Origin of the sequence: Streptomonospora wellingtoniae (genome assembly GCF_031845375.1) — a bacterium.
GTDB lineage: Bacteria > Actinomycetota > Actinomycetes > Streptosporangiales > Streptosporangiaceae > Streptomonospora > Streptomonospora wellingtoniae.
This window is the reverse complement of sequence record NZ_JAVREK010000015.1, coordinates 57,672-114,183: the sequence shown is the minus strand read 5'-3', so window position 1 is coordinate 114,183 and position 56,512 is coordinate 57,672. Positions and strand designations below refer to the sequence as shown.

Annotated in this window: 53 protein-coding genes (2 of these 53 only partly in view); 19 read left to right on the top strand and 34 right to left on the bottom strand. The window is 73.7% G+C overall.

The features are described from left to right. A protein-coding gene (gene aztA, locus RM446_RS15290; RefSeq protein ID WP_398695247.1) for a zinc ABC transporter ATP-binding protein AztA crosses the window boundary here: on the top strand, positions 1-7 show its final stretch. Its footprint begins 659 nt before the window's first position; only the last 7 of its 666 coding nucleotides appear in the window; its start codon lies beyond the left edge, outside the window; the stop codon is at positions 5-7. Between the two features lie 109 nt (positions 8-116). Here aztA and RM446_RS15285 read toward each other — a convergent pair whose 3' ends face one another. Further along, positions 117-623, bottom strand: a complete 507-nt coding sequence (locus RM446_RS15285; protein ID WP_311545964.1) for a nitroreductase/quinone reductase family protein — start codon at positions 621-623, stop codon at positions 117-119. Between the two features lie 82 nt (positions 624-705). Between RM446_RS15285 and RM446_RS15280 the strand changes: the two genes are divergently transcribed. Further along, positions 706-1,410: a TetR/AcrR family transcriptional regulator C-terminal domain-containing protein gene (locus tag RM446_RS15280; protein WP_311545963.1), complete on the top strand. Its 705-nt coding sequence runs from the start codon at positions 706-708 to the stop codon at positions 1,408-1,410. 105 nt (positions 1,411-1,515) lie between these two features. Here RM446_RS15280 and RM446_RS15275 read toward each other — a convergent pair whose 3' ends face one another. Continuing rightward, positions 1,516-2,289: a DUF3159 domain-containing protein gene (locus RM446_RS15275; protein WP_311545962.1), complete on the bottom strand. Its 774-nt coding sequence runs from the start codon at positions 2,287-2,289 to the stop codon at positions 1,516-1,518. A 267-nt stretch (positions 2,290-2,556) separates the two neighbouring features. Here RM446_RS15275 and RM446_RS15270 point away from each other — a divergent pair, with 267 nt between their 5' ends. Further along, complete coding sequence (locus RM446_RS15270; RefSeq protein WP_311545961.1) at positions 2,557-3,021, top strand: hypothetical protein; 465 nt, start codon at positions 2,557-2,559, stop codon at positions 3,019-3,021. Further along, entirely contained in the window at positions 3,018-3,326 is a 309-nt protein-coding gene (locus RM446_RS15265) for a winged helix-turn-helix domain-containing protein (RefSeq protein WP_311545960.1), read from the top strand. The genes RM446_RS15270 and RM446_RS15265 overlap by 4 nt, the downstream gene beginning before the upstream one ends. Before the next feature lie 187 nt (positions 3,327-3,513). Here RM446_RS15265 and RM446_RS15260 read toward each other — a convergent pair whose 3' ends face one another. Next, a complete protein-coding gene (locus RM446_RS15260; protein ID WP_311545959.1) occupies positions 3,514-4,887 on the bottom strand; it encodes a sodium/glutamate symporter in 1,374 nt (457 codons plus the stop codon). A 103-nt stretch (positions 4,888-4,990) separates the two neighbouring features. Beyond that, entirely contained in the window at positions 4,991-6,127 is a 1,137-nt protein-coding gene (locus tag RM446_RS15255) for an NAD(P)/FAD-dependent oxidoreductase (RefSeq protein WP_311545958.1), read from the bottom strand. A gap of 72 nt (positions 6,128-6,199) precedes the next feature. Here RM446_RS15255 and RM446_RS15250 point away from each other — a divergent pair, with 72 nt between their 5' ends. Then, positions 6,200-7,150: a MurR/RpiR family transcriptional regulator gene (locus RM446_RS15250; protein WP_311545957.1), complete on the top strand. Its 951-nt coding sequence runs from the start codon at positions 6,200-6,202 to the stop codon at positions 7,148-7,150. Positions 7,151-7,305: 155 nt separating this feature from the next. On the opposite strand, the gene RM446_RS15245 is transcribed toward RM446_RS15250, so the two are convergent. Further along, entirely contained in the window at positions 7,306-9,753 is a 2,448-nt protein-coding gene (locus RM446_RS15245) for a PEP/pyruvate-binding domain-containing protein (protein WP_311545956.1), read from the bottom strand. A gap of 425 nt (positions 9,754-10,178) precedes the next feature. Here RM446_RS15245 and RM446_RS15240 point away from each other — a divergent pair, with 425 nt between their 5' ends. The 6 genes from RM446_RS15240 to RM446_RS15215 all read left to right on the top strand — a co-directional run bounded on the left by RM446_RS15240 (position 10,179) and on the right by RM446_RS15215 (position 17,666). Beyond that, positions 10,179-11,213: a LacI family DNA-binding transcriptional regulator gene (locus RM446_RS15240; RefSeq protein ID WP_311545955.1), complete on the top strand. Its 1,035-nt coding sequence runs from the start codon at positions 10,179-10,181 to the stop codon at positions 11,211-11,213. A gap of 96 nt (positions 11,214-11,309) precedes the next feature. Continuing rightward, positions 11,310-12,551: a sugar ABC transporter substrate-binding protein gene (locus RM446_RS15235; protein WP_311545954.1), complete on the top strand. Its 1,242-nt coding sequence runs from the start codon at positions 11,310-11,312 to the stop codon at positions 12,549-12,551. Continuing rightward, positions 12,548-13,516 (top strand): carbohydrate ABC transporter permease, encoded by a 969-nt coding sequence (locus RM446_RS15230; protein ID WP_311545953.1) that lies wholly within the window; start codon positions 12,548-12,550, stop codon positions 13,514-13,516. Before RM446_RS15235 ends, RM446_RS15230 begins: the two co-directional genes overlap by 4 nt. Further along, positions 13,513-14,370, top strand: a complete 858-nt coding sequence (locus RM446_RS15225) for a carbohydrate ABC transporter permease (protein WP_311545952.1) — start codon at positions 13,513-13,515, stop codon at positions 14,368-14,370. The genes RM446_RS15230 and RM446_RS15225 overlap by 4 nt, the downstream gene beginning before the upstream one ends. A 115-nt stretch (positions 14,371-14,485) precedes the next feature. Continuing rightward, complete coding sequence (gene yicI, locus RM446_RS15220; protein WP_311545951.1) at positions 14,486-16,819, top strand: alpha-xylosidase; 2,334 nt, start codon at positions 14,486-14,488, stop codon at positions 16,817-16,819. A gap of 226 nt (positions 16,820-17,045) precedes the next feature. Beyond that, positions 17,046-17,666 carry a hypothetical protein gene (locus RM446_RS15215; RefSeq protein WP_311545950.1) on the top strand — a complete coding sequence of 207 codons (621 nt, stop codon included), beginning with the start codon at positions 17,046-17,048 and terminating at the stop codon, positions 17,664-17,666. A gap of 56 nt (positions 17,667-17,722) precedes the next feature. Here the strand turns inward: RM446_RS15215 and RM446_RS15210 are convergent, their stop codons facing one another. Then, the gene (locus tag RM446_RS15210; protein WP_311545949.1) at positions 17,723-19,021 is read right to left on the bottom strand and encodes an MFS transporter; all 1,299 of its coding nucleotides are present in this window, start codon (positions 19,019-19,021) and stop codon (positions 17,723-17,725) included. 72 nt (positions 19,022-19,093) lie between these two features. On the opposite strand from RM446_RS15210, the gene RM446_RS15205 reads away from it, so the two are divergent. Beyond that, complete coding sequence (locus tag RM446_RS15205) at positions 19,094-20,095, top strand: GlxA family transcriptional regulator (protein WP_311545948.1); 1,002 nt, start codon at positions 19,094-19,096, stop codon at positions 20,093-20,095. Positions 20,096-20,335: 240 nt separating this feature from the next. Here RM446_RS15205 and RM446_RS15200 read toward each other — a convergent pair whose 3' ends face one another. Continuing rightward, on the bottom strand, positions 20,336-21,718 hold the full coding sequence (locus tag RM446_RS15200; RefSeq protein ID WP_311545947.1) for a hypothetical protein: 1,383 nt from the start codon (positions 21,716-21,718) through the stop codon (positions 20,336-20,338). Between the two features lie 420 nt (positions 21,719-22,138). On the opposite strand from RM446_RS15200, the gene RM446_RS15195 reads away from it, so the two are divergent. Further along, positions 22,139-23,425 (top strand): molybdopterin-dependent oxidoreductase, encoded by a 1,287-nt coding sequence (locus RM446_RS15195; RefSeq protein WP_311545946.1) that lies wholly within the window; start codon positions 22,139-22,141, stop codon positions 23,423-23,425. Continuing rightward, the gene (locus tag RM446_RS15190; RefSeq protein WP_311545945.1) at positions 23,422-23,913 is read left to right on the top strand and encodes a hypothetical protein; all 492 of its coding nucleotides are present in this window, start codon (positions 23,422-23,424) and stop codon (positions 23,911-23,913) included. Before RM446_RS15195 ends, RM446_RS15190 begins: the two co-directional genes overlap by 4 nt. A 29-nt stretch (positions 23,914-23,942) precedes the next feature. Here RM446_RS15190 and RM446_RS15185 read toward each other — a convergent pair whose 3' ends face one another. The 8 genes from RM446_RS15185 to RM446_RS15150 all read right to left on the bottom strand — a co-directional run bounded on the left by RM446_RS15185 (position 23,943) and on the right by RM446_RS15150 (position 31,381). Further along, complete coding sequence (locus RM446_RS15185; RefSeq protein WP_311545944.1) at positions 23,943-24,620, bottom strand: class I SAM-dependent methyltransferase; 678 nt, start codon at positions 24,618-24,620, stop codon at positions 23,943-23,945. Continuing rightward, positions 24,620-25,372 (bottom strand): TIGR04282 family arsenosugar biosynthesis glycosyltransferase, encoded by a 753-nt coding sequence (locus tag RM446_RS15180; protein ID WP_311545943.1) that lies wholly within the window; start codon positions 25,370-25,372, stop codon positions 24,620-24,622. Before RM446_RS15180 ends, RM446_RS15185 begins: the two co-directional genes overlap by 1 nt. Next, entirely contained in the window at positions 25,369-26,109 is a 741-nt protein-coding gene (locus RM446_RS15175) for a glycosyltransferase family 2 protein (protein ID WP_311545942.1), read from the bottom strand. Before RM446_RS15175 ends, RM446_RS15180 begins: the two co-directional genes overlap by 4 nt. A 50-nt stretch (positions 26,110-26,159) precedes the next feature. Then, complete coding sequence (locus tag RM446_RS15170; RefSeq protein WP_311545941.1) at positions 26,160-27,329, bottom strand: NAD-dependent epimerase/dehydratase family protein; 1,170 nt, start codon at positions 27,327-27,329, stop codon at positions 26,160-26,162. A 160-nt stretch (positions 27,330-27,489) separates the two neighbouring features. After that, positions 27,490-28,290 carry an IclR family transcriptional regulator gene (locus RM446_RS15165; RefSeq protein ID WP_311545939.1) on the bottom strand — a complete coding sequence of 267 codons (801 nt, stop codon included), beginning with the start codon at positions 28,288-28,290 and terminating at the stop codon, positions 27,490-27,492. Then, positions 28,287-29,123, bottom strand: coding sequence for a carbohydrate ABC transporter permease (locus tag RM446_RS15160; RefSeq protein ID WP_311545938.1), 837 nt, complete (start codon positions 29,121-29,123; stop codon positions 28,287-28,289). The genes RM446_RS15165 and RM446_RS15160 overlap by 4 nt, the downstream gene beginning before the upstream one ends. Further along, a complete protein-coding gene (locus tag RM446_RS15155) occupies positions 29,123-30,073 on the bottom strand; it encodes a carbohydrate ABC transporter permease (RefSeq protein ID WP_311545937.1) in 951 nt (316 codons plus the stop codon). The genes RM446_RS15160 and RM446_RS15155 overlap by 1 nt, the downstream gene beginning before the upstream one ends. Before the next feature lie 9 nt (positions 30,074-30,082). Then, a complete protein-coding gene (locus RM446_RS15150; RefSeq protein ID WP_311545936.1) occupies positions 30,083-31,381 on the bottom strand; it encodes an extracellular solute-binding protein in 1,299 nt (432 codons plus the stop codon). Positions 31,382-31,704: 323 nt separating this feature from the next. Here RM446_RS15150 and RM446_RS15145 point away from each other — a divergent pair, with 323 nt between their 5' ends. Then, complete coding sequence (locus tag RM446_RS15145) at positions 31,705-34,551, top strand: DEAD/DEAH box helicase family protein (protein WP_311545935.1); 2,847 nt, start codon at positions 31,705-31,707, stop codon at positions 34,549-34,551. Between the two features lie 31 nt (positions 34,552-34,582). Here RM446_RS15145 and RM446_RS15140 read toward each other — a convergent pair whose 3' ends face one another. Continuing rightward, on the bottom strand, positions 34,583-35,116 hold the full coding sequence (locus RM446_RS15140; RefSeq protein ID WP_311545934.1) for a hypothetical protein: 534 nt from the start codon (positions 35,114-35,116) through the stop codon (positions 34,583-34,585). Between the two features lie 132 nt (positions 35,117-35,248). Here RM446_RS15140 and RM446_RS15135 point away from each other — a divergent pair, with 132 nt between their 5' ends. Beyond that, positions 35,249-36,142: a diacylglycerol/lipid kinase family protein gene (locus RM446_RS15135; RefSeq protein WP_311545986.1), complete on the top strand. Its 894-nt coding sequence runs from the start codon at positions 35,249-35,251 to the stop codon at positions 36,140-36,142. Positions 36,143-36,221: 79 nt separating this feature from the next. Here RM446_RS15135 and RM446_RS15130 read toward each other — a convergent pair whose 3' ends face one another. Beyond that, positions 36,222-36,524: a helix-turn-helix domain-containing protein gene (locus tag RM446_RS15130; RefSeq protein ID WP_311545933.1), complete on the bottom strand. Its 303-nt coding sequence runs from the start codon at positions 36,522-36,524 to the stop codon at positions 36,222-36,224. Positions 36,525-36,589: 65 nt separating this feature from the next. On the opposite strand from RM446_RS15130, the gene map reads away from it, so the two are divergent. After that, the gene (gene map, locus RM446_RS15125; RefSeq protein WP_311545932.1) at positions 36,590-37,372 is read left to right on the top strand and encodes a type I methionyl aminopeptidase; all 783 of its coding nucleotides are present in this window, start codon (positions 36,590-36,592) and stop codon (positions 37,370-37,372) included. 114 nt (positions 37,373-37,486) lie between these two features. After that, entirely contained in the window at positions 37,487-38,317 is an 831-nt protein-coding gene (locus tag RM446_RS15120; RefSeq protein WP_311545931.1) for an SAM-dependent methyltransferase, read from the top strand. An 88-nt stretch (positions 38,318-38,405) separates the two neighbouring features. On the opposite strand, the gene RM446_RS15115 is transcribed toward RM446_RS15120, so the two are convergent. Continuing rightward, the gene (locus RM446_RS15115) at positions 38,406-38,738 is read right to left on the bottom strand and encodes a histone-like nucleoid-structuring protein Lsr2 (RefSeq protein WP_311545930.1); all 333 of its coding nucleotides are present in this window, start codon (positions 38,736-38,738) and stop codon (positions 38,406-38,408) included. A gap of 446 nt (positions 38,739-39,184) precedes the next feature. Between RM446_RS15115 and RM446_RS15110 the strand changes: the two genes are divergently transcribed. Continuing rightward, on the top strand, positions 39,185-39,868 hold the full coding sequence (locus RM446_RS15110) for an HAD family hydrolase (RefSeq protein WP_311545929.1): 684 nt from the start codon (positions 39,185-39,187) through the stop codon (positions 39,866-39,868). Positions 39,869-39,988: 120 nt separating this feature from the next. Here the strand turns inward: RM446_RS15110 and RM446_RS15105 are convergent, their stop codons facing one another. The 16 genes from RM446_RS15105 to RM446_RS15030 form a co-directional block, all read right to left on the bottom strand. Continuing rightward, the gene (locus RM446_RS15105; protein WP_311545928.1) at positions 39,989-40,597 is read right to left on the bottom strand and encodes a cysteine hydrolase; all 609 of its coding nucleotides are present in this window, start codon (positions 40,595-40,597) and stop codon (positions 39,989-39,991) included. Between the two features lie 79 nt (positions 40,598-40,676). After that, a complete protein-coding gene (locus RM446_RS15100) occupies positions 40,677-40,982 on the bottom strand; it encodes a GNAT family N-acetyltransferase (protein WP_311545927.1) in 306 nt (101 codons plus the stop codon). Between the two features lie 575 nt (positions 40,983-41,557). Beyond that, positions 41,558-42,985, bottom strand: a complete 1,428-nt coding sequence (gene der, locus RM446_RS15095; RefSeq protein WP_311545926.1) for a ribosome biogenesis GTPase Der — start codon at positions 42,983-42,985, stop codon at positions 41,558-41,560. 283 nt (positions 42,986-43,268) lie between these two features. After that, positions 43,269-44,036 carry a (d)CMP kinase gene (cmk, locus tag RM446_RS15090; RefSeq protein ID WP_311545925.1) on the bottom strand — a complete coding sequence of 256 codons (768 nt, stop codon included), beginning with the start codon at positions 44,034-44,036 and terminating at the stop codon, positions 43,269-43,271. A 111-nt stretch (positions 44,037-44,147) separates the two neighbouring features. Continuing rightward, positions 44,148-45,254 (bottom strand): prephenate dehydrogenase, encoded by a 1,107-nt coding sequence (locus RM446_RS15085; RefSeq protein ID WP_311545924.1) that lies wholly within the window; start codon positions 45,252-45,254, stop codon positions 44,148-44,150. Between the two features lie 239 nt (positions 45,255-45,493). Next, positions 45,494-45,856 (bottom strand): chorismate mutase, encoded by a 363-nt coding sequence (aroH, locus tag RM446_RS15080; protein ID WP_311545923.1) that lies wholly within the window; start codon positions 45,854-45,856, stop codon positions 45,494-45,496. Positions 45,857-45,947: 91 nt separating this feature from the next. Beyond that, entirely contained in the window at positions 45,948-47,351 is a 1,404-nt protein-coding gene (locus RM446_RS15075; RefSeq protein WP_311545921.1) for a pseudouridine synthase, read from the bottom strand. Then, on the bottom strand, positions 47,335-47,877 hold the full coding sequence (scpB, locus tag RM446_RS15070; protein ID WP_311545985.1) for an SMC-Scp complex subunit ScpB: 543 nt from the start codon (positions 47,875-47,877) through the stop codon (positions 47,335-47,337). Before scpB ends, RM446_RS15075 begins: the two co-directional genes overlap by 17 nt. Before the next feature lie 170 nt (positions 47,878-48,047). Further along, complete coding sequence (locus RM446_RS15065; RefSeq protein ID WP_311545920.1) at positions 48,048-48,872, bottom strand: segregation and condensation protein A; 825 nt, start codon at positions 48,870-48,872, stop codon at positions 48,048-48,050. 63 nt (positions 48,873-48,935) lie between these two features. Beyond that, a complete protein-coding gene (locus RM446_RS15060; protein WP_311545919.1) occupies positions 48,936-49,352 on the bottom strand; it encodes a hypothetical protein in 417 nt (138 codons plus the stop codon). Next, a complete protein-coding gene (locus RM446_RS15055; RefSeq protein WP_311545918.1) occupies positions 49,328-50,284 on the bottom strand; it encodes a ParA family protein in 957 nt (318 codons plus the stop codon). Before RM446_RS15055 ends, RM446_RS15060 begins: the two co-directional genes overlap by 25 nt. Positions 50,285-50,488: 204 nt before the next feature. Continuing rightward, positions 50,489-51,520 carry a site-specific tyrosine recombinase XerD gene (locus tag RM446_RS15050; RefSeq protein WP_398695237.1) on the bottom strand — a complete coding sequence of 344 codons (1,032 nt, stop codon included), beginning with the start codon at positions 51,518-51,520 and terminating at the stop codon, positions 50,489-50,491. Between the two features lie 218 nt (positions 51,521-51,738). Then, positions 51,739-52,401 (bottom strand): NUDIX hydrolase, encoded by a 663-nt coding sequence (locus RM446_RS15045; protein ID WP_311545917.1) that lies wholly within the window; start codon positions 52,399-52,401, stop codon positions 51,739-51,741. 5 nt (positions 52,402-52,406) lie between these two features. Further along, entirely contained in the window at positions 52,407-54,104 is a 1,698-nt protein-coding gene (locus RM446_RS15040; RefSeq protein ID WP_311545916.1) for a CTP synthase, read from the bottom strand. Between the two features lie 378 nt (positions 54,105-54,482). Then, the gene (locus RM446_RS15035) at positions 54,483-55,391 is read right to left on the bottom strand and encodes a hydroxymethylglutaryl-CoA lyase (RefSeq protein ID WP_311545915.1); all 909 of its coding nucleotides are present in this window, start codon (positions 55,389-55,391) and stop codon (positions 54,483-54,485) included. A gap of 208 nt (positions 55,392-55,599) precedes the next feature. Continuing rightward, a protein-coding gene (locus tag RM446_RS15030; RefSeq protein WP_311545914.1) for a GNAT family N-acetyltransferase crosses the window boundary here: on the bottom strand, positions 55,600-56,512 show its 3' portion. Its footprint extends 83 nt past the window's final position; only the last 913 of its 996 coding nucleotides appear in the window; the start codon falls outside the window, past its right edge; its stop codon occupies positions 55,600-55,602.

Sequence of the window (56,512 nt, the reverse complement as noted above, 5' to 3'; positions counted from 1 at the left end):
CGCGTAGGAGGGCGCCACGACCCGAATGTAACGTTTTCTGTCGATTGAAGAGCGACTCCATCCAGGAAGCGCACTGTGAAGCGCTCCTGGGAACGGATTCCGGGCGGCGGCGCCGACTACCCTGCCTCGGCCGCCGGCGGCGCCTGCCGTGTGGTGCCGGTGCTGGCGGCGGTGACGCGGAAGACCGGGTAGAGGGGGGCAACGCGCGCGAACTCCTCCGGCGGCGCGTCCATCGAGACGGGCAGGTGCACGCGGGCGTTGGGCGCCCGCCGCAGGTAGGCCCGCAGCACAGGAGCGCGCTCGCCGGGCGCGACCTCCTCAAGGCGCACCTCCTCGCGGCGGCCGTGGCGCAGCGCCGCGGCACCGCCCGCCGCCCGGACGTTGCGCACCCAGTTCGACCCCTCGCCGAGCATCGACACCAGGTGGCGCTCGCCGCCGACGACGGCCATCACGAGCGGCGTCGCGATGGTCCGGCCGGTGCTCCGGCCGGGTACCTCCAGCACGACCAGGCGGTCGGGGGCGATTCCGCGCGCGTAGAGCGCGGCGGTCCACCCGTCGATGGTGCGCGCCGCCCGGTTGGGCCGCCCGCCGCGGTAGAACCACCTCTTCAGACTCGCCGCCATACCCGCCTCCTCGTCGTAGAACACTGTACATGTACTTAGTACAACGAGAACGTTAGACTGTACGCTGTACGATCGTCAATCGATGGCTCAGCGCAAGCGCACGGACGCAGCGGACAGGGCGACGCTCACCCCTCGGGCGGTCGCCGAGGGAGCGCTCGCGCTCGCCGATACGGCGGGCCTGGAGGCCGTCACGATCCGCCGGCTGGCCCAGGAGCTCGGCGTCACGCCCATGGCGCTGTACTGGCACTTCCGAAGCAAGGACGAACTGCTGGACGGCATGGCCGACCGGCTGCACGAGATGGTCGACGCGCAGGCGCGGCGGCCCGCCGGGGAGTGGCAGGCGCGGCTGCGGGCGCTGCTGGAGTCCATGGTCGCCGTACTGCGCACCCGCCCCCGCGCCGCTCCCCTCGTGGCGGCCCGCAGAACCACCTCCGAGAGCGGCCTGCGCACCACCGAGGCGATGCTCGACGCCCTCAGGGAAGCGGGGTTTGCGCCCACCGAGGCGACGCAGGTCGCCCGGCACGCGTTGAGCACGGTCACCGACCTCGTCGTCCGGGCGCGCGAGGGGGCCGCACCGGCCGAGCCCGGCGAGGCGGACGAGCGCCGGCGGGTCCGCGGCTTCCTCGAGTCGCTGCCGCCTGCACGCTACCCGCGCCTGGTGGAGGCCGCCGCACCGTTGAGCGCGTGCGACGACCCGGACTCCCACTACGCCTTCGGCCTCGACCTGCTCATGTCGGGTGTCGAGGAGATGGCGGCACGGCGCGGCGGACGGGTCAAAGGCGCGTAGGAAAGCCCCTCCGCAGCCGGGAGGCGGCGCCGGCGGGCGCCGCTCGGCGCGGGCGGGCTCCGGGTGCGGGGGGCTCCGCGGGACCGGCACCGGCGGCCGGGCCGGTCAGCTGCGCCGGGAGGCCGCGGCTGCGGCCGGGCGGAGCAGCCGCTTGGTGGAATGGCGGAACGCCCACACGACCACCACCGCGACCAGGCCCGTCAGCGGAAAGCCCATGAGGGTGTCGGCGAGCGCCAGCGCGCTCGTGGCGTCGGCGCGGTAGAGCCACTCTTGTACCCCGAACCGGGCGGCGCACATGAGCGTCACCGCGAGCGTGGCGGTGTCGTGCGCGAGCAGCGCCGGCCCGTCCTTGCGCCAGGCGTGCGTACCCCCGTGCACCGCGTTCCAGATCACCCCGGTCAGCGGGCGGCGCAGGAGGAGCGAGGCGAGCGCGGCCGCGCCGATCGCCAGCGCGGCCCAGATCCCGATCAGGAAGAAGTCGTTGGCCGACCCGGTCAGCGCGGAGACGCCCCCGGCCGTCACCACGCCGATCAGCCCGCCCGACGCGGAGCCGAGCGTCGCGCCGCGCCGGAGCTGAACCACGGCGATGCCCAGGGCGACGGCGACCGCGATCCCGATGGAGACGGGCAGCGAGGCGACGGCGACGGCCGTCGCGAAGACCACGGTCGGCACCGCCGAGGCCATGATCCCCCATGGACCGCCCATGGCGTCCAGCGCCGCCTGCTTCGCGTCGGCGGGCTCCTCGGTCCCGGCACGCTCACCGGGGCGGTCGCGGGTGCCGCCCCGGTCGGCGGCGGCCGGCCCCGCCGGCGGGGCCGCGTCGGTGCGCTCCGGCGACGCGAACGGGTCCTCGGCTGCGGTCGGTCCAGAAAGTGCCATGTCGTTCCCCTCGTCTGTGTTCGGTCCGGGTTCGGACGGACGGCCTGCCGCGCTGTCTTCCACCGATTCCATCGGCTGCGGCGCCCGCCCGGCAGTGCGCCCGCGTCACGACTCGCCCATGACGTTCGCGAGGCCCAACCCATGACGCGGCGTCACATGCGGCACCGCGGGACGGTGCTTGGCGCGCTCTATCCGTTCGGGCAAGTGCTTGCCAAAAAGGCAAGCACTTGCCATAGTCGCAAGAGACAGTCGAGGCGAGGAGGGGTTATGGATCTTGGGCAGGCGCGCGAGGCGTTGGAGCGGGCCGAGGCGCTGGGCGCCGAGATGGGGCGGGAGCGCCGCAAGGGCCGGTGGATCAGCGCCTGCCTGGCCGCGCTCGGCGCGGTGGCGGCCGCCGCCACGGCGGCGCTGGGGTTCGTGCCGAACGGCCTGGCGGTGATGCCCGTCGCCCTGACCGCCGTGGTCGCCTGCGCGATGGCCTTGAGCTGGTCAGCCGTGCGCGCGGTGGTACCGCGCCACTACCAGCTCCTGTGCTTCTCGCTGGGCCCGGTCGCGGGGGCCGCGTGCGCCGTGACGGTGCCGCTCGGTTTCACGGTCTTCCGCGGCGAACCGCTCTGGTGGATCGCGGGCGCCCTGCTGACCGGGCTGCCCTTCCTGGTGGCGGCGTTCGCGAACCTGCGGGCGACCGGTCCGCGCGCCGCGGGCCGCATCGGGGCGGAAGGCGCGCGGTGACACACCCGCGGAAGTCGCTCGACGACGTGGTGCACTCGCCGGTGCGGTTCTCGGTCATGGCGGCGCTGGCCGCGGTGGACCAGGCGGGTTTCCAATCGGTGCGCACGACGGTCGAGATCAGCGAGTCGGCGCTGTCGAAGCAGGTCTCCGTGTTGGAATCCGCGGGCTACGTGGCGGTGCACAAGGTCTTCGTCGGCAAGCGGCCGCGCACCTACCTGGCGCTGACGCAGGAGGGCCGCGACGCCTTCCAGCACCACCTGGAGGCGCTGCGGGCCATTGTCGACGGCCCGCCGGCCTCGGGCTGAGCACCGCGGCGGGACGGCTCGGCCCCAGCGGCGCCCGGCACAGCCCCGTTGATCTTGTAGCTATCGTCACTGGAAATCGTTTTCCTTCACGATAGCTACAAGATCGTCGGGGTTCGGGGCCGGGGGAAGCGGTTGGCCCCCGCCCGCGCCGACGGGGCGGGCCGGACGCTGGCGGACCACGGAGAGGTCAGGAGGAGGCGGCGGCCGCCTTCTCGGTGCTGCCCGCGGCCTGCCAGATCCGCAGCAGCCGCGCGAGGAGCCAGAGCAGCGCTGCCGCAGCGCAGGCGCCGATTCCCAGCGCCCACGCGCCGTAGTTCACGGCGATCATCGGCAGCAGGGCGGTGATCAGGCCGCCGCCGAGGAACGGGCTCAAGAACGGCGCGCGCAGCGCGTAGGCGCGGGCGGCGTCGGTCTTGAGGTCGGGATCGGCGGTGCGCAGCAGCATCAGGCCGACCGACGAGACGGCGGTGAGCGTGCCGAAGTTGACGATGGCGTGCTCGAACCAGGACTCGCGGAACATCCGGGGGCCCGCCCAGTAGAAGTAGCCGACCGCGACGGCGGCCGCCACGAGCATCAGCAGCGCCAGCGGAACGATGTTGGCCAGCACCACCGGGATCGACACCGACGCCACGGCCGCGACCACGAGCAGGTCCAGTGCGGCGCCCTGGATGGCGCGCAGGCTGCCCGGATCCACCGCCTCGGCCAGCCGCGTGCGGCCGATCACCGCCTGCACGAGCGCACCGCCGATCATCGCCAGCGGGAACAGCGGCATACCGGGCACCGCCAGCTCCAGCGCCGACTGGAGGACCCACCCGATGAACACCGCCACCGCGATCAGCGCGCCGTGGAAGGCCAGCCCGTTGACGAGGTCCTTGTTCAGGGTGACCGTGCCCAGATCGGGGCGCTGGCCGCCGCCGAGCAGGTCGGGGGCGTCGGATGCGCCGGCGGCGTGGGGGACGTCGCCGCGCCGCGCCCCGATGTTGATCAGCACCATGCCCATGACGATGCCGAAGATGAGGCCGACGGTCGCTGCGGCCAGCGCGAGCGCGCCGCCGTCGGCCCAGCCGAGGTCGGTGTAGACCGGCGCCATGCCCCCGGCGGTTCCGTGGCCGCCCGGCCAGCCGATCTCGACGATCGTGCCGAACATGGCGTCCACGTTCCATAGCGGCATCAGCAGTGCCGCGCACACCAGCATGGGCACGCCGATCATCAGCAGGTCGCCGATGTAGCCGAACAGCAGCTGCGGCGCGATCAGCCGGTAGCTCTGCTTCACGTTCGGCATCCGCACACCGATGAGCATCGGCGCGAACACGACGGTGATCAGGATTCCCGGCAGCGCCGACCAGGTGGCGGTCATGCCTTCGGGGAACAGGCCCGCGCCGTAGGGGCCGAGCGCGGCGCCGAGCAGTCCGCCGATCAGCGCGGCCGGGATGAAGAGCTTGCGCAGCGGTGTGAACAGCAGCCGCAGCAGGACTCCCGCCAGGATGAGCAGGCCCAGCACGGTGAGGGCGAACAGCAGAGTCGTCGCGGTGTCGCCGGCGACTTCGTCGGTGGGGAACATGGCGCTCCTTGGGTGACCGGTGGGGGGCGGGCGGCGTCCGCGCCCCGGCGGCGGAGGCGCGCCGGGGCTGCGCCGGCGGCGGGGCGCGCCCGTGCCTGTGGGGCTAGAAACGTGCCGCCGTGAAGGGGGACAGGCTCTCCGGGCGCGCCCCCGTGCGCACCCAGAACGCCAGCGCTTCGGCCACCGCGGGCGCGATGGCGAAGCCGTGCCCGGTCCAGCCGGTGCCCACCAGGGCGTTGGCCGTTCCCGGGACGCGGTCGATGACGGGGATCTCGTCGGCGCTGCACGACTCGGGCCGCGCCGCGTCGGCGAGCTCGACCCGGGCGTCGGCCAGGTCGGCGTAGACCTCAGCGGCGGTGCGCAGGTTGCCCTGCACGTTGGCGTCCACGGCCTCGCCGCGGCCGAGTTCGGCGTTCCACCGGCCGCGCCAGCCGCCGCTGACCATGACGCCGCCGTCGGGCAGCGGCTTGAGCGAGAGCGAGCGGTGGTCGTGGCCGATGAGGTGGCGCATGGGCGGCTTGGCCGGGGGCTGGACGCGCAGGGCCTGCGGCAGGATTCGCCAGACCGGCAGGGTCACGCCGAAGTGGTCGCGCAGCAGGTCGGGGGCTCCGGCGTTGTTGAGAACCAGCAGCGCCCGGCCGATCTCGTGGCGGCGCCCGTCCGCGGTGGTGACCGCGGCGGCGCGCCCGCCGGAGACCTCGACGCCGGTGACGGGGCTGTGCTCCCGGATCACGGCGCCGCGCGCCCGCGCCGCCGCCGCGAAGGCCGCGGTCGTGGCGCCGTGGTCGGCGGTGCCGTCGAAGGGGCAGTACAGGGCCCCGCGTATCGCCTCGCCCAGGTCGGGCTCCAGTTCGAGGACGCGGTCCCGGGCGAGGACCTCGGTGGGTACGCCGTTGCGGTTCTGCACCTCGGCGTGCGCCCGTGCGGCGACCAGACCGCCCTTGGTACCCGTCGTCTCCTGCTCGATGAGGTTGAGCCCGCCCGTGCGCTCGTAGCCTGTGTCCGCGCCCAGTCGCTCGGAAAGCGTCGGCCAGAGGCGGTAGGCGGACCGCATGAGCGGCAGTTCGCGCAGGTCGCGCCGGTTGCCCCGCACACCGCGCCGACCGAAGCCGCCGGAGGCTCCGGAGGCGATCCCGTCGGCTTCGAGGAGGAGCACGTCCTCCCCGGCGTCGGCGAGCATCCAGGCTGCGGCGCACCCGTGGATGCCGCCGCCGATGATCACGAACTGGGGTTTCGTCACAGCTGAGTCCTTGCCGAGAGATCTGCTTCACAGGAAGAGTAGTGTTCACTTCATGTTGGGATCAATAGTGACATGAAAACTTCATCAACCGAGGACGGCGGGTTCCGCGCACGCGTCACGGCGCGGCTGGACTCGCTGTCCCCGCGCGAACGCGCCGTCACCGACTTCGTGCTCAACCGGCCCGCCGAGGCGGTGACCGCCTCCGCCCAGCGGCTGGCAGCGCTGACGGGGACCAGCGACGCGACGGTGGTGCGCACCGCGCGCTCACTCGGATTCAGCGGGCTGCGCGAGCTCAAGCGCTCGGTCCTGGAGATGCTCACGGCGCGCCGCGACCCCGCCATGGTGCTGGACCAGCGGCTGGAGGGACTGGGCGGCGCACCAGTGCTGGACCGGGTGATAGCCGACAGCGCCGACCTGCTGCGACGGCTGCCCGAGGTGCTCGACACCCGGGCCTTCGCCGCCGCCGTCGACCTGATCGGCGGGGCGGCGCGGACCGTCTGCTACGGCATCGGCCCGGCGTCGTCGACCGCGCACTACCTGGCGATCGAGCTGGGCCGGCTGGGACGGCGCGGCACCGCCGTCGAGACCTCCGGGTTCCGGCTGGCCGACGACCTGCTGGGCATCGGCGCCGACGACGTGGTCGTCGTGGTGGCCCCGCTGCGCCTCTTCCGCGAGATCGAGGCGCTCTTGGGCCACTGCGCGGAGGTGGGCGCGCCCGTCGTGGTGATCACCGAGGCACTCGGCGACGAACTGCGCGAGCGCGTGGACGCCGTGCTGTCCACTCCACCGTCCACCGCCGGCGCGGCCGACGAGAACTTCGCGGGGCGGTTGGTGGTCCACGCCCTGGTCATGGATCTCGCGGCACGCGACCGCTCGGGCTCGGTCGCGGCGCGCCAGCGACTGAACCGGCTGCGCGAGGAGATCGCGGGAACCGACATCGACGCCGACGTCGCTCCCTCGGGCACCGAGCACGGCCCGCCGGAGCGCGAGGGCGGGAACGGCGGGGAGGACGGGCCGCCCTGACGGGCGCCGTCGTCGGCCAGGGCGGCCCGGGGGTCCCGGGCCGCAGCCGGCGGGGCACGGCACCCCGCGCCCGGTCGGCGGCGAGCGGCGGGGCGGCGGAAGGGGGCCGTCCTGGACGAAGTGGTCGTAGGACCGCCCGGCTGACCGGCCGTCCCTCACTCCTCCGTCTCGAAGACCACGGTCCCGGCGCCGCCGTCGATCGTGATCAGGTCCCCGGTGGAGATCGTCTGCGTGGCGCCGCGCAGGCAGATCACGGCCGGCATGCCGTACTCGCGGGCCACCGTGGGCCCGTGCGCCACCGCCGAGCCGGTCTCGGTGACCAGGCCGCCGGCCGTCATGAACAGCGGCGTCCAGCCCGGGTCGGTGGTCGGGGCGACCAGGATCTCCCCCGGCTCGATCCGGGCGCCCGCCGGGTCGAAGACGACTCGCGCGCGCCCCGTGGCCCGGCCCGCCGCGGCCGGGGAGCCGACGAGGGTCGCGTCGGAGGCGGGCAGCGGCGGGGCCAGCGCCTCGACGTCGGTGCCGTCCGACAGCATCGCGGCCGGGACGTACCGGCGGCGCAGCTCGCGCGTGTAGAAGGCCTTCTGCTCGGCGACGCGGTCGCGCTGGTCGACGCCGCGTTCGGCGGCGGCGCGGGCCCGGTCGAGATCGAGGAACACGATGTCCTCGGCGGCGTCGAGCAGACCGCGGTCGGCCAGCTCCGCTCCGGCGAGCAGGAGCTGCCGCCGCATCTCGGCGTAGGGGATCAGCCAGGCGAACTTTGTCAGCTCCCGCATGCCCACCAGCTCGCGGGTGCGGCGCATCAGGAACGCGGCGACGCGTCCGCGCACCGGCCGGGCGCGGACGGCGCGCCGCGACAGGTCGGCGACGGCGGCCTCGGCGCGGGCCGCGGCGCGCTCGAAGCGCCGCGGAGGGGCCTGCTCGGGATCGTCCAGGCGCAGGTAGTTCGCGATGGTCGCGAACAGCGGCGCGGGATCCTCCGCCCAACGCGGCACGCCGAGGTCGATCTCGGCGCCGGCGCGGTGGCCGTAGCGGCTCAGGAACTCTTGCAGTCCGATGTCGGGCAGCGTCCCCGCGTGGTAGCGCGCGGCCAGTTCCGCCGGGTCGGTTCCGGTGAGCAGGTCGCGGTGTTCGGCGGCGCCCTCGGCCAGCCGCCACAGCTCCAGGTCCATCTCGGTGGTGACGTTGTGCGGCGCGCCGGGCAGCACCTCGGCGGCCTCCTCGGGCGTGGCGACGCCCTTCAGCAGCGCCGGGAATGCCATGGGCAGGAACACACCGACCATCGTCGGCATGGTGACCCGGGCGATCTCGGGACCGAAGACCGCCGAGAACCCGTCCTCGCGGAGGTAGCGCAGCCGCTCGGCGGCGTCGGCCTCGGCGCCGGGGCCCCGGTGGCGGCGGAGTTCCGCGATGGCCGCGCGGGCCCGGACGCGGGCCGCTTCCGGGCGGGCGAGGACGTCGGCGCAGGCGAGCAGCGACGGCGGTCCGTACTTCAGCGCCATCCGGAGCAGCGGAAGCACGGGGAACCCTCCGGGGGCCGGGGCGCCGGTGAAGCGCGGGTCCTGCACCATGAGCCGCACGGCTGCCTGCACCCGCGGACCGTAGACCTGCATGCTCTCGGCCAGGCCGGGGCGGATGCGCGGACTGCGCATCAGGCCGGTGACGTCGACGAAGAGGCGGCCGCCGATCGCGGCCACGTCGAAGTAGTCCCGGACGCCGTCGTCCAGGCGGGCGGCGGCGTACATGCGCTCGACGGCCTCTTCGAGCAGGGACATGCCGGCGGGGGTGAACGGCCGGACCATGCCCTGGATGTTGCCGATCTCCAGGTAGAAGCGCGGCTCGGGGCGCCGGGGCTCGGCCGGGAGCGGGAAGAGCGCGGTGATCGGCCGCGACTGGAGCAACCAGAGGACGCCGTCGCGGTCGTAGGCCCACTCGGCGTCCTGCGGTGCGCCGAGGCCGTGCTGCAGCCGGTCGCCGGCCGCGTGCAGCTCCGCGAGCTGGGAGGGCGAGAGGCAGCCGTCGTCGGGGCCCTCGGGGCGGGCGCCGGCGTCGAGGACGTAGTGGTCGGGGATGACGCTGCCGTCGACCACCGCCGTTCCCAGGCCGTGGGCCGCGTCGACGACGGTGCGCGAGCGGCTGCCGGTCGTCGGGTCGGCCGTGAACAGCACGCCGGCGGTCTGCGCGTCGACCATGCGCTGGACGACCACGGCCATGCGCGCCTCGGTCCCGGGCGGCAGGTTCGCCTCCCGATAGGCGCGGGCCCGGCCGGTGTCCAGCGACTCCCAGCAGCGGCGCACCGCCTCGACCAGAGCGCCTCCGCCCTCCACGTTCAGGAAGGTCTCCTGCTGGCCGGCGAAGCTGGCCTCGGGCAGGTCCTCGGCGGTGGCGCTGGACCGCACGGCCACAGGCCCGCCCCCGATCTCGCGGTAGGCCGCCAGCAGCTCGTCCTCGGGGACCTCCCCCGCCGCGTAAGAATCGGTGGTCAGGCAGAACCCCAAAGGCACGCGCTCGCCCAGGGCGAGCATCGCGCCGAGCCCGGCGGCCTTGCCCCCGACGGAGTCCTCCATGCCCGCCGCAATGGCGTCCAGCCTCACCACGTCCATAGCGCACTCCTCCTCGCGGCGCCGAAGAGCCCGCAGTGGGGCGGCTCAGACCGTCGGCGTCCTGCCGCCATGGTGCCGCCGCGCGCTGCGGCATACCAGGGCTGCAGCGGCATGCGGCCGTCAGAGTGCCGTTAAGGAACCCGCGGGATCCCCGCCGCCGCCCCGGGACCCGCTCGGCTACCGCGTCCGGCGCCGCCGTCTCGGCGCGGCGTAGCGGCGCCCGCGCCGTTGATCTTGTAGCTATCGTCACTGGAAACCGTTTTCCTTCACGATAGCTACAAGATCGACGGGGGTTGGGCCCCGGTGTGGGGCTTGCCACAGCCGCGCGTGACGCCTAGCATTCCGCCCGGCGGTGAATCGATTCGACGGCTCTGTTCGATCGTTCATCGAATCGATTCGAACGACAGCGAGGAGGCGGGGAGCCGGTGGCCACCATCAAGGACGTCGCCCAGGCGGCGGGGGTCGCGCCCAGCACGGTGTCCTATGTGCTGAGCGGCTCCCGCAAGATCTCGGCCGAAACCCGCGCTGCCGTGCAGGCCGCCGTCGACGAGCTCGGCTACCACCCCAACGCCGGGGCGCGGTCGCTGCGCAGCACCCGAACCGACGTCCTCGCGCTCGCGCTGCCGCTGTCGGGGACCGGGTACCTGCCGGTCGGCGGGCGCTTCATGTACGGGCTGAGCGAGGCCGCGGGCAAGCACGGCTACCTGGTGCTGCTGGTGACGCCGCCGGGCTCGGGCGACGCCGGCGCGGGTCTGGAACGCGCCGCGCGCAGCCGGTTCGCCGACGCCGCCGTGCTGATGGGCGTCGAGATGGAGGATCCGCGCGTGGCGGCCATGCGCGCGCTGGACTTCCCCGTCGCGCTGATCGGCCACCCTGCCGACGAGTCCGCCGCCCCCTGGACCGACCTCGACTGGGAGGAGTCCGCGCTGGCCTCCGTGCGCGCCCTGCGCGACGCCGGCCACCGCCGCGTGCTGTACCTGGCCACGGTCGAGGAGGACGTCGGCACCGGGCGCACCTACTCCGTGCGCGGAATCCGCGGCGCCGCGCGCGCCGCGGCGGAGCTGGCCGCGCACGTCGACGTCTGCCACTCCAGCGGCGACCCCGCGGAGCTGTACCGCCGGCTCGACGCCCGCTTCGACTCCGCGGACCCGCCGACGGCGCTGGCCGTCCAGCACCCCGCGGCGATCCCCGGCATCCTGCGGCACCTGGCGGCGCGCGGCGTCCAGGTGCCCCGCGACGTGTCGCTCGTGGCCGTCGGCAGCTTCCCCGAAGACCTCGGCGGCCTCGACGTCACCCGCATCGAACTTCCCGTCGCCGAGATGTCGGCCGCCGTGACCCGGCTGGCCGCCGAGGCGGTCGAGGCGGCCGGCGACCCCGGCCGCGCCGGCGGCGACTCCGCCCCGCACCGGCTCATCCCGCCGCGGATGATCCGGGGGTCGACGGTGGCTCCGGCTCCCTGACCCCCGGCCGCGCCTCCGGGCGCCCCGCCGTCCCGTTCCCCGACCAGGAATCCGCCACCCCTCGCGGGCCCCAGTGCCCGCCCTACGGAGACCCCCATGAGAGACCGCCTACTGCGGCCGCCGCGCGGCGTACCCGCGGCGGCCGCCGCGCTGGCCCTGCTGTGCGCCGGATGCGCCGCGGAGCCCGACCCGGACGTGTACACGATCATGAACTCCAGCACCGACGAGCCTTACCACAGCTGGGACGACGAGGTGATGAAGGAGTGCGGCGAGCGCGCGGGCGTGCAGGTGCGCCAGCTGAGCGTGCCCGCCGACCAGCTCGTGCCCAAGGCACTGCGCATGGCGTCGTCGCACTCGCTGCCCGACGTGCTCGTACTCGACGGCTCGGACATGCCCCAGTTCGCCTCCGCGGGCGGCCTGGTGCCGCTGGCCGAACTGGGCATGCCGCCCGGCGAGTTGTCGGACGGCGCCCGTTCCTTCGGCAGCTACGACGGCACCTACTACGGCGCCGCCCGGTCCGTGAACTCGCTGGGGCTGTTCTACAACAAGGACATCCTGGAGGAGGAGGGCGTCGAACCTCCGCAGACCTGGGAGGAACTGCGCGCGTCGGCGGAGCGGCTCACCGAGGGAGACCGCTACGGGCTGGCGATCAGCGCGCTGTCCACCGAGGACGGCGTCTACCAGTTCCTGCCGTGGCTGTGGTCCAACGGCGGCGACGAGCGCCGGCTGGACTCGCCGGAGTCGGTGGAGGCGCTGGAGTTCGTCGTCTCGCTGATCGAGGACGGCTCGGCGTCGCGCTCGGCGGTGAACTGGACCCAGGCCGACGTCAACGACCAGTTCATCGCGGGCAACGCCGCCATGATGGTCAACGGCCCCTGGCAGCAGCCCGTGCTGGCCGAGCACCCCGACCTCGACTGGGGCGTCGTGGAGGTCCCGGTGCCCGAGGAGGGCGCCGAGCCGGTCGCACCCATCGGCGGTACGACCTTCACCGTGCCGGTCGACGTCGAGCACCCCGGGCGCGAGAAGACCGCCGGCCGGCTGGTGGAGTGCCTGACCGAGCCGCAGGCCCAGCTGGAGTGGTCGACCAAGGCCAGCAACGTCCCCGTGAACCCGCAGGCGGCCGAGCGGTACCGCGAGGAGGTGCCGGAGCTGGCGGCGTTCGCCGACCAGGTCGAGACGGCGCGCAGCCGGACCGAGCACGTCGGCACCGACTGGAACGTCTACTCCCAGGCCATCGGCACCGCCCTGCAGGCCGCGCTGACCGGTGAGGCGACCCCCGAGCAGGCCATGTCGCGGGCGCAGTCGCAGGTGCGGCAGGAACTGAGGAGCCGGCGATGACGACTACCCTCTCCGACTCCGCGAAGTCCCCCGGCCCGGGCGCCCGGGAGCGCTCCCCAGGCGCGCACGGACGCGCATCCGCACGGCGCCGCCGCATCGCCTCCCAGTGGCTGTTCGTCGCGCCGGCCGTGCTCTACATGCTGGTGTTCTTCAGCTACCCGCTGGTGCGCAACGTGGTGATGAGCTTCCAGAGCTACACCCCGCGCACCTATTTCACTGGGGAAGCGCCGTTCACCGGCCTGGACAACTGGCGCGCGGTCCTCAGCGACGAGCTGTTCGCCTCCTCCCTCTGGCACACACTGCTGTTCACGGCCGGGTCGCTGCTCGGCCAGTTCACGATCGGCATGGCCCTGGCGCTGTTCTTCTCGCGGCGCTTCCCGCTGTCGGGCGTGATGCGCTCGCTGCTCCTGCTTCCGTGGCTGATCCCGATGGTGGTCGCCGGCACCCTCTGGCGCCGCGTGCTCGACCAGGAGACCGGGGTGCTCAACGAGGCGCTGCAGGGCCTTCAGCTCACCGACTCGGCGATCCCCTGGCTGAGCAGCCCCGACTTCGCACTGCTGTCGGTCGTGCTGGTCAACATTTGGATCGGGGTCCCCTTCAACATGGTCATCCTCTACGGCGGGCTGCAGGAGATCCCCAAGGAGATCCGCGAGGCGGCGGTACTGGACGGCGCGGGCTTCTTCCGCCGGTTCTTCGGCGTGACGCTGCCGATGCTGCGGCCGGTGGTCACCGTGGTGCTGGTGCTGGGCTTCATGTCCACCGTCAAGATCCTCGACCTGATCCTGGCGCTGACCAACGGCGGCCCGGCCAACGCCACCGAGACGCTGGGCACCCACACCTACCAGCTGTCGTTCCTGGAGCTCGACTTCGGCCAGGGCGCCGTAGTCGGCAACGTACTCATCCTGATCAGCATGGTCTTCGCTGTGATCTACCTGCGGGCCAACCGCGAGGGGGTGGCGCAATGAGCAGCACCGCGAGCAGCGCCCGGCGCCCGGGCGCGCGCCTGACGCGCGCCAAGCGCCGGGACTACGCCGGCACGGCCCTGGGCGTGCTGGTCCTGGCCGTCCTGCTGTTCCCGCTGTACTGGATGGTCAACATCGCCCTGCAGCCCGCCGCGGCGCTCTCGGAGGTGCGATGGCTGCCCCAGACGCTGGACCTGAGCAACTTCCGGCGCGCTTGGGACTCCCAGGCCGGCAACCTGCTCACCAGCATCCTGGTGGCGCTGGGGGCCGTGGCGGTGTGCCTGGCGCTGGCCGCGCCGGCCGCCTACGCGCTGGCCCGGTTCCGGCTGCGCGGGGCGCGCCCCGTGGTATTCGGCACGCTGATCACCCAGATGGTGCCGGGCATCGTCGTGGCCAACGCGCTCTACAACGCCTATGTGGAGCTCGACCTGGTCAACTCCTACCTGGGCCTGATCCTGGCCGACGCGTCGCTGGGGCTGCCCTTCACCATCATCCTGCTGCGCGCGTTCATGGTCGCCATCCCCGAGGAGGTGCTGGAGGCCGGGATGGTCGACGGCGCCGGCCGGTGGCGGGTGATGCTCGGCATCGCGCTGCCGATGAGCCGCAACGCGCTGATCACCGGCGGGCTGTTCACCTTCCTCTTCGCCTGGAGCGACTTCCTCTTCGCGCTGACCCTCAACACCACCGACGCGGTCAAGCCGGTGACGCTGGGCATCTACGAGTACCTCGGCGCGCACGTGGGCGACTGGGGCGCGGTGATGGCGGTGGCGACGCTGTCGTCCGTCCCCGCGGCGATCCTGCTGGTCATCGCCCAGCGCTACGTGGCGGCGGGGATCTCGGGGGGTTCGATCAAGTGAGGCCCCCGCGGCCCCGGTCGCAGAGGGCGCCGCCGCGCCGCTCCGGCGGCGCCCGCTGGCCCCGCCGACCCTTGCAGACGTTCCGCTCAGCACGCAGCACGAGACGAAGGCGGCCATGAAGTTCACCGACGGGTTCTGGCAGACACGGGAGGGCGTGCGCGCCCACTACGCGCGCGAGACCCGCGACGCCCGTGTCGAGAACGACGGCATCACCCTCTACGCACCCGTCCGCGCCATCCACCACCGCGGCGACACCCTGAACACGCCCCTGCTGACAGTGGAGGCCTGGTCACCGGCGCCGGGAGTCATCGGGGTGCAGACCACGCACCTGGCGGGCTCCCGCCGCCGCGCCCCAAAGTTCGCGGTGCGCGACGACCCCGCCGCCGCGCCCAAGGCGCGCCGCGAGGGACCGGTGCTGGAGCTGGAGAGCGGCGAGCTGTCGCTGCGGGTGGACACCGAGGGACCGTGGCGGCTGGACTTCCGCTCCGGCGGGCGCACGCTGACGTCGGTCGGCGACCGCGGCACCGGATTCGCCGAGACCCCCGACGGCGATCACCACATGCTGACGCAGCTCTCGCTGGGCGTGCGCGAGCTGGTGTACGGCATGGGCGAGCGGTTCACGCCGCTGGTGCGCAACGGCCAGGCGGTCGACATCTGGCAGGCCGACGGCGGCACCAGCAGCGAGCAGGCCTACAAGAACGTCCCCTTCTACCTGACCAACCGCGGCTACGGGGTCTTCGTCGACCACACCGGCCCGGTCTCGTTCGAGGCGGGGTCGGAGTCGGTGGGCCGGGTCCAGTTCAGCGTCTCCGACCAGGCGCTGCGCTACTACGTGATCCAGGGCGCCACGCCCAAGGAGATCCTGGACCGGTACACGGCGCTGACCGGCCGCCCCGCTCTGGTGCCGCCGTGGTCGTTCGGGCTGTGGCTGTCGACGTCGTTCACCACCGACTACGACGAGCAGACCGTGACCGGGTTCGTCGACGGCATGGCCGAGCGCGGCGTCCCGCTGAGCGTCTTCCACTTCGACTGCTTCTGGATGCGCGAGTTCCACTGGTGCGACCTGCGGTGGGACCCCGAACGGTTCCCCGACCCCGCGGGCATGCTGGCCCGCCTGAAGGAGCGCGGGCTGCGGGTGTGCGTGTGGATCAACCCCTACATCGCCCAGCGCTCAGAGCTGTTCGAGGAGGGCGCGCGGCTGGGGCACCTGGTGCGCCGGCCCGACGGCACGGTGTGGCAGTGGGACATGTGGCAGGCGGGCATGGGGCTGGTGGACTTCACCAGCCCGGCTGCGCGCGCGTGGTTCGCCGGCAAGCTGCGCGCCCTGCTGGACATGGGCGTGGACTGCTTCAAGACCGACTTCGGCGAGCGGATCCCCACCGACGTGGTCTGGGCCGACGGCGCCGACCCGCAGGGCATGCACAACTACTACACCCACCTGTACAACGCCACGGTGTTCGACCTGCTGCGCGAGGAGCGCGGCGAGGGCGAGGCGGTGGTCTTCGCCCGGTCGGCCACGGCCGGCGGGCAGTCGTTCCCGGTGCACTGGGGCGGCGACTGCGCCTCGACCTACGGGGCGATGGCCGAGAACCTGCGGGGCGGCCTGTCACTCGGCCTGTCCGGGTTCGGGTTCTGGAGCCACGACATCGGCGGGTTCGAGGGCACTCCCGACGCCGGGCTGTTCAAGCGGTGGCTGGCGTTCGGGCTGCTGTCGTCGCACAGCCGGCTGCACGGCAGCCGCTCCTACCGGGTGCCGTGGGCCTTCGACGCGGAGTCGAGCGACATCGCCCGCCGGTTCGCCCGGCTGAAGTGCCGGCTGATGCCCTACCTGTTCGGCGCGGCGGTCGAGGCGCACGAGCACGGGGTGCCCGTCATGCGGGCGATGCTGCTGGAATTCCCGGACGACCCGACCTGCCACCACCTGGACACCCAGTACATGCTGGGCGGCGACCTGCTGGTGGCGCCGGTGTTCTCCGCCGAGGGCGAGGTCGAGTATTACGTGCCCGAGGGCGAGTGGCGCCGGCTGAGTGACGGAGAGGCCGTGCACGGGCCCGCATGGCGGCGCGAGGTGCACGGCTTCGACTCCCTTCCGCTGCTCGTACGTCCGGGCGCGGTGCTGCCGGAGGGCGCGGTGGAGGACCGGCCCGACTACGACTTCGCCGACGGGGTGACCCTGCGCGTCTGCCCCGGCGCGGGGGCGTCGGAACCGGTGCGCACCGAGGTACCCGCTGCCGACGGCCGCCCGGCCGCGGTGTTCACCACGCGGCGCGAGGGCGGGGCGGTCGTGGTCGAGGCCGAGTCCGGCACCGCCGCCGCGTGGAACGTGCTCCTGGTCGGCGCCGGCGCCGGCGCGTCGGTGGAGGGCGCCCAGCGCGTGGTCGAGACGGCCGAGGGCCTGCGCGCCGAGTGCGCGCCGGGCTCCCGGCGGGTGCGGATCGGGTTGGGCTGACCGCTCGGCGCTGGGGGCGGCCGCACGGCACCGGTGCGGGGGCGGCGCCGTTCGGGGCGGCAGCGGGGCGGGGCGGGGTCGCCGCAAGGGCGGTCGCGGGGAACGCGCGGCCGCCCGCAGCCGTCCGATGGTGACCCGGGCGGCCCGGACCCGGACGGTCCGCTTCCGCCCGGAGCGGTGGCAGGATGTCCGCACCCCCAGACCCCGAAGCAGGAGGACGGCGACCGTGGTCGACGCGACCGGAAACAAGGCCTTCAGGCCGGGCAGGACACCCGGCGACTCCCGGTTCCGCCGCTGGTTCGCGGGTCCCCCCGGGTGGATCGTCGGCGGCGCCGCCGCGGCCAACGCGCTCGTCAGCCTGTGGACGTACTCGGCGCCGGGCGGCTACTTCCAGCCGCTGCTGGCGACGGCCTCGGTCTGGGTCCTGCTGCTGCTCGCCGTCGGCATCAAGGCGGTCATGCAGCCGGTCTTCGGCGTGCGGCACGGGCGCCCCCCGTGGCAGGACTGGGCGCGATGGGGAACCGTGCTGGGAATCATGGCCGCCACGGTGGCACTCACCCAGTCCGGCGCCTGCATGCGCGCAGGCACGGCGTGGGCACAGCCGGCGGTGGCCGCCTACGCCTCCGACCCCGCGGCGTCGGAGGCCCCCGACCGGTTCGGACCGTACAGCGTGCAGCAGGCCGGGGACCTCGGCGACCGGAAGGGCGCGCGCTTCCTGGTCGAGGGCGCGGGCTTCCTGAACGAGCGCGGCTTCGCCTACAGCCCCGACGGCCCCCCGACGGCCGGTGAGGAGGACTCCTACGAACACCTGAGCGGCCCCTGGTACACCTGGACCCGCAACGTGTGATCCGACGGCCGCCGGGCCGAATCGGCCCGGCCCGGCCCGGCTGCTGCGGAGGATGTTCACACATCGGCGGCCGAGGCCGACCGGGATCGTCTGAGCGCCAGCGCCAGGAGTGCGGCGACCCCGCATAGCACTCCCGCGCCGATCCAGACCGGCGTGTAGGAACCGACCAGCCCTCTGAACACGCCCCCGAGGAACGCCGCAGCCGCTGCGCCGAGGGCATGGGCCGCGCTGACCCAACCGAAGACGACCGTACCCTTGCTGTTTCCGTAGAACTCGCGGCACAACGCGATTGTGGGGGGCACGGTCGCGAGATCGAGTAATCCGTACACTACGACGAACACGACCATGGACACCTGAACAGTCGGTGCCATGAAAAGGGGGAGCAATACCAGGGACACCCCGCGCAGGGCGTAGTAGGCGGTGAGCAGCCATGGTGCGCTGGCGCGATCCGTGAGCCAGCCCGACGCGGTCGCACCGACGACATTGAAGACGCCCATTCCTGCAAGCAGCGCGGCAGCGACCGTGATGGGCATCCCGTTGTCGTGCGCGGCGGGGAGGAAATGGGTCATCATGATTCCATTGGTCGATGCGCCGCAGACACCGAATGTTCCTATCAGCAGCAGGAACGGCCGGGTTCTGATCGCTTCACCCAACACCAGGAGAGCGTGGCGCCCCGCACCCTCGGCGCGCGGCGGCGCCGGCGTGAATTCAGCGGCGCCGTACGCCTTCATCCCCAGGTTGCCCGGGTGATCGCGCAGAACCAGGCACACGAGGGGCACCAGGGCCAGGGCGGACAGCCCCACCGCCACCACCGATGATCGCCAGCCGAAATTCGTGACCAACCACGCCAGCAGCGGCAGCAATGCCATGCCGCCGAACATGCTCGCCGATGTGAGGACGCCGCTCACCATGCCGCGCCGGGCGACGAACCAGCGATTCGTGACGGTGGCCGCGAAGGTCAACGCCAGGGAGCCGGTTCCCAGTCCCACGAGGAGTCCCCAGCCGACCACCAACTGCCAGGAGGCGGTCATCAGGGTGGTCAGCGCTGCTCCGGCCGCCATGATCGTCAATGCGCCGGCGACCACCCGCTGGATTCCGACGCGGTCCATCAGTGCTGCCGCGAACGGGGCCGTCAATCCGTACAGCATGATGTTCACCGCGAACGCGAACCCGATCGTGCCGCGCGACCAGCCGAACTCCTGGCGGAGCGGATTAGTGAGCACGTCGGGCAGACCCGTGGACCATCCGCTCACGAGGATGACCAGTCCTGTGGTGGCGGCAACCCACCAGGCGCGGTGCACGCGGGGTCCGTCACGGCGCGCAGGCGAGCGCGGCTGCAGCGATGTCTGGCTCATACCGCCCATCCTCGGAAAGCACCCGATCCGCGCACGAGTGGCCTGCAGGCCAACATGTGTCATAATCCGGCCATGAGTGCCTTCCTGCACCCCGATCGGCACCGGATCGCCGTCCTCGTCCGCCAGGGCGTGCTGGCGATGGAGTTGAGCATCGTCCACCAACTCTTCTCGCAAGCGGCGGTGCCCGGGGGCGAGCGGCTGTATGAGGTCGTGACCTGCGCAGTGACCGCCGGCGGCGTGCGCACGACCGCCGACTTCGCGCTATCCGTCGCCCACGGGCCGGAGGCGCTCGCCGAGGCCGACACCGTGATCGTTCCGGCATCCGACGAGGACTACGGACCCGGCGCCGACGCACGACTGCCCGCACCTCTGGCTGCGGCCCTGGCGCGCATACCCGCTCATGCACGCATCGCGTCGATCTGCACCGGCGCGTTCGTCCTTGCGGGAGCGGGGCTGCTCGACGGCCGGAAGGCGACGACACATTGGAATTCAGCCGCGCGGTTCCGGCGCCTGTATCCAACCGTCGACATGGATCCGAATGTGTTCTACGTCGACGAGGGCACGGTATTGACCGCTGCGGGCGAGGCATCCGGGATCGACCTGTGCTTGCACATGATCCGCAAGGACCACGGGATCGCTGTCGCCAATGACGTGGCTCGCAGCGCTGTTGTGCCCGCCCACCGGGAAGGCGGCCAAGCACAGTTCATCAGGAGAACCGCGCCCGAACCGCAACGCTCGACCACCGGACGTGCGCGCGCTTGGGCGCTGGACCACCTCGATCGAGCGTTGACACTGCGCGACCTCGCGGCCCGGGAGACGATGAGCGTCCGCACCTTCACCCGCCGCTTCCGGAGCGAGATGGGGATATCTCCGCTTGAATGGCTGACCCAGCAGCGAATCGAACGAGCCCGGCGGCTGCTGGAGGAAACGGACCTGCCTGTCGATCGGGTGGCCGAGGACTCCGGATTCGGAACCACGGCCTCTCTGCGCCAGCACCTCCGGGCACAACTGGGTATGTCGCCGAGCGCCTATCGGAACACGTTCCACCCCTCTTACGACAGAGCTGGGCGGTAGGCCCGCACAGTGCTGCCTGCAGCACGACAGCCGCGGGTACGGCGGGCGTCCGCTTCGGCGACGACCTGCGTTCCTCGGCCGGCGTGCCCGCCGGCCCGCACTCAGCAGGTTCCCCGGTTCGATCCTGAGCACCGTCGATCGTGTAGCTATCGTATATGGAAATCGCTTTCCTTCACGATGGCTACAAGATCGGCGGGGAAGGCCGGCCGGGCGGGCGCGCGAACGCCCGCCCGGCACGCACTACCAGCCGTTGAGCAGCAGGTGGTTGGCCGCCAGCGCCACCGCCGCCTGCACGCCAAGCCACACCCGGTGGCCGCGCGCGGGCAGCAGCGCGGCGGCAGGCACCGCCCACACCACGAACGGCAGCCAGATCCGCTCGGTCTCGCCCTTGCTCATGCCCGACAGGTCGGCGGCGGCGATCGCCAGCAGGGCGGCCGTCGTCAGGATCACCAGGGCGTCGGTCCCCCGGGGTGGCCCGCGGCGCAGGCGTCCCGCCGCCGCCGGTGCGGCGAGCACCGCACGGCGCAGTCCGGCGATCGCCGCCGGCCCGGCGGTGACCACCACGATGGCCAGGTTCGCCCAGACCCAGTAGTAGTAGGGCCGCTTGCCGCCCACGCCCTGGAAGTACCGGGTCACGAGCAGGTCGTAGCCCTCCAGCCACCAGAACCCCGCGACGGTGAACGCGGCGGCGACCGCCGCGGCGCCGAGGACGGCCAGGGGCAGCGGGCGCAGGGTGCGGATACAGGCGACCACCGCGACGGCGAGGACGGCCATCAGGGTCAGGCCGTAGGACAGGTACAGCACCCAGCCCAGCACCAGTCCCGCGCCCAGCGCCGCGGCCCAGCGTGCGCCGGTGTGCGCCGCCGTCCCGGCGACGGCCAGCAGCGCCAGCCCCCAGGCGGCGACCGCGGCGAAGTAGCCGTCCGCCGAAGTGCCCACCCACATCGCGGCGGGCGCCAGCACGATGAACGGCGCGGCCAGGCGCGCCGGCTGCTCGGCGCCCAGGGCGCGCAGCGTGACCAGGATCGCCGCGGCGGCGGAGGTGCCGGCGACGATGCAGAACACACCGGCCCACGCCCCTCCGTCCAGGCCGACGCGGTCCAGCCCCACGAAGGTCAGCATGGCGCCGGGCGGGTGCCCGGCCACGTGGACCGTCCAGTTGTGCGGTACGTCGAGCAGGATGTAGTCGGTGAAGCCGCGCAGCGCCGCGCCGGGATCGTCCCAGCGGTCCATCGCATGGAGGTACTCGTATTTGCCGCTCAGGGTTTCGGCGATGCCCCGCTCCCAGCCGTCGATCAGGGCGAGCGCGAAGGTCCAGGCCGCCGCCGCGCCCCAGGCGCACCACACCAGCGCGCGCCAGGACAGCCGGGCCGCGACCGCGGGCCCCCAACCCGCGACCGCCACCGCGATCGCGAGTGCGGGCAGCGTTCCGGGGCCGACGTGCGGCATCCAGACGGAGTACAGCGGCTCCCAGTCGACGTAGAGCTTCTGCCCCATGCGCTCGATCAGCACGCCGACGACCGCGGCGGCGGCGAAGAACACCGCCGCGCCCACCGCCGTGGCGACGTCGGGGCGGGCCACCGCGGCGCCGGACGCGGGCCGCTGCGAACGGGCGGTACTCACGGCGCCTCCACGGGCGCCGGCTGCCGGTGCGCCCGGCCGCCGCGTGCCGGACGGCGTGCCCACAGCCGCCGAGGCGGCGCCGCAAACGTGCACCGGCCCGCGCCGGACGGCGCTCTCCGTGGCGCGTCGGGGCGGCGGTCCGCCGGGGCCGCGCCTAGGGTATGGGTCGGTGGCGGGGCGCCGGGCCGACCGGCCGGTTCCGGGTGGGCACGGCCGCACCCGCGGCACGGGGGGCCGGCGGGCCCCACCCGCGGCGAGAGCGCGCGGGCCGACGCGGGGGAGGCCGGTTTGGACGACAGCGGACACGGCGCAGGACCTCGTCGGAGGGACCCCGCGGCCCAAGTGCCGCCGCGCGGCGGCAGCAGCCCGCGGCCCGGCTCCGCAAAGCCCGCGGGCCTGCGCGGGCGCCTGGGATCGGCTGTGCGCGAGGGCCCGCCGGGCCCCTCACGTCCGGGGTTCTGGCGCAGCCCGCTGCGGGGCCCCTGGCTCACCTCCGTTCTCGGCCTCGTACTCCTGGCTGGGGTCGCGGTGGTGTTCACGACCGGCCTCCTCTCCTACGCCGCCTACAATCCCGACTTGTCGCCGGTCAACGACAAGACCCCCGACAAGGGGTTGCTCGGCTTCTACCTCTTCGACTGGCCGACGGAGCCGCGCTGGCTCTACCGGCTGACTCAGGGCCTGCACGTGACCCTCGGCATCGTGCTGGTCCCGGTGCTGCTGGCCAAGCTGTGGTCGGTGATCCCCAGACTGTTCGCCTGGCCGCCGGTGCGCTCCGCGGCGCATGCGCTGGAGCGGCTGTCCCTGCTGCTGCTCGTCGGCGGCGCGGTGTTCCAGTTCGCCACGGGCCTGCTCAACGTCCAGCTCACCTACCTGTTCCCCGGTTCCTTCTACCGACTGCACTTCTACGGCGCCTGGGTGTTCATCGCCGCGCTGGGCGTGCACGTCGCGCTGCGCCTGCGCGTGGTGGTCCGTGCTCTGAGCACACGCGGGCGCGACACGGGGCCGCTCTCGCCCGCCGCCCGCGCCTCGTCCGCGGTTTCGGGCGGCACCGGGCTGGAGGCGACGCGCCCGGCTCCGGCCACGGTGTCGCGGCGCGGTGCGCTGGCGATCGTGGGGCTGGGGTCGCTGACCCTGTTCGCGGTGACCGCCGGGCAGAGCATCGGCGGACCGCTGCGCCCGACGGCGCTGCTGGCGCCGCGCGGGCGCAATCCCGGTAGCGGCCCCAACGGCTTCCAGGTCAACAAGACCGCCGCGGCCGTCGGCGTCTCCCCCGGCGACATCGGCCCCGACTGGCGGTTGGCCGTACGCGGCGGCGGGCGCGAGCGTGTGCTGGACCGCGCGGAGCTGCTGGCGCTGGCCCAGCACAGTGCGGCGCTGCCTATCGCCTGCGTGGAGGGGTGGTCGACCGCTGACCAGGAGTGGAGCGGGGTGCGGCTGGCCGACCTCGCGGCGATGGTCGGCGCGCGGACCGCCGACGGCGGGCCACCGGGGGTCATGGTGGAGTCGGTGCAGCGCGAGGGAGCATTCCGCTCCGCCGCGCTGCGCGCCAACCAGGTGCGCGATCCCCGCTCGCTGCTGGCCCTTCGGGTCAACGGCGCCGACCTTTCGCCCGACCACGGATTCCCGGCGCGCGTGATCGTCCCGGCCAATCCGGGTGTGCACAACACGAAGTGGGTCGGCCGGCTGACGTTCGGCGGCCCGGCATGACCGGCGGCCGCCTGCGCAGCCGCTACGGCGGATCGGGGCTGCACCTGGTGCTGATGGTGTGCTCGCTGGCGCTCGCCGCCTACGCCGGGCTGCGCCTGCTGGCCGACGACCCCGTCGTGGCTGCGGTGTGGTTCGCGGGCGCCGCGCTGGCCCACGACCTGGTCCTGCTGCCGGCGTACTCCGCCCTGGACCGTGCCGCCCAGGCGGCCGCGGGTGTCCGCGGCCGCGGCGACGACGGGCGCGGCCCGCGGCCGTGGCTGAACCACGTGCGCGTGCCCGCCCTGCTCTCCGGGCTCCTGCTCCTGGTCTGGCTGCCGCTGATCTTCGGCTTGGCGGAAGAGTACGAGCAGGTCACGGGAATGCCCGGCGACGTCTTTGCGGGGCGCTGGCTGCTGGTCACGGCCGCCCTGTTCGGAGCTTCGGCGCTGCTGCTGGTGGGACGGGTCCTGGCCGCCCGGACCGGGCGCGGGGGCGGCCCGCTCCGCTGAGCCGCGCGGCACGGTCGGCCGCCGGGGCCTCATGCGGCCGCCCCGCAGCGGCGGAGGGCGGCGAAGCACCGGCTCTGCTGGTGCCACGTCTCGGCCACCTCCCACCCGGTGCCGCCGACCGCCGCGCCCAGGGCTCGCTGCCCCACGCGCGCCCACAGGAACGGGGCGCTGCACCGGCCGCGGCCGTCGCACACGTGCACCGCCATCCGCTCGTCGACGTCCTCGGCCGCGGCCTCCACCAGCAGAAGGCCGGGCGGGGCCACCACCTCGGCCAGGCGCGCGAGCAAGCGCTCGGGCGCTCCGCCGATGCCGATGTTGCCGTCCAGCAGAACCGCCGTGTCCCAGCTTCCCTCGCCCGGCAGCCGGTCGAAAACGCTGCGGCACAGTGCCCGGCCGCCGGCGGCGCGGGTGCGGCGCACGGCGTCGGGGTGGACGTCCACGCCCAGGGCCCGGTGCCCGCGACCGGCGAGGTCGGCCACGATCCGCCCCGGCCCGCAGCCGACGTCGAGCACCGCGCCCAGGCACCGCCGCAGGACCGAGGCGTCCGCCGCGTCGGGCAGAGCGCACCAGCGCTCGATCTCCAGTGGCAGCGCGCGTCCGTCCGCGCAGCGAAGGAAGAGCGGACCGCGCCCGCTCTCCAGTGCCCGGGAGTAGGGGTCGCCCGTGCGGACCGCGGAGGCCCTGCGCGCGGCGCCCACGCCCGCCATCAGGCACCTTCCGGGCGGTTGCGCCGCCAGGCCTCGGCGAACCGGCCGCCGGGGGCGGCGCGGGCGACGCGGGCGGCGGACTCGGGGGTGTCGGCGTCGACCAGCCGGGGCAGGTCGCGCACCCGCAGGCCGGCCCGCACCAGCCGGTCGCGCTGGATCGCGCCGGTGCGCTCGGTGGACATCGGCACGCCGCGCAGCAGCCGCGGGTCGGGGCGGGCCATGCCCAGCGCCCAGAACCCGCCGTCCTCGGCGGGGCCGAACCACGCGTCGGCGTCCTGCCAGGCGTCGGCCGCAAGCGCCGGCGCCAGCACGGCCGGGGTGGCCTGCGGGGTGTCCATACCGATCAGCAGCGTGGGACCCGTGCAGGCGGCGAATGCGGCGGCGAGCCGCTCGTCCAGGCCGCCGCTCGCTTGGGCGACGACCTCGAAGCCGTGGTCGGGCAGCCACGGCCCCGGTTCGCCGCTGAGCACGAGCACTCGGCGGCGGGCGGGCGCGGCCAGGACCGCGTCGAGAGTGTCGGCGAGGGCAGCGGCGGCCAGCTCGGCGGCCGCCTCTGCACCGAAGGCGGGTGCCAAGCGCGTCTTGGCCCGCCCCGGCACCGGCTCCTTGGCGATGACCAGCAGCGCCGTCGGGCCCGTGGGCGCGCGGCGCTCCGCCGTGCGCGGGGTGGGCGTGCGCTGTGCGGACTCCGCCGGGCCGGGCCCGGCCTCCGCGGCGGCGGTGTCGCGGCGGCCGCCGACCGGGCCGGTCATCGGATCCCCTCCGACGGTGTGCGCAGGACCGCGCGCATGTCGCGAACCGCCGTCCAGGTGCCCCGCCAGGTGCCGGTGACCTTGGAGCGCCCGCTGCGCGGGGTGTAGGGGACGTCGACCTCGCTGATACGCCAGCCCGCGTCGGCGGCGCGCACCACCATCTGCAGCGGGTAGCCCGAGCGGCGGTCGGTCAGGGCGAGGTCGAGCAGGGCGGTGCGCCGGGCGGCGCGCAGCGGTCCGATGTCGCCCAGGCGCACGCCGGTGCGCCGCCGCAGCATCCGCACCACGGCGGCGTTGCCCGCCCGCGCGTGGGGGGGCCAGGCGCCGCGGGCGGTGGGGCGGCGCCGGCCCACGACCAGGTCGGCCGCGCCACTGCGCACCGAATCGACCATGGGCACCAGCAGCGCGGGGTCCAGGGACCCGTCGCAGTCGCAGAAGCAGACGAACTCCGCGTCGGCAGCGCGAAGGCCCGCGTGGCAGGCCGCACCGAAGCCGGTCCGGGTCTCGGTGACGATCCGTGCGCCCAGCCGCGCCGCGATGTCGGCGGAGCCGTCGGTGGAGCCGTTGTCGACGACGATCGCGCGCCATCCGGCGGGGATGCGGTCCAGCACCCACGGAAGGGCCGCGGCCTCGTCCAGGCACGGCAGCACCACGTCGGCCGGCGGAGACCCGCGGCCGGTCGGTTCCCCTGTCGACGCTGCCCGCTCCGACCCGTCGCGCGGCTCGCCTTCGCCCATGGCACCTCCTGCGCCGACCCGACGGGGGCTCTCCCCGCCGCCACCTTCGATTACGAAGAGTCAATTTCCGTGCACTCTTCGTTCTCTATCACTCCTCGCCATGCCCGGGGCGCCGTGTCGGTCCCCCGGGGCACAACGGTTCTTCGGAGCCGCCGACCGCGGAGCGACTCGGCGCGGTCGAAAAAACTCCGGCGCGCGGCGCGGCGCGGCGCCTCGGCGAACTCCGCCATCCCCTCGTCGAAGCCCACCCGCGGGCGCCAGCCCAGTTCGTCCATGAGCCGTCGGGAGGAGGCGGTGATGTGGCGGACGTCGCCGAGGCGGTACTCGCCGGTGACGCGGGGGGACGGCCCGCCGTGCGCACGGGCGAGCGCCTCGGCCATCTCGCCGACGGTGTGCGGGGTGCCGCTGCCGGCGTTGTAGGCCCGGAGGGTGCCGGCCTCGCGGTCGGCGACGGCGTCGAGCGCGGCCGTATTGGCGCCCGCGATGTCGCGCACGTGGACGAAGTCGCGCCGCTGGCGTCCGTCCTCGAAGACGGCGGGCGCTTCGCCGCGCGCCAGCGCCGAGCGGAAGAAGGAGGCCACACCGGCGTAGGGGGTGTCGCGGGGCATGCCGGGACCGTAGACGTTGTGGTAGCGCAGCGAAACGGCGCGCCCGCCGGTCGAGCGGGCCCACGCGGCGGCGAGGTGCTCCTGGGCGAGCTTGGTGGCGGCGTAGACGCTGCGCGGGTCGGCGGGCGCGTCCTCTCCCACCGTGCCGGGCTCCAGTGCGGCACCGCACTGCGGGCACGGCGGCTCGAACCGCCCTGCGTCCAGGTCGGCCGGGCGGCGCGGCCCGGGGCCGGCGTCGCCGTGCTCGGGACAGGTGTAGCGGCCCTCGCCGTAGACCACCATCGACCCGGCCAGCACCAGGCGGCCGGTCCCGGCGCGCGCCATCGCCGCCAGCAGCACGGCGGTTCCCAGGTCGTTCACGCCGACGTAGTCGGGCGCGTCGCCGAAGTCCGGCGACAGCCCCACCATCGCCGCCTGGTGGCACACCGCGTCGACGCCGCGCAGTGCCGCCTCAACCCCCGCCGCGTCGCGGACATCGCACCGGACGGCCTCGCCCGGCCCCTCCGGCGGAGGTTGCGTGTCCAGCACGACAGGCTCGTGCCCGGCCCGCGCAAGCGCGGCGACGACGTGTGATCCGATGAACCCGGCTCCGCCGGTGACGAGAATGCGCATCCCGGAAAGCTATCCGCCGTCGCCCCCGCACGGGACCGAACCCCGCCGATCTTGTAGCCATCGTGAAGGAAAACGATTTCCGTTTGCGATAGCTACAAGATCGGCGGGGTGTGAGCGCGAGGAGTTCCTCGCCGACTACGCCGACCACATCATCGAGCAGCTACTCGGCCTGAGCCGCGGGGGCGCCGAGCTCGGTGGAGACGCGGGCGGCGACCTCGGCGACCTGCGGCCCCAACTCGCGCACCCGCGCCGGAGGAAGGCGGCTGACCAGCGCCGAGACGCTGATGGCCGCGATCGGGTCGCGGTTGTGGTCGAAGACCGGCGCCGCCACGCAGCGCACCTCGGGCTCGTTCTCCCGGTCGTCGATGGCGTAGCCGCGCGCGCGGACCCTGCGCAGCTCCCCGTGGAAGAGCGCGGGGTCGGTGACGGTGTGCTCGGTGACCGGGGCGAGGCCGCCGGCGAGGACGTCGGCGACCAGGTCGGCCGGGGAGAACGCGAGGATCGCCTTGCCCACCGCCGTGCAGTAGGCGGGCATCCTGGCGCCGATGCGCGAGGCCATCCGGACGGTCGTGGTGTTCTCCACCTTGTCGGCGTAGACGACGTCGTGCCCGTCCGCCAGCACCAGGTGGCAGGTGTGGCCGGTGCGGCGCATCAGGCCGCGCAGGTGGTCGGAGGCGACCGAGCGCAGGTCGAGCTGGTCCAGGTAGGCCTGCCACAGCGCGAGGGCGCCCGGCCCCAGCCGGAAGCGGCCGGTAGCGCTGTCGCGGTGCAGCAGCCCCGCCTCCTGCAACGGGGCCGCCAGGCGCAGGACCGAGCTCTTGTTGATGCCCACGGCTTCGGCGAGCTGGGTGAGGGTCGCGCCGCCGCCCGCTGAGGGCAGCGTGCGGACGAACTCCACGATCGCCAGCCCGCGGCGCAGGGAGACCGAGGCGTTGCGCCTCGGCGCGGGCTCGGCGTTCACCCCTTCACCGCACCTCCCAGGCCCGACGCCAGGCGGCGCTGCACGAACAGGAAGAAGACCAGGACGGGCAGGGTCATCAGGACCGAACCCGCCATGATGGCGCCCCAGTCGTTCTCATCGGGGCGGAAGAAGGACAGCAGCGCCACGGGCAGCGTCTGGTTCTCCTGCGCGGAGATGATGAAGGTGGTCGCGAACAGGAAGTCGTTCCAGGTCATGATGAACGCGAAGATACTGGTGGCCACCACCCCCGGCGCGGTCAGCGGGAACAGCACCCGGCGCACGAACGTGAAGCTGCCGGCCCCGTCCAGCCAGGCCGCCTCCTCAAGCTCGCGGGGCACCGCCGCGACGAAACCGCGCAGCATCCAGATCGCCAGAGGGATCGCGAAGGCGGTGTGCACGAGCACGAGCGAACCCAGGTGGTTGAGGCCCAACTGGGGGACGGACTGGCCGATGCCGCGCATGAGGAAGAACAGCGGGATGGTCAGCGCCTCGACCGGGACCATCTGCGCGACGAGCACCATGACCAGCAGCGTAGCGCGCGAGCGGAACCTGTAGCGGGTCAGGGCGACGGCGGCGAGGAAGGCGCACAGCGTCGAGAGGACCACCACCGCGGCGGCCACTCCGAGGCTGTTGAGGAGGTAGCGACCGAAGTCCTCCACCAGCAGGACGCGGCGGAAGGACTCCAGGGTGGGGGTCAGAGTGAACGGGGCCGGGTCGCCGGCCTCCAGGTCGGCGCGGGGTTTGAGGGCCGATAGCAGCATCCAGTACAGCGGGAACGCCACCACCAGCGCCACCGCCAGTCCCGCGGCGTCGGTACGCAGCCGGCGGAGCATCACAGCACCTCCCCTTGGCGGCGCAGGGCGCGCAGGTAGACGAGGGAGATCATCAGCAGCAGGGCGGTGGTGACCACGCCGATCGCCGAGCCCAGGCCGTACTGGCCCGAGGCGAACGCCTGCTGGTAGGCGTACACGTTGAGCACCAGGTTCTGTCCAGCGATCCCGCCGCCTCCGGTCATGATGTAGATCTGCGTGAAGATCTTGAAGTCCCAGATGATCGACTGGACGGTCACGACCGCCATCGCCGGGCGCAGCATCGGGAGCATGACGCTGAGCGCGACGCGGGCGGTCGAAGCGCCGTCGAGCCGCGCCGCCTCGATCACCTCGCCGGGGATCGAGCGGATCCCGGCGTAAAGCGTGACCATGACGAAGGGGAACGAGCACCACACCACCTGGCTGAGGACCAGGCCGAAGGCCGACCACTTGGTGTAGGTCCAGGAGTGCCCCTCGAAGCCGGTCAGACCGAGGGCGGCCAGGGCCTGGTTGACCGGCCCCAGCGAGGGGTCGAAGAGGAACAGCCACACGGCGCTCCCGGTGACCGCGGGGGTGGCCCAGGCGCCCAGCGCGGCGAGGAAGAGCAGGGTCCGCACCCACGCCGACAGGCGGGTGGCCAGCACGGCCAGGCATCCGCCGACGGCGATGGTCCCCGTGACGCAGGCGCCGGCGAAGACGACCGTGTTGCCGAGCACCTCCCAGAACTGCGGGTCGCCCAGCAGGGTGCGGTAGTTCTCCCAGCCGCTGAAGCGCAGCGGCTGGGCCCCGGTGACCTGCGGCTGGCGGTAGTCGTAGAAGGAGACGAGGACGAGCTGGTACAGGGGGTAGACCAGCAGCGCGCCCAGCACGGCCAGTGCGGGGACCAGGTACGCCCACGGCTCCAGGCGGCCGCCCCGGCGCAGCCGGGCGAAGGCGCGCCCGGCCGCGCGGAGCGGCGGTGCGGGGGTGGCCATGCGATCCGGTCACTCCCCGCCGAAGGACTCGTCGAGCGAGGCGGCGGCGTCGCCGGCCGCCTTGTCGACGGACGCGTCGCCGGAGGCGACCCGCTGCACCATGGTGGGCAGCACCCCTTCGGCGTCGATGCTCGCCCATGCGCCGGTGACGGGCACGAAGCGGGTACCCGACTCCAGCGTCTCGACGAAGGGCGCGATGTCCTCGTCGGACGCGGCGACATCGCTCTGCACGCCGCCGAGCGTGGGCAGGTTGCCCATCGCCTCGTACATCGCCCGCTGGTACTTCTTGCCGGCGAGGAGCTGCACGAACTCCACCGACAGGGTGCGGTGGTCGGTACCGGCGAGCACGCCGAGGTTGTTGCCGCCGGCGAAGGCGGGCGCGACGGAGCCGGGCTCGGTGCCCGGCAGCGGGATGACGGCGGTGTCGTCGGCGACCTCGCCGGCTTCGACGGCGTTGAGGTTGAAGTTGCCGCCGACGGTCATCGCGGCCTCGCCGGCGATGAAGTTCTGCACGCTCTCGTTCCCGGTCATCTGGGCGCAGGTCTGCGGCGGGCAGACGTCCTTCGACAGCACCTGGGAGTACAGCTCCAGTCCCGCCTTGGCCTCGGCGGAGTCGACGGCGGCGGTGTAGGAGCCGCCCTCCTGCACGGCGATGTCGCCGCCGTGGGCCCAGATGAAGGGCATGAAGCCGTAGGTGTAGGCGCCGCCACTGGAGAGGCCGAGCATGTCGGGCTTCTCCTCGCGCACCGTCCGCCCGGCCTCGACGACCTCCTCCAGGGTGCGCGGGGTGTCGATGCCCAGGTCCTCGAACACGTTGGTGCGGTAGAACAGGGCGCGCACGCCGAGGAACCACGGCACGCCGTAGGTGCCGCCGTCCACTTGGGCGGTGGCGGCGACGTCGTCGGAGATCTGCTCGCCGGGTTTCCAGTCGGCGAGCTCGTCGGAGATGTCGGCGAACCCGCCGGCCTCGACGTAGCCGGCGAGGTCGGTGTTGCCGTACTCGGCGACGTCGGGGGCCGAGGAGGGGTCGTTGAAGGCGCCCTGGAAGCGTTCGGCGCGGGAGTCGACGGGGATGTACTGGATCTCGACCTGCACACCCTCGTGGGCGGCCTCGAACTCCGCGACGGCGTCGTCGACGACCTTCTCCTTGGGGTCCTGGTCGACCTCGGAGAACAGCCAGACGCGCAGGGTGCCCTCCATGCTGTCTTCGCCGGTTCCGGCGCTGTCGGTCTGGGCGGGGGCGCACGCGGCCAGCAGCACGGCGAGCCCGAGCAGGGCGCCGGCGCGCAGGGGGCGGCGGTATCTCATGGCAACTCCTTCGCCTGGGGGCGGGCGGCGGACGGGGGGCGGACGGTCGCGGTCTATACCGGACTGGACCGTTGATCACCAGAACTTAGGCAGGCGGCCGGGGCGGGCTGAAGAGAGGCGGGCCAAGGTTGTGCACAGCACAACGGTCGGGCGTCTATGCGCCACGCCGGGTCGCGCCGGCGCAACGTCCGGCGACGGCCGGCTCCGGCCCGGCGTTGGCCCGAGCGGGGACGGGGCGGCATACTTGCCGCAGCCGCCCGGCGGTACGCACCCGCCGAAGCCGGGCGGTGTGCACGTCGGACGGCGAAGGGCGGGCGGATGCGATGACGGCGGTCGGCGCGGCGTCGGCGATCGGGCGTGCGCACTGGGGAGGTTCGTTCCGGCCCTACCAGAGCGACCTGCTGGAGCGGCTTCGCAGGCGGTGGAGTTCGGGCGCCAGCCGCGCATGGGTGGTACTGCCGCCCGGCGCCGGTAAGACGCTCGTTGGGCTGGAGGCGGCCCGCGAGCTGGGTTCCCGCGTCGTGGTGCTGACGCCCAACACCGCCATCCAGGGCCAGTGGATCTCCCACTGGCGCGCGTTCGAACGGCCGGACGGCGCCGCGGCGGGCGCCTCGCGCGCCCTGGAGGACGCCGTCAACGTCCTCACCTACCAGTCGCTGGCCGTCTTCGACCCCGAGCAGGAGAACGACGAGCACGGAGCCGCGCGCCCGCTGCTCCAGCGCCTGCACCCCAACGGTGCGGCGCTGGTGGAAGCGCTGCACGGCGCCGGGCCGCTGACCGTGGTGCTCGACGAGTGCCACCACCTGCTGCAGGTCTGGGGGCGCCTCCTCGCCGAGGTCCTGGCCGAGCTGGACGACGCCCGCGTCATCGGCCTGACCGGGACGCCGCCCGCGTCGCTCACCCGGACCGAGTCCGACCTCGTCGGCGAACTGTTCGGCGAGGTCCTGCAGGGCGCGTCGATCCCGGCGCTGGTGCGCGGCGGGTACCTGGCGCCGTTCGACGAGCTGGCCTGGCTGACCGAGCCCACCCGGGTGGAGCGCGACTACCTGGCCGACAGCGGACTGCGCTTCAGCGAGCTGTGCACCGATCTGCTCGCGCCGGGGTTCGCCGAGACCGGGTTCCTGGACTGGCTCCGGCTGCGCTTCCACGAGCGCACCGACGCCGATGCGGGCGCGGACGCCGACGCGGGCGGGCGGGTCGCCTGGTCGCGCCTCGCCGGACGCGAGCCCGACCTCACCGACGCCGTGCTGCGGCTGCACCACGCCGGGCTCGCTCCCCTGCCGCCCGAGGCGCGCATGCTGGAGCGCCACCGGCGCCCGCCGCGCGTGGCGGACTGGATGGCGCTGCTGGACGACTACGTGCGCAACTGCCTGCTGCCCGCCGCGGACCGGGACGGCGGCGCCGAGCCGGTCGAGCGCATCCGGGCGGCGCTGCCCGCCGTCGGCCACCGACTCACACGCCGCGGGCTGCGGGCGGGCCGCTCGCCCGTGGACCGCGTCCTGGCGCGCAGTGCGGCCAAGGCGCGCGCGGCCGTCGAGATCACCGCCGCCGAGTCGGCGTCGCTGGGCGAGCGGATGCGCGCCCTCGTGCTGTGCGACCACGAGCGCGCGGGCGCGCGGCCGTCGGCCCGGCTGCGCGGCGTGCTGGCCGAGGAGGCGGGCTCGGCCTGGGAGTGCCTGGAGCTGATGTGCGGCGACGAGCGCACCCGCGGGCTCGGGCCGATGCTGGTCACCGGGCGCACTCTCGCGGCCGCGCCGGCGACCGCCGCGGGCTTCGCGGCCTGGGCGGCCGAGCGGCTTCCCGGCTGCGCTGCGGAGGCGCAGGGCGGTACCGGGGGCGGCGGCGCGAACGCGGGCGGGACGGGCCGCCCGGTGCGCATCGAGGGGTCGTGGACGCCGCGCGCACGGGTGCGGCTGGTCACCGAGTACTTCGAGCAGGGCCGATGCGGTGTCCTGGTCGGCACCCGCGGCATGCTCGGCGAGGGTTGGGACGCCCGACGCGTCAACACGGTCGTGGACCTGACCACGGCCACCACTCCTACAGCGGTCGTGCAGGGTCGGGGGCGCGCCCTGCGCACCGACCCGGACTGGCCCGAGAAGACCGCCCATACCTGGACGGTCGTATGCGTCAGCGCCGATCACCCCAACGGAGACGCCGACTGGGACCGGTTCGTCCGCAAGCACGAGGGCTACCTGGGTGTGGACGCCGAAGGCGAGGTGACCGGCGGCGTCGCCCACGTGGACGCGGCGTTCTCTCCGTACGCGCCGCCCGCGGCCGCGGAGTTCGACGCGGTCAACGCCCGCATGCTCGCCCGGGCCGAGGACCGCGCCGACGCGCGGGAGCGCTGGAGGATCGGCGCCCCCTATGAGGACCTGCTGCTGCCTACCCTGCGGGTGACCGGCGGCGGCTCCCCTCGGCCGCTTCAGGCACCGTCCGCGGTGCCCGCCCCGGCGGGGATCGCCGCCGAAAGGCCGGGGCGCGCAGCGGGGCCCGCCTCGCTCGCAGCGGGGGCCGCGGCGGCGCTGGCGGCATGCGCGCTGCTCCTGGCACTACCGCCCGCGGTCGTGGTGGCGCTGGCCGCGGCCGCGGCCGTCGCCGCCGAACGCTGGACGGCGCGCCGCCTGCGCGTGCGAACCGCGGCCCGGCTGGTGGCCGAGGCGGCCGCGGTCCCCGACGTCGAGCGCTTCGGCCGCGCGGTCGCCGACGCGCTCGCCGGCGCCGGCCACTCACCGGTGGGTTCGGCGGGGATGCGCCTGCACGTCGACTCCGACGGCGCCTACCGGCTGACCCTGGCCGACGGGGGGACCGACGCGGCCGAGCACTTCCGCGACGCCCTGGACGACGTGCTCTCTCCGCTGGTGGGCACCCCGCGCTACATCGTTCCGCGCTACCGGCTGGACGCCCCCGGCGATCCGGGCTCCGAGCGGGCCGCGGCCGCGGCGTGGCTGGATGCCTCCTCGGCGCCGAACCCGGCCGTGTACCACGCCGTCCCCGCTCTGCTGGCCCGCAACAGGACCGGGGCCAGGGCGTTCGCCCGCGCGTGGAACCGGTGGGTCTCGGCGGGCGAGGCCCACTACACCGCCGACTCCCCCGGCGCCGGCCTGCTGCGCGAGCACTACGGAACCGACCCGAGCGGGCTGACCACCGCGAGCCGCCTGACCTGGTGCTGAACCGGAGGGCCGCGGGTCGCGGCGGCGCCCTTCAGCGGACGGCTGCCCGCACGACGTCGCCACCCCACGCCGACAGCCGCCGCCCGAGGTCGGCGTCGCCGCCGAGCACGTGCGTGCTGAAGGCGTCGCGCTCATGCGCCAGCACGGCCTGCTCCCACACGCAGGGGGCCAGCCCTTGCCGTCCGGGCCGCAACCGGTCCGGTTCGCCGGGCGGGCCCACGAATACGGCCAAGTCGGACATGTAGCCTTCGATCCACGTGTGGACGAGGACGTAGTCGCCGTCGCCGCCCGCGTGCACGAGCAGCACCGCGAGCCCCAGGGAGCCGCGGGCGCGGCCCGACGCCAGGTGGCCCGCCGCGAGCGCCTGCGCGGCGTGCTCCTCCCTCTCGGAGACGGCGCGCCCGGGGGCCTCGATCGCATACGCCTTGACCAGATGCCCGGAGAGGTCGCGCGTCCACAGAGGACGCACGGAGCGGGAGTGGTGGCCTTCAGCGAGCGCGCGGAGTTCGTTCGAGGCCACGGACTCCGGAACTCTCTCGGGCGATGCCCGGGCGAAATCGGTCATGGTGCCATTGTGGACGCGGGCGCGAGCGCGTCCGCATCCGGGCGCCCGCCGGAGCACACTTTCCGCCGGTCGGCTAGGTTCGAGCCGTAGTGCGCCTCGACCGCGGGCGCGACGAGTGAATGGAGCGCCGTCATTCTGATCCTCTCCAACACCGAGGCCGGCAGCGTCGACGCCGACCGGCTGCGCGAGGCCGCGGCGGAGCTGGGGACCGAGGCCGAAGTGGTGTTCTGCTCCGGCTCCGGCGACCTGGACAAGGCGCTCGACACCGCCGACGGCCACGACACGCTCGTGGCCGCCGGCGGCGACGGCAGCCTGCACGCGCTCGCCAACGTGCTGCACCGGCGCGGAGAGCTCGGCGAGCGCACTGTGGGGCTGCTGCCGATGGGCACCGGCAACGACTTCGCCCGCACTCTGGGCATGCCGCTGGAGCCCTTCGCCGCGGCCGCGGCCCTTCGCGCCGCCTCCGAGCGCCCGCTCGACCTGATCGTCGACGACGCCGGCGAGATCACCGTGAACGCGGTGCACCTGGGCGTCGGCGCCGAGAGTACGCGCGCCGCGTCGAAGTGGAAGCGGCTGCTGGGACCGGCGAGCTTCCCGGTCGGGGGGGTGATCGCCGGCCTGGGGGCGCGCGGCTATCGGCTGCGGGTCGTGGCCGACGGCGAGGTGCTGATCGACACCGACCACAAGGCGCTGATGGTCGGCCTGGCCAACGGGCGCTACATCGGAGGCGGCACGGGGCGGCTGGCGCCCGACGCGCAGCTGGACGACGGCCTGCTCCACTTGACGGTCTCGCGGTCGCGCGGCTTCACCAAGCGCGCCGTACACGCCGTGCGCCTGCACCGCGGCACCCATCCGCTGGAGGTGGACGTCCACCACCGGCGGGTGCACCAGGTCACCGTCACCGGTGAGCGCTGCGCGGCCAGCGCCGACGGAGAGCTGAAGGAGAACGTCACCGGCCGCACCTGGCGCGTCCTCCCCGCCGCCTGGCGGTTCCTGGTCCCGCCCGCGGTGGAGCGCCCGGCGTAGCGGGCAGGCGCAGCAGGCCTCCGCGGAGGCGGGACCCGGCAGCGCCGGTCGGGCACCGGGCCGCCGGCGCCGCCGGGACTCACGAGCCCGACCGCGCGCCTACGGTTCGAACCGGTGCCGGGCGTTGGAACCCGCCGTCGGGCCGGTTGATCTCGGCCCAGACCTCGTCGAGGGAGAGGCCGAGCACATCGGCGATCGCCGCGATGGTCGGGAAGGCGGGCGTGGCTACGCGACCGGACTCGATCTTGCGGAGGGTCTCCGGTGAGACGCGTGCATCCAGCGCGGTGTCGAGCATCGAGCGCGCTCCCCTGGCTCGACGGAGGAGGGCGCCGAGGCGCTGCCCGCGCTCGACCTCTGCGTCCGTGAGCGGCAACCTGACCATGCCCCGAGTCTAGTACCGGGATAATATGGCCGGGATAGTTATTGGCAGCAGGAGATGGGCGCCGCATGATCGAGATCCTGAACCCCGCCGAACTGGCCCGAGCGAAGGACACAGGCGCCCTGGTCGCCGACATCCTGCAGACGCTGAAGCGGCGCAGCACGGTCGGCACGAACCTCCTGGACATCGACCGATGGACCGAGGCCATGATCGCCGAGGCCGGAGCACTGTCCTGTTACGTCGACTACGAGCCGTCCTTCGGACTCGGGCCGTTCGGCCACTACATCTGCACGGGCGTCAACGACGCCGTACTCCACGGGCGGCCCTACGACTACACGCTCGTCGACGGCGACCTGCTGACACTCGACCTCGCCGTATCCAAGAACGGAGTCGCCGCCGACTCCGCCGTCAGCTTCATCGTGGGAGAAGCGAGGCACCCCGAGAGCGTCGCGATGATCGGCGCGACCGAACGCGCGCTGGCCGCGGGGATCGCGGCCGCCGGGCCCGGGGCGCGCGTCGGCGACGTCTCCCATGCCATAGGCACGGTCCTCGGCGAGGCGGGGTACGAGATCAACACCGAGTTCGGAGGCCACGGCATCGGATCGACGATGCATCAGGACCCGCACGTCTCCAACACCGGAAGGCCGGGCCGCGGGCACAGACTGCGCCCCGGACTCCTGCTGGCGCTGGAGCCGTGGGTCATGGCGGACACGGCTGAACTCGTGACCGACGCCGACGGGTGGACGCTGCGCAGCGCGACGGGCTGCCGCACGGCCCACAGTGAGCACACGATCGCGGTAACCGACGACGGAGCCGAGATCCTGACGTTGCCGAAGCAGCCGCGGACCTGAGGTCGCAGCCGCCCTGGACCGTGGCGCGGGGCCTGCCGCACGCGCGAATCCGCGCCGGATTGGCCTACGATGATCGGAATTCTCCCCCTCGACGCCCGAATGAGGACTTCGATCATGACCGAGGACAGCGACGGCTGGCCGGACGCCCAGTGGCCGCCGCCGAGCATGGACTTCAGCAAGCCGACCATCGCGCGCGCCTACGACGCACTGCTCGGCGGCAAGGACAACTACGCCGCCGACCGGGCGCTGGCCGAGTTCGCCACCGAGAACATCCCGGGACTCCGGGAGTCGGCCTGGGAGAACCGCAAAGTGCTGGTGCGCGGCGTGCGTCACCTGGCGGCCGATGCGGGCGTCGACCAGTTCCTCGACCTCGGCAGCGGCCTGCCAACCGTGCAGAACACCCACCAGGTGGCCCAGGCGCACAACCCGGCGGCCCGGGTGGTCTACGTCGATATCGACCCGCTGGTCACGGTGCACGGGCAGGCGATCCTCGCCGACAACGACAGGACGCGGGTCTTCACCGGCGACGCGCGCGAACCCGCGGAGGTGCTGGGCCACCCCGAGACGCGCCGGCTGCTGGACTTCGACCGCCCGGTCGCGCTGATGCTGGTGGGGATGCTGCACTACCTCTCCCCCGAGGTCGCAGACGAGGTGGTCAGCGCCTATCGCGACGCGCTGGCGCCGGGCAGCTACCTGTTCGTCACCTCGCTGGTGGACACCGGGCTGCCGGCGCAGCAGGAGCTGGCCCGCATCACCCGGGAGAACCTGGAGGAGGGTTGGGCGCGGAGGCCCGAGGACATCGAGTACCACTTCGGCGATTTCGAACTCGTCGAACCGGGCCTCACCTACACCGCCCTGTGGCGCCCCGACGAACTCATCGACGCCAACAACCTCGAGCCCGGTGAGCAGCTGGGGATGGCAGGAATCGCGCTCAAGAAGAAGTGAATCGATAGGGAGGCGGGCCGGCAGACCCGCCTCCGAAGACTTCGTGTCATCGCGCCCGCTCACTCGGTAGGCGCCCGGATATTCAGCCTCAGCGGTGAGCGGCCTCGTATTCGGCGACGACCTCGGCGGGAATGCGCCCGCGGTCGTTTACCGACTTGCCGGCCTGCTTGGCCCAGGACCGGATCTCCGAGGCACGCTGACCGCCGCCCGCGGCTTTCCTGCGCCCCGGCCCCCGGCGGCCGGCCTGCGCGTGCTTGCGCGCCCCCTGCAAATACGGCGCCAGAACCTCGCGGAGCCTTTTCGCGTTGTCGGAACTGAGATCGATCCGGTAGCTCTTCCCGTCGATACCGAACTCGACCGACTCGTCGGCGCTACCGCCGTCCATGTCATCGACGAGCAGAACTTCAACCTTCCGAGACATGCCGTTACCTCGATCTTCTCAACCAGCGCCATTGGATTCGCATCTCCAGTAGCCACTATAGGAAATAACGGCGAAAAATCCAAACACGGGGAGAACTTTACCTTTGTTTCCCCCTCGCTTTTCGGGTATTCCCCCGAGGGCGGCGCGCGGCACCGGCACCGCCCGGGAGAGGGGCGCCGGAGGCGCCCTTCGCGGGGCCCGTTCGAGTGCGGACTTCGTCACACCGCCCGGTCGCGGCCGACGGGCGGACATATCCTGACAGGTCGGCGACGCGGCCGACCGGGGGCGCTGCCGCGGACGGGAGGGGTTCGCAATGGCCGCGCGGCGCGCCCGGCGGCCGCCGGGCGCGCAACGGCGCCTGCGATGCTGATGGACGACCCCCGGCACGGCCGCGCCGGCGCCGGGCACAGAACCGCTGAAGCAAGCGGTGTGATGATGGGAGAGGCATGGCGTTGACGTCCGAGCTGACCGGTGCCCCGCGGCCCCGTGCGGTGTTGTGGGACATGGACGGCACCCTGGTGGATTCCGAGCCGCTGTGGGGTGTCGCCTTGGACGAGGTGGCGGCGGAACTGGGCCGGCCGCTGACACCGCAGGTGCGCGAGGACATCACCGGCACCGACGACCGGACGACCATGCGCCTGCTGGCCCGCCATACCGGCACCGACGCCACCGATGCCGAACTGGAGACCCTGCGCCTGCGCATCGTGGCCCGGGTGGCCGGGCTGCTGGAGGCGCGGGTGCCCGTCTTGGAGGGAGCGCTGGAGGCGGTGCGGGGGCTGCGCGCCGCCGGGGTACCGCTCGCGCTGGTCACCTCGTCGCCGCGGCGGGTCGCCGAGATCTCACTCGCCGCACTCGACGGGGGCGCCTTCGACGCGGTGGTGACCGCCGAGGACGTCGACCGGCGCAAGCCCGATCCCGAGCCCTACCTGCTGGCCGCCCGGATTCTGGGCGTGGAGCCGCACGAGACGTGGGCGGTGGAGGACTCCCCCAGCGGCGCGCTTGCCGCCGAGAAGGCCGGCTGCCGGGTGCTACTGGCACCGGGCGCCTTGGCTGCGGCGCGCACGCCCGGACGGGTCGAGCTGGCCGCTCTGGCGGAGGTCCTGGCGGTGGGGTCCGACGGACCCGCCTGAGCGCCCCGCCCCGCCGCGGGCCGACACCGCGGCGCGGCCGGTACCGGCCGGCGGCCCCGGGAGGAGGTCCCCGGGTCCGGAACGGCCGGCCGGATCCCGCACGCGCCGCCCGGCTGGCTGTCAGCCGAACCCGTCGAGAACCTCCTGGGCCGTCAGGCAGCCGGCGGTGGTCAGGTCCAGGGCTGCCAGGGACGCCCGGTGCACGGCGGGGTCGGCCGCGGTGACGCAATCCGACACCGGGTGGACGGTGAAGCCGAGCTCGGTCCCGTGCCGGGCGGTCTGCTCGACGGTGAGGTCGGTGGCCACGCCGGTCAGCAGCAGGGTGTCGGCGCCGAGCTCGGCCAGCAGCCGGGGCAGGTCGCCGGAGAGCCCGGACAGCCGCTGGTTGTCAACGACGCGATCCCGTGCGCCGGACTCGACCATCTCCTCGATGATCGCGCTCCCGGGAGCATCGGGGCGGAAGCTCTCCTGCGCATCACCGACGGCGGCCATGAATGCGGTGTTGCGGACCAGGGCGCCCTCGTCCTCGGGGACGGTGAACCGGGTGAACACCACCGGCACGCCCCGCGCGCGGGCGGCGGCGTGGAAGCGCGACGCCCGCTCGACCACGCCGCTGGAGCGTACGGGCTCGCTGAGCATTCCGCCGAAGAACCCTTCGGGGCGGATGACGTTGACCTGCCAGTGCAGTGCGAGAACGGCGGTCCGTTCCGCTACCGGTTTCGTTGCCATGGCGCCGATCCTGCCACCCGCCCGCGGGGGACGGACCGCGGCCCCGGCATTGTCGCCTACGCCGCCCGCGCCGCCGCCGTCAGTCGGCGGACGCCGCCGGACCGTCCCGAGGCACGAGGTCGGCGTAGTCGGGGTGGCGCTCGATCCAGCTCTTCACGAAGGGGCACAGCGGCAGCACGCCGAGGCCGCGCCGGCGCACGTCGTCGAGGGCTCCGCGGACGAGCACGCCGCCCACGCCCTGACCCTCGTAGGCCGAATCGACCTCGGTGTGGGTGAACACGACGAGCCCGTCGGCGAGCCGGTACGCGGCGAATCCCGCGACGGCCTCGCCGGTACGGGCCTCGTAGCGCTTGTTCTCGGGCGCGTCGACCACCTGGATATCCACGTTCCTGACTCCTTTGCGTGCCTGGTCCGGTCCGCGGGCACGCGGCGCCCGCTGGACCGGATCCCTGCGGGGCCGCTGCTGCCCGCGCCTCCGCAGCCGGGCGGCCTCCTCGCCGGCGGCCGGGGGCGCGGATGCGCGCCGCAGCGCCGAGTCTGCCATCCGCCCGCCGGCGGCGGGGGCGCCGCGCCCGCCACCGTGCCGCACGGCCCCGTGTCGGGCAGCGAGGAGGCGAAAAGGGAGGCGCCGCCGCAGCGGCGCCTCCCGGCGGTCCCACCCCTCCTATGGGGCCGACGTCCCGCACCGCACCGTCCGAAGACGGTCAGTATGGGACCTACGCTCTTTACTTCCCCGAAAAATAATACATACGCATCAACGCCACCGCAGATCACTCGAAGCGCTCGATCCGGTCCCTGTCGCCATCCGGCCCATAGACCACCGGTGTGCGAGGCCGGCCGCCGAGATGCGCGCCGGTTGCGCAGGCGGGCGACCGGCCCCTCCACGAAACGCCGCCGCCCTCGGCGGAGCGGGCCCGCGCGGGGCGGGGGCGAGGCGGAAGCGGCGGCGCGGGACCGGCCTCAGCGGCGCCAGTCGGGGCGCTGGCTGCCGCGCGATGCTCTGCGGCCGCCTCCCTTGCCCTGCTTCTCGCGGATGCGCATCGTCAGCTTGATCGGACTGCCGTGGAAGCCGAACTCCTCACGCAGGCGCCGCTCGATGAAGCGGCGGTAGTTGTCCTCCAGGAACCCGGTCGTGAACAGCACGAAGTGCGGCGGCCGGGCGTCGGCCTGGGTCGCGAAGAGGATCTTTGGCTGCTTGCCGCCGCGCACGGGCGGCGGGGTGGCCGCCACCAGCTCCTTCAGCCAGCTGTTCAGCCGGCCCGTGGGGATGCGGGTGTCCCACCCGGCCAGGCTGGTCTCCAGCGCGGGCACCAGGCGTTCGGTGTGCCGCCCGGTGCGGGCGGAGATGTTGACGCGCGGCGCCCAGGAGACCCGGGAGAGCTGGCGGTCGATCTCCTTCTCCAGGTAGTAGCGCCGCTCCTCGTCGAGCGTGTCCCACTTGTTGAACGCCAGCACCAGGGCGCGGCCCGCCTCGACGACCTGCTCGACGACGCGGATGTCCTGTTCGGCGAGCGGCTCGCTGACGTCCATCAGCACCACGGCGACCTCGGACCGCTCCAGCGCCGTGGTGGTGCGCACCGTGGCGTAGTAGTCGGCGCCCTGCAGCGCGCGGAAGCGGCGGCGGATCCCTGCGGTGTCGACGAACGTCCACGGCCGCCCGCCCAGCTCCACGACCTCGTCGACGGAGTCGCGGGTGGTGCCCGCCTTCGCGTCGACGACCACGCGGTCCTCGCCCGCGATCCGGTTGAGCAGACTGGACTTGCCCACGTTGGGGCGACCGACCAGTGCGATCCGCCGCGGCGCGTCCTCGGGCTCCTCCTCGCGCTCGGGCGGGCCCTCGGGCAGTGCTCCGGCGACGGCGTCGAGCATGTCACCGGTTCCGCGCCCGTGCAGGGCGCTGACCGGGAAGGGCTCGCCCATGCCGAGGTTCCACAGCGCCAGGGCGTCGGGCTCCTGGAGCTCGCCGTCCACCTTGTTGGCGGCCAGCACGACGGGCTTTCCGGCCCGGCGCAGGGTCCGGGCCACCGCCTCGTCGGCGTCGGTGGCGCCCACGGTGGCGTCGACGACGAACAGGACCGCGTCGGCGGCCCGGGCGGCGTACTCGGCCTGGCGGGCGACCATCTCGGCCAGCCCGGAGACGCCCGTCTCCCAACCGCCGGTGTCGACCAGGGTGAACTCACGCGACTGCCAGTCGGCGTCGTAGGCGACGCGGTCGCGGGTGACGCCGGGGACGTCCTCGACCACCGCTTCGCGGCGCCCGAGGATACGGTTCACCAGCGAGGACTTGCCGACGTTGGGTCGGCCGACCACGGCGACCACCGGTTTGACCTCGACGTCCTCGTCGGGACCGTCCGGCGGGCCGTCGAGGGCGGGGTTGTGCTCACTCATCGCTTCCACTACTCCCGGTTTCGCCGCCCCGCGCGCCCAGGATCGCGTGCCGCGGAGCGGAATGACTGGCCGCGCCCGCACCGGGCACGGCGGAATCGTCGGCGGCAGCCGGACGGCCGCCGCCTGTCGTGCGGGGTTGCTCTGCCGACCGCGTACCCCCGCTGCGTGCACCCGGCCGGGTGCACGCAGCGGGGGCGGCGCAGGTGCCCGCGAACCGCCCGGCCCGGCGCCCGCACCGTGGGGCACGGATCCGCCGATCCGCGGACCCGGGACGCGCGGTCGGTCAGCGAGCGGCGGAGCCTTCGGCCTGCTTCTCGCCGGCCGTCTTCTTGGTGCCGGACCGGTCGGCGGCCCCGGCGGCCGCGACGGCGCGGTCGGTCAGTTCGAGCAGGATCGCCACGACCTCGTCGAGGCCCAGGCCGGTGGTCTCCAGCTCCAGGGCGTCGGCCGTCTGGGTCAGCGGCGAATCCGCGCGGCTGGAGTCGAGCAGGTCGCGCCGTGCGAGGTCGGCCTGGACGGCGGCGAGGTCGCTGCCGCTCAGCTCGCCGCTGCGCCGGTGCGCCCGGGCCTCGGCGCTGGCGGTCAGATAGATCTTGACCTTGGCGTCGGGGGCGACGACGGTGGTGATGTCGCGCCCCTCGACGACGATGCCTCCGGCTCGTTTGCGCGCCAGCGCGATGGTCTCGCGCTGCATCGCGACGAGCCGCTCCCGCACCGCGGGCACGGCGCTGACGGCGCTGACCCCGGCCGTCACCTCCTGCGTGCGGATCTCACGGGCGACGTCCCTTCCGTCCACGTGGACCGTGGGGGCGGCGGGGTCGGTGCCCATGTCGATGTCCGGGCGCCCGACCGCCTCCGCGACGGCTGCCGCGTCGTCGACGTCGACCCCGTGGTGCTGCATCCACCAGGTCATGGCCCGATACATCGCCCCGGTGTCGAGGTACCACAGGTCGCGCGCCGAGGCCACGCCCTTGGCCGTGCTGGACTTGCCCGACCCCGAGGGACCGTCGATGGCCACGACGACTCCCTCGGCGCTGCCCTGCGCGCTCACGTGGTGCTCTCCTCCGGGGTGTACTACATCCATCTCGTCTCAACCGCTCAGCCTACAGGCGCGGCGGCCCGCTCGGCACCGCCGCGCTGACGGCCCCGGGCGGGCGGACCCTCACGCGTGGACCGAGTAGCCGCGCTCGCGGAGCACGCGGGCCAGACGCTCGGCGGCCTCGGGGACCACGGAGAGCTGTGCCACGCCCATCGGGAGGCCGTAGGAGTGGTCCAGGCGCACGTCCTCGATGTTGACACCGGCCGCGCCGGCGGCCAGGAACAGCCGCCCCAGCGAGTCGGGTTCGTCGGGGATGAGCACCGGGACTACGGCGTACTCGGGTGTGCGGCCGCCGCCGTGCTTGCCGGGCACGCGCTCGCGCCCGCGCACGCCGCGCTCCAGCAGGCCGCCGACCGCCTCGGGCGGAGGGGCGGAGGAATCGGCTCCCCGGTCGCCGGCCTCGCGCAGGCCCGCGGCGCACGCGGACAGGTCCGCGGCGACGGCCTCCAGCACGTCGGCGACCGGGCCGCCGTTGTGGCCGAGAATCTCCCACCACAGCCGGGGGTCGCCTGCGGCGATGCGGGTGACGTCGCGCACGCCCTGCCCGGCCAGGGACAGCTCGGCCTCGTCGCCTTCGAGCAGGCGCGCCGCCACGGCGGCCGCCGCGACGTGCGGACCGTGGGAGACCAGCGCGACGGCGCGGTCGTGGGCGGCGGCACCCATCGGCACGGCTTGGGCGCCGCAGAGGCGGATCAGGTCCCGGACCGCCGAGACCGCGACGGGGTCGGCCTTGCCCGTGGGGCACAGCGCCCAGGAGCGCCCGAGGAACAGGTCGGCGCGGGCGGCGCTGGGTCCGCTGCGCTCACCGCCGCCCATCGGGTGGCCGGGGATGAACGTGGCCATGTCGCATCCGGCGCGCTCGGCGGCGGCGACGACGCCGTGCTTGACGCTGGCGGCGTCGGTGTAGACGTGGGCCAGGCCGCGATCCTGGGCGGCGCGCAGCACTTCGGGAACCGCGGAGGGAGGTGCGGCGATGACGGCGATGTCGGCGGGGCGGCCGGAGGCGTCCGCGTCCAGCGCCTCGCCGGCGCCCAGCTCGCACGCGAGGCGCAGGGTGGCGGGATCGGGGTCGCTGAGGGCGACCCGGGTGCCGTGCTCGCGCAGCGCGAGCGCGATCGAGGTGCCGATCAGCCCGGCGCCTACGACGACCGCCCGTTCGATCCTGCCCACGTCGCTCCCCGTCCGTTCGGCCGCGGCCCCTCCGGTGCCGCTGCGCACCTCACCGGCACTCTGCGTATCGCCCCAGGGTAGTCCACCCTGCGGCGGGGGCGCCGCCCCGCGGCGGCTCCCACCGCGCCCCCGCACCGCCGATCGTGTAGCCATGGTAAGGAAAACGATTTCCATTTACGATGGCCACACGATCGGCGGGGGTCGACCGCTGTGGGCGCTGGCGGCGGTGCTCACCCTCGCTACTGGGCGATGTCCAGGCGCAGCGCCTGCGCGCCGCGCAGATAGACGTGCTGGAGGTCGGCGCGCGGCCGCTCGGTTTCGATGTGGGCCATCAGGCGCACGACGCGGGGCAGCGCGCGGGGGACCGCGATCTCCGCAGCGCACATCAGGGGGACCTCGCTGAACCCGAGCTTGCGCGCCGCAAGCGCCGGGAACTCCGACGTCAGGTCGGGGGTCGAGGTGAACAGCACGCTGATCACGTCGTCGGTCGTCAACGCGTTGCGCCGGAGGACCTCCGACACCAGCTCGGCTGTGGCCTCCAGGACGTGGTCGCGCTCATCGGCATCGACCTGCACCGCGCCCCGGATCGCTCGTACTGCCACTTTCGCCCGTCCTTCTTCGTCGCCGTACGGCGGCCCGGCCGCGCCGGCGGGCGAGCCCTCCGGCGCGGCCGGGCCGCACGTGTCGTCCTCGTCAGAGTCCCGCGGTGGTGTACAGCTCGCTGACTTCCTCGGCCGTCAGAGCGCGCATCGTGCCCGCCTTGAGGGTCTTGATGCCGACCGGGCCGACCTGGGTGCGGGCCAGGTCGTAGACGGGGTGGCCTACGGCCTCCATCAGCCGCCGCACGATGTGCTTGCGGCCCTCGTGCAGCCTGACCTCGACCAGCGCCTGCGGCTCGCCGTTTTCCACGACGCGGAAGGAGTCGACCTCGACGGGGCCGTCCTCCAGCTCGACGCCGGCGCGCACCCCGCGGATCACCTCGCGCGGCACCGGGCCCGGCACCTTGGCGACGTAGGTCTTGACCACCTGGTAGCGGGGGTGGGTCAGCCGGTTGGCCAGCTCGCCGTCGTTGGTGAGCAGGATCAGGCCCTCGGTCTCGGTGTCCAGGCGCCCGACGTGGAACAGGCGCTCCTCGGTGCCGCCGGTGTAGTCGGCCAGCGTGGGCCGACCCTCGGGGTCGGCCATCGTGCTGACGACGCCGCGGGGCTTGTGCAGCGCGTAGTAGAGCTTGTCGGGCGAGACGACGACGCGCATGCCGTCGACCCTGATCTCGGAGTTGTCGGGGTCGACGCGCGCGCCGAACCGGCGCACGGTGTGGCCGTCGACGCTGACCCGCCCGGCCACGATCAGCTCCTCGCTGGCCCGCCGGCTGGCGACGCCCGCCTGGGCCAGCGCCTTCTGCAGCCGGATTCCGCCGGGGACGTCGGCGTAGGCGTCGCGGTCGTCGCCGGCGCTCTCCTCGTCGGCGGGGTCGAACTCCGAGCGCAGGGTGTTGAGCCTGGCGCGGGCGGCCGGCGAGAGGTCGCGCTCGGCGGCGCCTCCGCCGCGGGGCACGCCGCTGTCGCGGGAGTCGCGCGGCGCGGGGCGGTCGTTCGCCGAGCGGCCGCCTCCGCGCTCCTCGCGCCGGGTGTAGACGCGCGGGTCGCGCCGCTCGCCGCGGTTGGAGCCGCGGGACTCGCGGGAGTCACGCGAGTCGCGGGAGTCCCGCGCACCGCGCCCGGTCCCGCTCTTCTCGGCGCGCGCGCCGGAGCGCTGGGCGCGCTCGGCCTCGTTGCGCAGCACGGGGTCACGGTGGTTTGCACCGCCGTGCTGCTGACGACCCGGTCGCGCATCGCTCTGGCGCCCGCGGCGCTCGTCGGAGCCGCCGCGGGCAGCGCCGCCGCGGCCCGCGGCCTGGCCCTGCCCGCGCGGGGCGGAACCGCTGTCGCGGCGCCCGCCGTTCTCGGGCTTGCCGGCCTTGTCGGACCTGCTGCGGTTGTCGGGGTTTCGCTGGTCGCCGCCGCGCTCACCGCGCGGGGCCGACCGCCCGCGCTCCGCGCGGCGGTCGTCGGAGTCCCGCACACCGCGGGACCGGGAGTTCTTACGTGGCGTGTTCACCGGTGTCGTCAAAACCTTCGATGTCGTCAGGCAGGAAAGGGGCGAGGTCGGGAAGCTCGTCCAGGTCGCGCAGTCCGAGCCGCTCCAGGAAGTACCCGGTGGTGCGGTAGAGGTGCGCGCCCGACTCCGGGTCCTGCCCGGCCTCCTCGATGAGTCCCCTCAGTACGAGGGTACGCATAACACCGTCACAGTTCACACCGCGAACAGCGGAGACCCGGCCGCGCGAGACGGGCTGGCGGTAGGCCACTACGGCGACGGTCTCCAAGGCGGCCTGCGTGAGTTTGACCTCCTGGCCCTCCTTGAGGAAGTGCTCGACGACGTCGGCGCATTCCGGGCGGGTGTAGAAGCGCCATCCGTCGGCGACCCGGCGCAGGTCGAACCCGCGCCCCTGCTCGGTGTACTCGTCGGAGAGCCCGGTGAGGACCGCGGCGACCTCCTCGACCGAGCGGTCGAACGCCCGGGCGAGGTCGTACACGGGCACCGGCTGGTCCACGACCATGAGCACCGCTTCCAGGTCGCGCCGCAGCGCTGCGTCGCGCCCCTGCCCGCCGGGCGCCGCCTCCTCGCGCTCCCCCGGGCCGCCTTCGCCGGCCGGCCCGGTCCGCGCGGCCGAGGCGCGCTGCGCCGCCGACCGCGCGTTCGCGCCGGTCCCGGCCTCCTCGGCCGCGGGTGCGGTCCGGTCCTGCTCTGCCGCGCTCACGCTTCCTCCTCGCTGTCCTGTGCGGCCTGGTCGAACTCGTCGGAGACGTCGACCTCGCCCGCGAAGCTGCCGGTCCAGCTCACCGTCAGCTCGGCGAGCGGTTCGGGCTGGTCGAAGCCGACGCTGGCCGCGCGGTACAGCTCCAGCAGCGCCAGGAACCGCGCGACGACCTCGAAGGTACCCGTGCAGTCCGCGATCAGCTCGGCGAAGGTGAGCGTGCCGTGGTCCCGCAGCGCCTGCACCACGATCTCGGCCTGCTCGCGCACCGACGTGCGCGTCTGGTGGATGTGGGTGACCGGGACGCTCGGCGGCTCCTTGGGCGTGAAGACGCGCGCCGCCAGCATGGCGAACTCCTGCGGACCGAGCTTGATGAAGACGTCGGGGCGCGCGTCGGCGAAGCGGTCCTCCAGCGGGACCGCGCGCGAGAAGCGGCGCCCCTGCGCCGCGAGCCGCTCGGCCAGGAGGGCGGCGACCTCCTTGTATGCGCGGTACTGCAGCAGCCGCGCGAACAGCAGGTCGCGGGCCTCCAGCAGCGCGAGGTCGGCCTCGTCCTCGATCTCCCCCCGCGGCAGCAGCCGCGCCGCCTTCAGATCCAGCAGCGTGGCCGCCACCAGCAGGAAGTGGCTGGCCTGGTCCAGGTCCCAGGAGTCGCCGTGGGCCCGGATGTAGGCCATGAACTCGTCGGTGACCTTCGACAGGGACACCTCGGTGATGTCGAGCTTGTGCTTGGAGATCAGCCCCAGCAGCAGGTCGAAGGGTCCCTCGAAGTTGTCCAGGTGGACCTGGAACCCGCCGTCTGCGGCCTCCTCCTCAGTCGCCATGCGGCGGGTGCGTGTCAGGTCGGCTCATCGTCCCAGATTGCCACCGTCGCGGCGGTGGGCGGTTCAGTAGGTGTTCAGGCGCTGCACGAGCATGCTCGACTCCCCGTGCTCCTCGAAGTCGGCAAGCAGCACTGCCACGGCCTCCCGGACGATCCGCCCCCGGTCGGCGGCCAGCCCGTGGTTGCCGCGCAGCGTCAGCCGGGTCTGCTCCAGAGCGAGCAGCTCGGGGGCCGATATGTAGACGGTGATCTTCTCGTCGTGGCGCTGCCTGCCGCTGGGCCGCGGCGGGCTCGCCTGGGCCTCCCGCGGCGCAGGCGCCTGCGCCGGCGCGGGCCCGGCCCGGTCGGCCTCCGGCTGTCCCGGACTCGGCGGCTCCGCCGTGGCTGTGGAGCGTGCAGGCTCGGGGTCGACGGGGTCGGACGAGCGGAAGAACAGCTCGTCGGCCCCCGGCAGGGTCACGCGTGACCGCTGTTTGGCCACCGGGCCAGCACCTCCTTCGCGAGTCCGCGATAGGCGTTGGCACCGGCCGACGAGGTGTCGAACCGCGTTATCGGCTCACCCGCAACCGTGGCGTCGGGGAAGCGGATGGTGCGGTTGATGACGGTGCCGTAGACCTTGTCGCCGAATCCGTCGATGATGGTGGCCAGCACCTCGCGCGCGTGGAGCGTGCGCGGGTCGTACATGGTCCCCAGGAATCCGTCGATCACCAGGTCCTCGTTGAGCCGCTCCTGTACCTTCTGAATCGTGTCCATCAGCAGCGCGACGCCGCGCAGCGCGAAGAACTCGCACTCCAGCGGCACGATCACCCCGTCGGCCGCGGTGAGCGCGTTGACCGTGAGCAGCCCCAGCGAGGGCTGGCAGTCGATGAGCACGACATCGTAGTCGTCGATGACCGGGCGCAGGGCGCGCCCGAGCATCTGCTCACGCGCCACCTCCCCCACCAGCTGCACTTCGGCCGCGGACAGGTCGATGTTGCTCGGGATCAGGTCGAGACCGTCGATGTCGGTCTTGAGCAGGACGTCCTCGACGGCGACGTCGCGCTGCATGAGCAGGTTGTAGACGGTGAGCTCCAGCTCGCGCGGGTCGAGCCGCCCCAGGCCCACCGACAGCGCCCCCTGGGGGTCGAAGTCGACGAGCAGCACCCGTCTGCCGTACTCGGCTATCGCGGCGCCGAGGTTGATCGTCGTGGTGGTCTTACCGACTCCACCCTTCTGGTTACACAGTGCTACGATCCGTGCCGGGCCGTGGCTGTCCAGCGGCTCGGGCTCCGGATAGTCCGGCTTAGGTCTGTTCGCTTGCAGTTCGGCCCCCGTGCTGCGCGTTGCCCCCCATGGGTTGCTCGCCGGGGAGTCCGGCATGTCTTCGTCGATGGGCGCCCCCGGCCCCGCATCGTCGTACTCCGACCAGCTCACAACCCTTGACCTCCCTACGGACCGGCTTGTGCGGACGTCGCGGCGCCCGCAGACCCACCGGCCGTCGGAAAAACTCAATATGTCGACAGCGACCAGCTGTCGTGCCGCGACTCTAGAACTTCCGCGCACAATCATTCAACGCGACACTCTACGGGGTGGCGCAGCCGCCGCGTGCGCGAAGCGCCCGCCGCCGCGGCGGGGTCCTCACCGGACCGCATCGGCGCGGGGATGGCTGGCGGCGTAGACCTCGCGCAGCCGGTCGACGGTGACCATCGTGTAGACCTGCGTCGTGGTCACCGACGCGTGTCCCAGCAGCTCCTGCACCACGCGCACGTCGGCGCCGCCGTCGAGCAGGTGGGTGGCGAAGGAGTGGCGCAGCGTGTGCGGCGAGACGTCGCTCAGCCCCGCGCGCCCGGCGGCGGCGCGCAGCACCGCCCAGGCGCCCTGGCGGGTCAGCCGGCCGCCGCGGGCGTTGAGGAACAGCGCGGGTGCGCCGCGGCCGGACGCCGCCAGCACCGGGCGCGCGCGGACGAGGTAGGCGTCGAGGGCGCCGCGGGCGAACCGACCGACGGGCACCAGCCGCTCCTTGCCGCCCTTGCCGCGGAAGCGGACCGCCGCGACGCCGTCCTGGGGGCCGGATGCGTCGGACCCGGGGTCCTCGCCCGGTCGGGGATCGGCGGCGCCGACTGCGATGCTGGTGATGTCGCCGACGTCCAGGCCCACCGCCTCGGAGATGCGCGCGCCGGTGCCGTAGAGCAGCTCCAGCAGCGCGCGGTCGCGCAGGGCGCGAGGGTCGCCCTCGGCGGGCACGGCGCCCAGCAGGGACTCGATCGCCTCCAGCGACACGGCCTTGGGCAGCCGCCGCGCGGGGGTCGGCGGGCGCACGCCGCCGGCGGGGTCGGTCGCGGCCAGCCCTTCGCGCAGCGCGAAGCGGTGCAGCCCGCGCACGGCCACGACGGCGCGTCCGGCGGAGTTGCCGCCCAGCGGAGGGTGGTCGGCATCGCCCTCGCGCAAGCGGCGAAGGAACTCGGTGACGTTGTGCTCGGTGACCGCGGTCAGGGAGCCGACGCCGCACCCGGCCAGAAAGTCCAGGTACCGGCGCAGGTCGCGGCGGTAGGAGGAGAGGGTGTTGGCCGCCAACCCGCGCTCCACCGCCAGGTGGTCGAGGTAGCCGGTCAAAGCCGAGCGCAGCGCCGCCGCGGGCCGGGGGCGGGCGGAATCCTGTTCTGGGGCCACCGGGCGATCACCCGCCTTCCGCCGCGTCCGGGGGGTTTCGGGGGCGATCATGCCACACGGTGGGGACATCGGAGGCCCGACACGGCGATACCGCCAGCAACCCACGCGAGTAGACCACCGGCGACAAGCCGACCAATCGCGCCGATCCGGACACCGCTCCGGGTCCGGTCTCCCCCGGACCGCGGCCCGCGGAGCGCACCGCGGCCGAGGAAAGGCCTTTAGGAGCCGGTGCCGGCCGGCCGCAGTGCGGCGAATGAGCCGCGGGCCGCGCCGGCGGCGGCCAGCACGCCGACCACGGCGGCGCCGTTGCGCAGCCGCCCGGCCATGACCGCCTCGGCGGCCTCGTGCAGCGGCACCCACCGCAGCTCCATGTCGGTCTCCTCGTGCACGCGGTCGAAGCCGATCTCGTCCCCGTTCAGCCGGGTCAGTCCGCGGCCGAGGAAGACCTGGATGCGCTCACTGGAGAAGCCGGGCGTGGGAAAGAAGTCCGCCAGCTCGTACCAGTGCTCGGCGGCGAACCCGGCCTCCTCGCGCAGCTCCCGCCGCGCGGTGTCGAGCGGCGGCTCGCCCTCCTCGTCGCGGACGCCGGCGGGCAGCTCCCACAGCCGGTGCCCCACCGGGTGCCGGTACTGGCTGAGCATCAGCACACGCTCGTGCTCGTCGAGGGCGAGCGCGGCCACGGCACCCGGGTGGTCCAGGTACTCGCGGGCGACCACCTCGTCGCCGTCGGGGCCGGGCATGTGCACGGCGTCGACGCGCGTGGCGGTCTTCGCACCGCGGTAGAGCACCTCGCTGCGCTCGACCCGCCAGGCCTCGGGGCGGTCGGCCGGGGCGGCGCCGGTCTCGGCCGCGAACGGCGTGGGCTCACCCGTTGCCCGCATGCCGCTCACGCCTCCTCGGCGGCGTCGGCGGATCCGTGCACCGGAGCCGCGGCGGCCCTGTCCGCGGACTTCTCGACGTGCTCCAGAGCGGCCGAGATCAGGCCGCGAAACAGCGGGTTGGCGCGGGTGGGCCGCGAGCGCAGCTCGGGGTGGGCCTGGGTGGCGATGTAGAAGGGGTGCTCCTCGCGCGCGAGCTCCACGTACTCCACGAGGCGGCCGTCGGGAGAGAGCCCCGAGAAGACCATCCCGGCGTCCTCGAGACGGGTGCGGTAGGCGTTGCCGACTTCGTAGCGGTGCCGGTGGCGCTCCTGGGCGCGGGACTCGCCGTAGAGCTCGCGGGCGATGGAGCCTTCGGCCAGCTCCGCCGGGTACAGCCCCAGCCGCATGGTGCCACCCATGTCGCGCTCGCCGGCGACGACGTCGGTCTGATCGGCCATGGTCGAGATGACCGGATGCTCGGCCTTGTCGTCGAACTCGGCGCTGTTGGCGCCCGCCAGCCCGGCGGCGTTGCGGGCGTACTCGATCACCATGCACTGCAGGCCCAGGCAGATGCCCAGCAGCGGGATGCGCTCCTCGCGCGCGTAGCGGATCGCGCCGAGCTTGCCCTCGATGCCGCGCACCCCGAACCCGCCGGGGATCAGCACGCCGTCGGCGCCGCCCAGCTCGCGCTCGGCGCCCTCGGGCGAGGCGCAGTCGTCGCTGGCCACCCAGCGCAGGTGCACCCGGGTGTTCTCGGCGAACCCGCCGGCCCGCAGCGCCTCGGTCACCGACAGGTAGGCGTCGGGCAGGTCGATGTACTTGCCGACGAGCGCGATCGTGACCTCGTGGTCGGGCTGGTGCACGCGGCGCAGCAGGTTGTCCCACTCGGTCCAGTCGACGTCGCGGAAGGCCAGGCCCAGGCGGCGCACGACGTAGGCGTCCAGGCCCTCGCGGTGCAGCACCTTGGGGATGTCGTAGATCGAGGGGGCGTCGGGGGTGGAGACCACGCCGCCCTCGTCGACGTCGCACATCAGGCTGATCTTGCTCTTCAGGCTCTGCGGGATGGGCCGGTCGGAGCGGCAGACGATCGCGTCGGCCTGGATGCCGATGTTGCGCAGCGCGGCCACCGAGTGCTGGGTGGGCTTGGTCTTCAGCTCGCCCGAGGGGCCGAGGAAGGGCAGCAGCGAGACGTGCAGGAAGAAGCAGTTGTCGCGGCCGATCTCGTGGCGGATCTGGCGAACCGCCTCCAGGAACGGCTGGGACTCGATGTCGCCGACGGTGCCGCCGATCTCGGTGATGACCACGTCGACGTCGGCGGAGTCCATCGCGTAGATGCGCGCCTTGATCTCGTTGGTGATGTGCGGGATGACCTGCACGGTGTCGCCGAGATAGGCACCTTGGCGCTCTTTGGCGATGACGCTGGAGTAGACCTGGCCGGTGGTGACGTTGGCCGAGGCGGACAGCTCGGTGTCGAGGAAGCGCTCGTAGTGGCCAATGTCGAGGTCGGTCTCGGCCCCGTCGCCGGTGACGAACACCTCGCCGTGCTGGAACGGGTTCATCGTGCCCGGGTCGACGTTGAGGTAGGGGTCGAGCTTCTGCATGGTGACGCGGAGGCCACGCGACTTCAGCAGCCGTCCGAGGCTGGATGCGGTCAGGCCCTTGCCCAGACTGGAGGCGACCCCGCCAGTAACGAAAAGGTGTTTGGTGCTCGCGGCGGTTGCCAAAGGTTGCTCCCGTGGTCGTACGTCGACGGGCCGTCCGGTTCGGCTCGGGGGCCCGTGCGGTGTCCGGCGCCGGAGGGGGCTCGCCCCGTCCGCGACCTCGGACTCCACGGGCCACCAGAATAACAGCGCCGCACCCCCGCCCCGATACGGACCCGACCGGCGCGGGCCGCAGGCGAGGGACGCATGCCCTGGTCCGACGCCGGCTCACGCGGGCGCCGCTGCCGCCGATCCCCCGGGCGCGCGGCCTGAGAGGGGCTGCGCGCTGCCCGGCCGGGTGGCGCCGCGCCCCCGAAGGGACCCCGGCCCGCCGATCCCGGGGCCGGATCCGGCCACGCCGAGCGGTGCGGGCAAGAGCCGGATGCGGGCGACCGGGCGAGGCTACCGCCCGCCGGACGGGAAGACGCCGGCGCGCCCCAGGAGCGCCGTGGGAGGCTCGCCCAGGACCGACCCCAGCCAGGTGCCTGCGCGGGCCGTCTCGGTGACGTCGACGCCCGTGTGGAGGCCGCTGCGTTCGAGCTGGAAGGCCAGATCCTCCGTGGCGATGTTCCCGGTCGCGCCGGGAGCGAACGGGCAGCCGCCGAAGCCGCCGACGCTGGCGTCCAGCACGGTCACACCGTGCTCGACCGCGGTGTGGGCATTGGCGTAGCCGGTGTTTCGGGTGTTGTGGAAGTGGCAGCGCAGCCGCGCGCCGCCCACCGCCTTCCGCACGCGTTCGACGAGGTCGGCGACCTGGCGGGGCACACCCACGCCGATGGTGTCGGCCAGGGCGACCTCCACCGCGCCGGCTTCGGCCGCGCGCCGGGCGACCTCGACCACGCGCTCGGGGTCGGTCTCGCCGTCGAACGGGCAGCCGAAAGCGGTCGAGACCGTCGCGCTGATGGGGACGCCGGCGTCGGCGGCGGCCGCGGCGATGCCGGCGAACGCGTCGTTCATCTCCTCGACCGAGCAGCCCTGGTTGCGCCGGCAGAAGCCGTCGGTGGCCGGAATGGCGACGTTGACCTCGTCGACGCCGGCTTCAAGCGCGCGGTCCAGGCCGCGGCGGTTGAGCACCAGTCCGATATAGGAGACGCCCTCGCGGCGCGGCACGGCGGCCATGACCTCCTCGGCTCCGGCCATCTGCGGCACCCGCCGCGGATCGACGAAGCTGACCGCCTCGACCCGGCGGGCGCCCGCCGCCAGCAGCCGCTCGATCAGCTCGACCCTGCGGGCTGCCGACAGCGGCGTCTCCTCGTTCTGCAGCCCGTCCCGCGGCCCGACCTCGACGATCTCCACCTGCTGCGCCGCCATTGCGCCACTTCCCGTCTCGACGTCGCTTCCCGGGCCGCGCACCGCACCCGCCCGCACGGCCCAGGATAATGCGGCCGCCGAGACCGATCAGCGGTTCGGCCGATCATCCCATCCCTGCGAGCCGAACTCGCCGGCTCCGACAGCTTGCCGCCTGCCCGACTCCGCCGGGCGGGTCCCCGCGTCGGGGGGCGCGCCGCCCCTCCCCCGCTCAGCGCAGCGCCAGCGAAGGGCGGACCTCCCAGGTGGTCCACACCGGGCGGTAGCCCATGCGGTTCCAGAAGGGGCCGGAAAGCGGGTTCATCATCGCGTAGTTGAGCACCGTCACCTGCACGTTGTGGGAGTCCAGCGCCTGGTGCGCCTCGTTGACCAGGGCCGTGCCGATCCCGCGTCCGCGCTCGTCCTCGGCCACCACGCCGTAGCCGATGTGTGCGGCCGGGGCCGCCCGCACCAGCGGGGCCGCCCACCGGGCGCGGTCGGGCGGGGAGACCCAGACCAGGCCGACCGCGCGGCCGCGCCGTTCGGCCAGCCACACCCACGAAGGCGAGCGGCCCAGGGCGCGCGCGGCGACGCGGCGGGTCTGCTCGGGGGTCTCCGGCTGGACGAACACGCCGCCGAAGAACTCCTCGTAGCGGTGCTCCTCCATGAGCAGGCTGACGATCGGCGCGAGGTCCTGCATGTCGGCCAGCCGGATGCTGACGTCGCGCGGCGGCAGCGACGGGGGTACCCCGCGGCGCCGCTCGCGGGCGGCCAGCACGCTGTAGGGCTGGAGGCCGTGCGCCTGCAGCGCGGGCACGCCCACGACGTCGCGGGCCGGCCAGGTGAGCTGGGCGGCCGACTCCGAACCGGTGCCCGTGGGCAGCTGGCGCAGCTGGTCGCGCCAGCTCGACAGCAGCGAGTCGAGGGCCCGGCCGGGATCCGGTCCGCCGACGACCGGAGTCAGCCAGTGCTGGTCGGGCATGCCCCAGGTACGGCCGACCTCGCCGGGCTGGTGCCAGGAGTAGCGCATGGTGCCGGTTGCGACCGGCCATCCGCCCTCGTCGCTGACCGTCAACAGCGGATAGGTGCTCTTGCGCGGGCGCGTGGGTACCGGCAGCAGGGGGTCGGCCTCGCGCCAGCGCGTG

Excerpts from the sequence above, each read along its gene's own strand:
- RM446_RS15280 (WP_311545963.1), top strand. The coding sequence starts at position 706 with ATGGCTCAGCGCAAGCGCACGGACGCAGCGGACAGGGCGACGCTCACC.
- RM446_RS15180 (WP_311545943.1), bottom strand. The coding sequence starts at position 25,372 with ATGACCGGCCCGGTCGGCGGCCGCCGCGACACCGCCGCCGCGGAGGCC.
- RM446_RS15160 (WP_311545938.1), bottom strand. The coding sequence starts at position 29,123 with ATGCTCCGCCGGCTGCGTACCGACGCCGCGGGACTGGCGGTGGCGCTG.
- RM446_RS15275 (WP_311545962.1), bottom strand. The coding sequence starts at position 2,289 with ATGGCACTTTCTGGACCGACCGCAGCCGAGGACCCGTTCGCGTCGCCG.
- der (WP_311545926.1), bottom strand. The coding sequence starts at position 42,985 with ATGAGTGAGCACAACCCCGCCCTCGACGGCCCGCCGGACGGTCCCGAC.
- RM446_RS15120 (WP_311545931.1), top strand. The coding sequence starts at position 37,487 with ATGACCGAGGACAGCGACGGCTGGCCGGACGCCCAGTGGCCGCCGCCG.
- RM446_RS15045 (WP_311545917.1), bottom strand. The coding sequence starts at position 52,401 with ATGCGGGCAACGGGTGAGCCCACGCCGTTCGCGGCCGAGACCGGCGCC.
- RM446_RS15225 (WP_311545952.1), top strand. The coding sequence starts at position 13,513 with ATGAGCAGCACCGCGAGCAGCGCCCGGCGCCCGGGCGCGCGCCTGACG.
- RM446_RS15205 (WP_311545948.1), top strand. The coding sequence starts at position 19,094 with ATGAGTGCCTTCCTGCACCCCGATCGGCACCGGATCGCCGTCCTCGTC.
- map (WP_311545932.1), top strand. The coding sequence starts at position 36,590 with ATGATCGAGATCCTGAACCCCGCCGAACTGGCCCGAGCGAAGGACACA.
- RM446_RS15245 (WP_311545956.1), bottom strand. The coding sequence starts at position 9,753 with ATGGACGTGGTGAGGCTGGACGCCATTGCGGCGGGCATGGAGGACTCC.
- RM446_RS15285 (WP_311545964.1), bottom strand. The coding sequence starts at position 623 with ATGGCGGCGAGTCTGAAGAGGTGGTTCTACCGCGGCGGGCGGCCCAAC.
- RM446_RS15250 (WP_311545957.1), top strand. The coding sequence starts at position 6,200 with ATGAAAACTTCATCAACCGAGGACGGCGGGTTCCGCGCACGCGTCACG.
- RM446_RS15150 (WP_311545936.1), bottom strand. The coding sequence starts at position 31,381 with ATGAGATACCGCCGCCCCCTGCGCGCCGGCGCCCTGCTCGGGCTCGCC.
- RM446_RS15175 (WP_311545942.1), bottom strand. The coding sequence starts at position 26,109 with ATGGGCGAAGGCGAGCCGCGCGACGGGTCGGAGCGGGCAGCGTCGACA.
- RM446_RS15155 (WP_311545937.1), bottom strand. The coding sequence starts at position 30,073 with ATGGCCACCCCCGCACCGCCGCTCCGCGCGGCCGGGCGCGCCTTCGCC.
- RM446_RS15105 (WP_311545928.1), bottom strand. The coding sequence starts at position 40,597 with ATGGCAACGAAACCGGTAGCGGAACGGACCGCCGTTCTCGCACTGCAC.
- RM446_RS15035 (WP_311545915.1), bottom strand. The coding sequence starts at position 55,391 with ATGGCGGCGCAGCAGGTGGAGATCGTCGAGGTCGGGCCGCGGGACGGG.
- RM446_RS15145 (WP_311545935.1), top strand. The coding sequence starts at position 31,705 with ATGACGGCGGTCGGCGCGGCGTCGGCGATCGGGCGTGCGCACTGGGGA.
- RM446_RS15235 (WP_311545954.1), top strand. The coding sequence starts at position 11,310 with ATGAGAGACCGCCTACTGCGGCCGCCGCGCGGCGTACCCGCGGCGGCC.
- RM446_RS15230 (WP_311545953.1), top strand. The coding sequence starts at position 12,548 with ATGACGACTACCCTCTCCGACTCCGCGAAGTCCCCCGGCCCGGGCGCC.
- RM446_RS15185 (WP_311545944.1), bottom strand. The coding sequence starts at position 24,620 with ATGGCGGGCGTGGGCGCCGCGCGCAGGGCCTCCGCGGTCCGCACGGGC.
- RM446_RS15130 (WP_311545933.1), bottom strand. The coding sequence starts at position 36,524 with ATGGTCAGGTTGCCGCTCACGGACGCAGAGGTCGAGCGCGGGCAGCGC.
- RM446_RS15270 (WP_311545961.1), top strand. The coding sequence starts at position 2,557 with ATGGATCTTGGGCAGGCGCGCGAGGCGTTGGAGCGGGCCGAGGCGCTG.
- RM446_RS15110 (WP_311545929.1), top strand. The coding sequence starts at position 39,185 with ATGGCGTTGACGTCCGAGCTGACCGGTGCCCCGCGGCCCCGTGCGGTG.
- RM446_RS15140 (WP_311545934.1), bottom strand. The coding sequence starts at position 35,116 with ATGACCGATTTCGCCCGGGCATCGCCCGAGAGAGTTCCGGAGTCCGTG.
- RM446_RS15065 (WP_311545920.1), bottom strand. The coding sequence starts at position 48,872 with ATGGCGACTGAGGAGGAGGCCGCAGACGGCGGGTTCCAGGTCCACCTG.
- RM446_RS15115 (WP_311545930.1), bottom strand. The coding sequence starts at position 38,738 with ATGTCTCGGAAGGTTGAAGTTCTGCTCGTCGATGACATGGACGGCGGT.
- yicI (WP_311545951.1), top strand. The coding sequence starts at position 14,486 with ATGAAGTTCACCGACGGGTTCTGGCAGACACGGGAGGGCGTGCGCGCC.
- RM446_RS15190 (WP_311545945.1), top strand. The coding sequence starts at position 23,422 with ATGACCGGCGGCCGCCTGCGCAGCCGCTACGGCGGATCGGGGCTGCAC.
- RM446_RS15170 (WP_311545941.1), bottom strand. The coding sequence starts at position 27,329 with ATGCGCATTCTCGTCACCGGCGGAGCCGGGTTCATCGGATCACACGTC.
- RM446_RS15260 (WP_311545959.1), bottom strand. The coding sequence starts at position 4,887 with ATGTTCCCCACCGACGAAGTCGCCGGCGACACCGCGACGACTCTGCTG.
- RM446_RS15210 (WP_311545949.1), bottom strand. The coding sequence starts at position 19,021 with ATGAGCCAGACATCGCTGCAGCCGCGCTCGCCTGCGCGCCGTGACGGA.